A 55,521-nucleotide genomic window follows, 5' to 3' on the forward strand; every position below is an offset into this window, starting at 1 on the left:
CCTGCACCTGCTGCGCCTCGATCGGCAGGCCGGTCGCCGGGCTGTAGGGCGTGCCGACACGGGCGAAGAGCAGGCGCAGGTAGTCGTAGATTTCCGTGACCGTGCCGACGGTCGAACGCGGGTTCTTCGAGGTCGTCTTCTGCTCGATACTGATTGCCGGCGACAAGCCGCTGATATGGTCCACATCGGGCTTGCCGGCCATGTCGAGAAACTGCCGCGCATAGGCCGACAGGCTTTCGACATAGCGCCGCTGGCCTTCCGCATAGACCGTGTCAAACGCCAGGCTGGACTTGCCCGATCCCGACAGGCCGGTGATCACCACAAGCCGGTCGCGCGGAATGTCCATATCCACGCTTTTGAGATTGTGCTCGCGCGCGCCGCGAATTTCGATGAACTTCTGTTCCATGAGGCCCCGTCCCGCCGATCCGGCATGAGCGCAACAGATAAACATTGCGCCGGAATGCACAAGTTAACGGAACATTAGCAGAACATGAGCAGGAGTGAAATGGTCGTTCGTCGCCGGTTGCCATGCCGTCAATGCCGCATGTTTTGAAAACGTTGAGGGGCGCTGCCCCTCGCCGCTGACGCGGCTCACCCCGAGGTATTCGGGCAGCGGAGATTCAGCGGCGATCCTTGAAGAACTCGGTCAGCAGGGTGCGCGATTCGGTGGCGGCGATGCCGTCATGGATTTCGGGGCGGTGGTGGCATTGCGGATGCTCGAAGACGCGGGCGCCGTGGCGGACGCCGCCCATGCGGGGGTCGTCGGCACCGTAGTAAAGCGTGGCGATGCGGGCGGCCGAGATGGCGGCGGCGCACATCGGGCAGGGCTCCAGCGTGACCCAGAGGCGATGGCCGGGCAGACGCTCGCTGCCGGCGGCCCGGCAGGCGGCGCGGATGGCCAGGATCTCGGCATGGGCGGTGGGGTCGTGCATCTCGCGGGTGCGGTTGCCGGCCCGGGCAATGATGCGGCCCGCAGGATCGGTGACGACGGCACCGACGGGGACCTCGCCGCGTGATGCCGCTGCGCGGGCTTCGTCGAGCGCTGCCTGCATATGCGAGGTGAATTCGGCCATGGCGCCTTGTCGCGCGGGCCGGGGGCCGGTGCAAGGGTTCTTTCCTTCGCCGCGAAGGGGGCGTAGACATGCGCCTTCGCCGCAGGGATGCGCCAAGGAGAATCGCCATGACCGACGAACAGAACACCCCCGAGAAACCCGCAGAGTCCGACCGCATCGCCAAGGTGATGGCGCGTGCCGGCGTGGCCAGCCGGCGCGAGGCCGAGCGGATGATCGTCGAGGGTCGCGTGACCGTGAACGGGCAGAAGATCGACAGCCCGGCGCTGGATGTGCTGCCGACCGACAAGATCACCGTCGATGGCAAGAAGCTGGACGAGCCGCAGGAGACGCGGCTGTGGATGTATTACAAGCCGGTCGGGCTGGTGACCTCGGAAGCGGATGAGAAGGGGCGCCAGACGGTGTTCGATGCGCTGCCGCGCGACCTGCCGCGGGTGATGTCTGTGGGGCGGCTCGACCTGAACTCGGAAGGGCTGCTGCTTCTGACCAATGACGGCGAGTTGAAGCGGCGGCTGGAACTGCCCGAAACCGGCTGGCTCAGGCGTTACCGGGTGCGGGTGAACGGCCAGCCCAACGATCTGACCTTCGCCCCCCTGCGGCGCGGCGTGACCATCGAGGGCGAGGATTTTGCCCCGATGGAGATCAAGCTGGACAGCCAGCAGGGCGCCAATGCCTGGCTGACCGTCGGCATCCGCGAGGGCAAGAACCGAGAGATCCGCCGCGCCATGGCCCATGTCGGGCTGCAGGTGAACCGGCTGATCCGCATCGGCTATGGCCCGTTCAAGCTGACCGGGATGGAGGCGAACGAAGTCCGCGAGGTCAAGCGCCGGGCGCTGCGCGACCAGCTGGGCGGGTTGCTGACCGGCGAGGCCGAGGAGAAGGATCGTCCCTTCCGCGCCCATGGCGCCGATGAGGATCGCCGGGGGCCGCGCAAGGCGCCGGGCGAACATAACCGGTCGCGCGATGGCGAGGATCGGCCACGCCGGCAGGGCGGAAAATTCGGTGCCGGTCCGGGTCGCGAGCGCGGCTTCGGTCGTGGTGAAGACGCACGCGGTGGCGATGGCGAGCGCCGCCCCTTTGCCCGTGGCGAGCGTGAGCGCAAGCCGTTTGGCGAGGGTGCGGATCGTCGCAAGCCCTTTGGCGGCGACAGGCCGGATCGGCCGCGCCGCTCATTCGAGGGCGGCGATGGTGCCGAGCGGCCGCAAAAGCCCCGCTGGGGCGGGCGCTCAGAGGGCGATGGGGCGCGGGACGCGGGTCGCAAACCCTTCGGCAAGCGCGGCGACGGCAAGCGCGGCGACGGCGAGCGCAGAGACGGCGAGCGCAGAGACGGCGAGCGCGGCGGTTTCTCGCGTGGCGAGGGCGGGGCGCGTCCGGCGCGGGACGGCGGCGGGCGCAAGCCCTTTGGCAAGCCTGCTGACGGCAAACCCTTCGGCAAGCGCGACGGCAAACCGCATTCGGCGCGCTCGGGCGACGGCGAGGCGGCGCGCGGCTTCAAGTCCGGCGGCGAAGGGCGCGGCACCGGTCCGCGTGACGGCTTCAAACCTCGGGACGGGTTCAAATCCGGTGGCAAGGGGCCGGGCGGCAAGGGCCCTCGGGGCGAGGGCAAGCCCGGCGGTCCCGGGCGCGGACCGCGTCCCGGAAAGCCCGGGGGCAGCGCATCCGGTCGGCCGGGCGGTGGCCCCAAGCCGGGTGCGCCGCGCCGCCCCAAGGGCTGATCACTTCGTCAGGATCAGCTTTCCGGCGCGGGTGATGCGCAGGTTATAGACCTGGTCATTCAGCACGATCAGGGCCTGATTGCCGCCGGCAGTCAGGCTTTCTGCATCATGCAGGGGCAGGTTGTTCACCGGCGTAATGCCGGAAAAGCCGAATTCGGCGGGGCGTGTCGCGGTCATGGCGTTTCCTTTCGACAGATGGCGAAACCGAAACTGCGCGACACGCCCTCGAATGTCAAAGTATTTTTATCGGATATTATTCCGTGGCCACCGCGCAGGCAGAAACCTGCCCGGCCAGTTGGGTCAGGAGTTCGCCGTAAAGCATTGACCCTTCTTCGATATCGACACCGGTCGGAGAGATTTCCCCGCCCATGATCAGGCCCAGCCCCTCGACCGCAGTTGCGATCATCCGGGGTGAATGACCGACCTCGGTGAAGGCGCAGCGGGCGCTGGAGGCCTCGATTCTTGCGCGGACCTCCTGCAGGCGCGCGGCCGAGGGGGCAGAGGCATCGCCGATGGCAACGGTCACCGCCTCGGGCAGGCCGAAATGATCGGTGAAGTAGCCGTAAGCGTCGTGGAAGCTGACAAAGGGAAGCGCGCGCGCCGGGGCGAGTTCCTGCTGAAGCTGGGTGTCCAGGGCGGACAGGACCTCGGTCGCCACTGCGGCATTGGCGCGATAGGTCCCGGCATTGTCGGGATCGGCTTCGGCCAGCCGCTCGGCGATCAGGCCCAGCCAGAGCGCGCCATTATCCGGGTCGAGCCAGGCATGGGGGTCGAATGCGCCGTGATCGTGGCCATCGCCATGCGTTTCATTTGCATGATCGCTGTGATCGTCGTGATCGCCAGTCGCTTCCTCCTCATGGTCGTGATCACCGTGATCATGCTCATCTTCGGCGGCGTGGTCGTGGTCGTCGGCGCCTGCCTCGGCATATTCGCGCAGGACTGTGCCGGGCTGATGCAGAAGCTGCATCTGATGATCCGCGCCCAACTGGCTGGCAGCGTCTTCCAGCCAGACGGTCATTTCCGGTCCCATCCAGATCAGCAGTTCGGCCTCCTGCAGGGCCTGTGCCTGACTTGGGCGCAACTGGAAGTCATGCGGATCGCTGCTCTGGTCCAGCAGCGATTCGGCGTTCCCCAGATCGCCCAGTACCTGCGTCACCAGCGAAGCCGTGACCGGCATGTCGGTCACGATGCGGGGCGGCTCTGCCGCCGCAGAAAGGGGAAAAAGGGCGAGGCCCAGCAGAATATGCGCGCGCATGGCGGCTCCTTCCTTGTGAAACGGGGCGGAAAATGTATGTAATAAAGTAACAAGTCAACCGATATGTGATAAAGTAACATGACCACCATCTTCGAGCGTCACGATCACGGCGCCTGCGCCAAGGAGGCTTTGGCCCGGGCCGAAGACCTGGCTGCGGCGCAGGGCCTGCGCCTGACCCCGGTCCGCCGGCGCGTGCTGGAGATCCTGCTGGAACAGCACCGTGCCCTTGGCGCATATGAGGTGCTGGACCGTCTGGCCGCCGAAGGGCTGGGCAAGCAGCCCCCGGTTGCCTATCGGGCGCTGGATTTTCTGGTCGAGCATGGGCTGGCGCATCGCATCCAGCGGCTGAATGCCTTCACCGCCTGCCAGCACAGCCACCCCGAAGGCGTGGCGCCGGTCTTCCTGATCTGCCGCTCGTGCCAGACCGTGGCCGAGATGGATGCGACCGGGTTGCGTCGTGATCTGTCGCGGCTGGGGGGCGAGGCCGGCTTCAGCGTCGAGCGGGCCACGATCGAGGCGCTTGGCGTCTGTGCCGCCTGCGCCGGCGGGGCAGCATGAGCGCGCCCCAGCTTGCGCCGATCATCGCGGCCCAAGGTCTGACCGTTCGCCATCGCGGAGCCGAGCGGCCCATTCTCAGCGATGTCGGCTTTGCCATCCGGCCGGGCGAGATCGTGACCGTGGTCGGGCCGAACGGTTCGGGCAAGTCGACGCTGGTACGCGCGGTTCTGGGCCATGTCGAGATGGAGGCGGGCGAGGTCACGCGCCGCCCCGGCCTGCGCATCGGCTATGTGCCCCAACGTGTCCATATCGACGACCGCATCCCGATGACGGTGCGCCGCTTCCTGTCGCTGCCGCATCGGGTCAGCGATATTGAGGCCGCCGCCGTGCTGGCGCGGACCGGCGTCGACGGGCTGCAGCAGCGGCAGATCACCCGGCTTTCGGGCGGCCAGTTCCAGCGTGTGCTGCTCGCGCGCGCCCTGCTCGGCGATCCGCAATTGCTGGTGCTGGACGAACCGACCCAGGGGCTCGACCAACCCGGCATCGTCGATTTCTATCGCCTGATCGAGGAAATCCGGCAGGAAACCGGTGCTGCGGTCCTGATGGTCAGCCACGATCTTCTGGTGGTGATGCGGGCCTCGGACCAGGTGATTTGCCTCAATGGCCATGTCTGCTGTCACGGCACCCCGCAGGCGGTCAGCGCCGCGCCCGAATATCAGGCGCTGTTCGGCGCCGATTCGGCCGAGACGCTGGCGCTTTACCGCCATCATCACGACCACCGCCACGACGAGGCGGCGCATGATCCCCACCACGACCACAAACACGAATACGGGCACCACCACCATGCTTGACGATTTTCTGGTGCGCGCGGTTCTGGCCGGGCTGGGTGTCGTGCTGGCGACCGGGCCGCTTGGCTGTTTCGTGGTCTGGCGGCGCATGGCCTATTTCGGCGATGCCACCGCCCATGCCGCGATCCTCGGCGTGGCGCTGAGCGTGGCCATCGGCGGCCAGATCTATATCGGCACGCTTCTGGTCGCACTGGCGATGGGCTGGCTGGTCGCCCATCTGGCGGACAGGGGAGAGGCCATCGACACCGCGCTTGGCGTGCTGGCCCATGGTGCGCTTGCCTTCGGGCTGATCGCGGCGAGCTTCGTGCCCGGACTGCGCTCTGACCTGAATGCCTGGCTTTTCGGCGATATCCTGATGGTGCGCCCGGTCGATCTGGCCTGGGTCTGGGGGGGCGCTGCACTGGTCGTGGGCCTGCTGGTCTGGCGATGGGAGGCGATGGTCAGCGCCACCGTCAACGAGGAACTTGCCATGGCCGCCGGTATCTCGCCGCGCCGCGAGCGGCTGATTCTGACATTGGCCATGGCGATCACCGTGGCGGTGGCGATTCGGATCGTCGGCGCGCTTCTGGTTTCGGCTTTGCTGATCATTCCTGCGGCGGCGGCACGCGGATTCGCGCGCGGGCCAGAGCAGATGGCGTTGATTTCCACGCTGATCGGTGTGGGCGCGGTGCTTGGCGGTCTCGCTGCCAGCCTTTATGCGGATACACCTGCCGGACCGTCGGTCATCGCTGTGGCCGCCGCAGTTTTTCTTCTCGGCCTGCCTTTTCGGCGGGGTTCCGCCTGAATGGCGGCTGCCTTTGCGGGGGATTGCGCAGGTAGCGACCCAGATGGCAGGAAGGTGTTGTGAAATATGCAACAGTTGAGACAACGCCGCCGGGGATTTGGATAAATCCGACTTTCAAAGACCTTCGGATTGTGAGACTGTCACCCCGATGCTGCTGGCAACAGTAGCTTTCACAAGACCAAACGGAGCATGATCATGACCAAATTTGCTACCTTCGCCCTGGCCCTCGGCCTGACCACCTCCACCGCTCTGGCCGGCGGCTACGTCGAGCCCGTCGTGGAAGTCGAGCCGGTTGTTGTCGATGCCGGCCCGTCGCCGTCGTCGAACGCTGGCCTGGTTGTCCCGGCCCTGCTGCTGCTCGGCGTTATCGCCGCAGTTGCTTCGGACGACGACGACGACGACGACGACACCAACTAATCATTGTCCGCAAGGACTTGATTTCGGAAGGGCTGGCCATTCGCCAGCCCTTTTCGTTTTTGGGGCCTGTGGTTGATGCAGGCGGCCCGTGGGCCGGAAATGAAGAAACGCCCGGGCGATGCCGGGCGTTCTGTCTCTTTCAGGTTGAATGACTGCTCAGGGCCGGATGGTCTGAATTGTCACATAGCCCAGGCGGGGGCCGATCCACTGACGCGAGACCGGGATCTGTCCAGACGCGGTCACGAGATAGGAGTTCTGAACCTCCGCCCCGCTGCCTTCGCAGCTTTCGACAACCTGCGTCGCGTTCCAGCCAGTGCCGGCAAAGCTGAAGCTCTTGGCATCGCCGACGGCGATGGTGCAATTCAGCGGCAAGGGCCGTTCCGTCCCGTCGCCAGAGATATAACGCATCGTTCGGCTGCCCTGGCCTGCACGGCGGGCGCGGATCAGGTTGGCGGTGCCCTCGACCTCGGCGACGGACAGGTCGTTGCCCAGGCCCTTGGTGCCGGTCAACATGCCGGAGCGAATGACCAGAGCCTGCATATTCGGTGTCATATAGGTCCGCATCCCGCCATTCTCGCCGACCATGGCCATGACCTGCGTGGCGCCGGTGCTTTCCAGACTGACGAGGATGAGCGGCGCAGGATTGGCGGCAAGCGCGCGTGCGGCCATTTCATCGGCGCTCAGCGGGGCGGCCGGCGCGGCTTCCTCGGCCTGCTGCCCGGTCGCGCGAGAGATCGCCGGCGCGGCAACCTTGCGCAGCTGGCCGGCGATTGTGGCCTGATCCTCTTGCCCGGACGAACCGCAGGCAGCGAGCAGCAATGCGGCGACGCCAAGCGCGCCCGCGTTCTTCTTCAAGCGGGTCATCGCCAGAATCTCCCCCATCCATCATAGATCTTGCTGGTTTGGCTGTCGCGGATTTCCTCGTACAGGCGACCTTCGACGCGAAGTCGCGAGCCACCGTCGCGGGCAAGAGAGCGGACATGCCCGCCGACGCGGCGCTTGCTTGGCGTTCCGACGGCCCAGCTGATCGGGATCGAGATGCTCACGCCCTTGTCGAACGAGCCCTCGCCAAACTCTTCTTCGCTCATGTCGGTCTTGGTTGCCCACGCCCCGACAGTCCAGCCATTTTCGAAGTCGCGGTGGATCGAGATGGTCGCGCCATCATCGCCGGCCAGATACCGCCCGACATCGACCTGCCCCCAGATGCCATAGCCGAAATCGTAATAGGCCGAGACGTGGCCGGTCGTGACCTCGTAGTCACGGAAGCTGAAGACATCGTCGAAGTCGCGCTTCTTCACACGGTTGATCTCGGCGCCGAGGGCGAGGCGCGAATTGGTCGGTTTCCACAAAAGCTCACCAGACACACCGCCGAAGGCGCGCTCAAGCAGACCGACGGTCACACGGGAATAGGTTGTTTCCGTCGGTTTGGCATACCAAGCCAAGGTCAGGTTCGGGATGGTCGGGCTGTCATTGCCCGAATACATCCGGCTGTCAGAGCGGACGCGCGGCACGCCATATTCGTTTTCATCCGTGCCAAGCGCTTCGTATTCCGCCGGCGAGAGATCGCCGGGGCCCTCCTGATCCAGAGATCCGAAAGCGCGCTGGCGAACGGTGCCCGACAGGATCAGCCCCGGCATGATCTCGTAAGTGCCCGACGCCTGCAGCCCGGCTTCGTAGCGCCAGGGCTCGTCCGGGTCCCAGAGGCCGAGAGAGGCGTAGGGCCGGATGTTCCAGGTGAATTTCGGATAGACCCCCTCGGAATAGACAAGATCGGCGGAACGCCCGGGCGGGTCGATGATTTCGGCGCGCTGTCCGATATGAGCCGCGGCGGTGTTTTCCAGCTGCTCGACATCGGATCGCCTCAACACGACCGAGGAGGTCGGCATCCCGCTCTCCATCGAGGTGATGACGAAGGTCTCGACCGATGGCGGCAGGGCGCGGGTCATCAGGCGCGCGGTGCGGCCCACCGCCTCTGCCTGCGAGATATAGCGGTTGTTGCGGATGCGCACCTCGGCTCGGTTGGCCGAAAGCGCCATGGACTCGAGCACCTGGCCTTCACCCCGCAGGGCATCGCCAAGCGCCGTCTGGATTACCGGCTGTGCGGTCGAATCCGCAGTCCAGGCACCGGACCAGCCCTCCGGATCGGCACCGCGTGCCGGGCGCGGGCGGACCGGGGCGGGGGCAGGTTCCAGACCGGACGGATAGGGCGGCTTGAGCGCGTTCAGCGCCACCGTACCCTTGATGCCGAAGACATTGCCGCCAATCGTGTAGGCGCCGATCTGGTAGCTGTCGCCGACCGTATAATTGACGCCGAGGTTGAACTTGTTGTCGGGCCGGTCCTTGTCGGGGTTGTCGACCTCGGGGTCGTAATCGTCCTGCGAGTATTCGGCCAGGATCGACAGCCGGTCCGTCGCCTGCCATTCGATCGAGGCGAACGGCTTCACATCGCCCGAGAACCAGTCGCGAATGTTGAACTTGCCGCCTTCGTCATTGTAATCCGTTCGCCGCCAATCGCCCGCCAGACGCCCCCAGCCAAGACCGGCCGAGGCACGCAGGCGCGGCGTCAGGCTTTTGCTGGCGACAAGATATTCGCTGGAATAGACGCCGGTTCCCACGAAGTCCCGAAGGCCGAGCGCGACCGACGGCTGCCAGCCCTGGGTTTCGTTTAACAGTTGAAACTGAACGTCGAAGCTGCGGTCCTTCAGGGCGTCGCGATTGGGGTCGAGCCCGTCGATCGAGGAATAGCGCAGCGCGCCGGTCACCCGCGGCATGACCTGAAAGATCAGCGTCGTGCGGGTGCCGTAATCGCTGTGGCTGATGGTTGCCGCAAACTCGCCTTCAGGTGGGGGCGCTGCTGTCGGTGTGTCGATGGCACCCGGCATGCCATAGCTGTTCAAGGTTTGGCTCTGCGTCGGCGACGCGACCCCAAGCGCTGTGACGCAAACCGTCACAAGCGCCGTAGAGGCCAGAAGCACGGGATTGATACGGCTGTGCATGAACTCGTCCTTGGCGATAAATTGTCGCCACTATATTCGGGGCATCTGGCTGCGCCAATGCCAAGCGTCCGGTGGATGGCGGGTTTTCGCCCCGCTGTTGCCTATATGCAGAAATGGCGGCGAAACTGTCGGTCGAGCGCTGCGCAACCCGGACGCGGCGGCAACTCATGCGCCGCCTGCGTTCTGCTGGCGCGGCGCGATCAGCCGGCGGCGGCCTGATCGGCCTCGGCCCCGGTTTCGGCCGGGGCTGCGCAGCCCTGCGAGCGACGCGTGCCGACGCGCAGCGAGGCCGTCATCGGGAACTTCTCTCCTGACATGCTGTCGGTGCATTCGGCGCTGCGAATGTTCAACGAGAAAGCAGCGCCGCCCCATTCGCCGATATATTCGACGCCCTGACGATAGACGATGCGCGAGACCGAGACATTGCTGCCCGACTGGTTCTGCGGCGTCTGGTATTTTGCTGTATTGCCGCTCACCTCGACGCGCCAGAAGGGCTCGTTGCCCTGCGCGACGTAGGCGGTGGTGTTCAGCGTCCTGGCCTCGGCGGTGGCGACAAGGGTGCGTTCGCCCTCGACCTCGACCGGGACCTGGTTGGGCGAAACCTGCGGTGCCACCAGCGGCTTCGACATCGGATCGACCGGGGTTTCGGGCACGACCTCCTCCGGCTGGTCCCAGGGCATGCGGAAATCCTGCATGGCCTGATCGTCGCAGGCGGCGAGGCCAAGCGGCAGCAATGCCATGGCATAGCGAAGTTTCATGGGGCTGTCCTTCGTTCTGAAACCGTCATATGCGGCTCTTCTGGCCGGTTTTGCCTGCAATAGCCCAATCCATGGGTGTGCGGCAAGCGTCGTGCCTGGGATGCGGGCCGGGCGGCAAATCGGCACCTGCCCGAATTTTGGGGTTACGCGATAAGATTGCCTATAATTTAGGCATAAACTGGCGAAACCGCGTATGCGACAGGGCAAAACTGCTTTAGAAACTCGCAACTGGCCTGATCCGGGACGTTATGATGACGAAGATGAGAAAGACGATGTCCATCAATCCGATCCGCCTTGGCGGGGTAGAACTGGGGGTGCCGGTGTTCCTGGCGCCCATGGCCGGCATTACCGACCTGCCGTTCCGACGCATGGTGGCGCGCTTCGGCGCGGGGCTGGTGGTGTCCGAGATGGTGGCCTCAAGCGAGATGGTGACGACCCGGCCTTCGCCGCGTGCCTCGGTGCGGGCGCGGGCGATGACCGAGGGTCATGTGCCGGTCTCGGTCCAGATCGCCGGGCGCGAGGCCGCACCGATGGCCGAAACCGCGCGGATCGTGGCCGGAATGGGGGCGCGGATCATCGACATCAACATGGGCTGCCCGGCGAAGAAGGTGACGGGCGGGCTGTCGGGGGCGGCGCTGATGCGCGATCTCGACCATGCGCTTGGCCTTGTCGATGCGGTGGTCGGCGCGGTCGATCTGCCGGTGACGCTGAAGATGCGGCTCGGCTGGGATGGGGATTGCCTGAATGCGGCCGAACTCTCGGCGCGCGCCCGCGATGCCGGTGTGCGGATGCTGACCGTGCATGGCCGCACCAGGGCGCAATTCTATACCGGGCAGGCGGATTGGGCGGCGATCCGCCCGGTGGCCGATCTGACCGACCGCCCGCCTCTGGTCGCGAATGGCGATATCACCGATGCGCGTTCGGCAAGGGCGGCGCTTGCGGCTTCGGGTGCGGATGCGGTGATGGTCGGGCGCGCGGCGCAGGGCGCGCCCTGGCGGCTGGCCGAGATTGCCCATGCGCTGCACGCCACCCCCGCGCCCGCGATCCCGCAAGCGGCGGCCCTCGCCGATCTGGTGGCGACGCATTACGAGGACATGATCGGCTTTTACGGCAGCGAGGTCGGCCTGCGCGTCGCCCGAAAACACCTTGGTTGGTATGCCGAGGCGAATGGTGTGGCCCACGGCCGCAAGGCGCTGTTCGCCGCTGCCAGCCCGGCCGAGACCCTGCGCGTCATCCGCGCGCTTTTCGCCGATGCGCCCGGCCCCCAAAAGCTGGCCCCCGAAAGGCAGGCCGCCGCATGAGCTTTACCCCCGGTCCCAGTTTCGACGCGCTGCCCCTGCCGGGGCTGATGCTGGATGCGGAGGACCGGTTGGTCGGGGTCAATGACGCAGCCGAGTTGTGGCTGAACCTGTCGCGGCGCATGGCGCTTGGCCATCGGCTGAGCGATGAGGTGATCCAGTCGCGGCTGCGCATCACGCCCGAAATCTGCCCGCTGCTGGCGCGGGTGCGCAACGATCACGGCCCCATCGGGCAGCCGCGCGTGCGGTTCGAACTGGGCGACCGTGCCGGCGGGCACCAGCCGCATTTCGGCGATATTCATCTGGGTGCGGCCCCCGACGGGCTGCCCGGCGGGGTGATCCTGCTGATCGCCCCCACCGATGCCGCCGAGGGGATGGAGCCGGGCCATGCCGCCCGCAAGGCCGCGCGGCAAGCCATCGGCATGGCCGATATGCTGGCCCATGAGATCAAGAACCCGCTGTCCGGCATTCGCGGCGCGGCGCAGCTTCTGTCGATGAACGTGGCCGAGGAAGACCGCGAATTCACCGAGTTGATCGTGACCGAATCGCGCCGCATCGTGGCGCTTCTGGATCAGGTCGAGCGTTTCGGCGACACCACCGCACCGGATTTGAAGCCGGTCAACCTGCACGACATCCTCGAACGTGCCCGCCGCTCGGCGGAACTGGGTTTTGCCCGCGACCTGGAGGTGATCACCGTCTACGATCCCTCGCTGCCGGATGCGCTTGGCGATGACGACCAGTTGATGCAGGTGGCGCTGAACCTGCTCAAGAACGCCGCCGAGGCGCTGTTGCGGGGCCGCGCCGAGGGCGGGACCGGGCGCACCATCCGCATTCGCAGCTTCTATGACGCGGCCCTGCGGCTGGCGCCGACGCCGGATTACCCGCGTGGCCGGGTGCTGCCCCTGCAGATCGAGATCGAGGATGACGGGCCGGGTATCCCCAATGCCATCGCCGGCCAGATCTTCGAGCCCTTCGTTTCTGGCCGCGAGAACGGCACCGGGCTGGGCCTCGCACTGGTTTCCAAGATCGTGACCGATCATGGCGGCTGGCTGCGCGTCGATTCGCGGCCCGGCCGCACCACCATTCGAATTTCCTTACCGAAGGCGTGATTTCATGGACGGAACCATCCTGATTGCCGATGACGACCGCAGCATCCGCACCGTACTGACCCAGGCGCTGACCCGCGCCGGCTGCCGGGTTCACGCCACCGGCAGCCTGCAGCAACTGCTGAAATGGGTCGAGGAAGGCCGCGGCGATCTGGTCGTGACCGATGTGATGATGCCCGATGGCAATGGCATCGACACCATCCCGGCCATTCGCCGCGCCCGCCCGGACATGCCGGTCATCGTCATCTCGGCCCAGAACACCATCGTCACTGCCATTCGCGCGACCGAGGCGGCGGCCTTCGACTACCTGCCGAAACCCTTCGATCTGCCCGATCTGCTGTCGCGCTCGCGCGATGCGCTGTCGCGGCGGCCACGCAAGGCGGATCTCGCCCCGGCGCCCGAGCAGATCGCCGTGCCCTCGCCCGCCGGGCCGGAGCCGGAACTGCCGCTGATTGGCCATGCCGCGCCGATGCAGGCGCTGTTCCGGCTGGTGGCCAAGGTGCTGAATGCCGATCTGCCGGTCATGGTGACCGGGCAGGCGGGGGTCGGAAAATCGACCATCGCCAAGGCCCTGCACGAATTTTCGGATCGCAGCACCGCGCCGCTGGTGGTGCTGACCCCGGCCGATGGCGGGGCCGACCAGTTGTCCCGCGCCGTGCAGGAGGCGCGCGGCGGCACCTTGCTGATCGAGAACCCGGCCGGCTTCGATGCGGCGGCGCAGACCCGGCTGCTGGCGCTTCTGGAACAGCTCGACGGGGCCGGCGATGCGCCCCGGCTGGTCTCGACCTCGGGGCCGGACCCGCAGGCGGATATGGACGAGGGCCGGCTGCGCGCCGATCTGTTCTATCGTCTGGCCGGGGCCACGATCGCGGTGCCGCCGCTTTCGGCGCGGCGCGACGATATTCCGGCGCTGGCAAAGCACCTGATGGCGCGCGCCGCCGGGCAGGGGCTGGTCGAACGCCCGATCCCCGATGACGTTCTGGCCGAGCTGCGCGGCCTCGATTATCCCGGCAATGTGCGGCAGCTGGAAAACCTGGTGCGCCGCCTCGCGCTGACCGGCTCTGGCCCGATGATGCTGGAGGAGTTGCGCGAACTGTCCGGCCAGACCGCGCAGCCGGTGGCGATGGCGTCCTCGGCACCGCGCGCCACGACCGCGCATGGCGGCGCATCGGGCCAGCTTTCGGCCTCGGTTGCCGATCACCTGCAACGCTATTTCGACCTGCATGGCGACGCATTGCCGCCCCCCGGCCTTTACGACCGCATCCTGCGTGAAATCGAGGTGCCGCTGCTGGAAATCGCGCTCGACGCGACCGGCGGAAACCAGCTTCGCTGCGCCGAGCTTCTGGGCATCAATCGCAATACCCTGCGCAAGAAACTGAGCGATCTGAATATTCAGGTGACACGCCGCCGCCGAGTGATGTAAAACGGTCACAGGGGCGCGAAATCCGTCGCGCCACGGCAACAAGACGCGGCTTCCAAGCGGCGCAAGATCGAGCAGAACGAGCCCATGTCGGCACATGGCCTGACATCCCTACGCAGTGCGCGCCTGCCCGACCGGCTGGCGCGGATGCTCTCGCGTCGGCGGTTGCGCAACGGCCTGACGCTGGCGCTCGTGGTGGCCGCGCCGATCCTGGCCATCTTCACGCTGGTGGTGCTGGGCAAGGTCGGGGTGACCGGGGGCTCGCGGCTGCTCAGCCTCGCGCTTGTGCTCGATTTCGTCTATCTGCTGCTGCTGCTCGGGCTGGTCCTGATGCGCATCGCCCAGATGGTCGCCTCGCGCCGGCGGGCGCGGGCGGGATCGCGGCTGCACAGCCGGCTGGTCGGCATCTTCGCGCTGATCGCCATGGTGCCCACGGTGCTGGTGGCGCTGTTTGCCGGGGTCGTCATCAATATCGGCCTCGAAGGCTGGTTCTCGGACCGGGTCCGGGAGGTGGTCGGCAATGCCCAGGCCGCCGCCGTCGCCTATCAGACCGAGCATAGCGAGGACCTGACCGTCGATGCCGGCAATATCGCCGACGCCCTGCGCGAGGCGGCGCGCAGCGATCCGCTGATCGACGATGGCGATCTGCGCGTCATCCTGACCGCCGAACAGAGCCGCATCCAGCGCGGGCTGCGCGAGGCCTATGTGATCGACGCCGGCGGCGAGATCCATGCCCGGGGCGAACGCTCCTATTACTTCTGGTATGTCCAGCCGAGCCAGGACCAGTTCGACCGCGCCCGCAGCGATGGGCTGGTGCTGATCGAGGATTGGGGGCAGAACTCCTTCCGCGCTCTGGTGGCGCTGCCGCCCTTGGCCGACCGCTTCCTTTACGTCTCGCGCGAGGTCGATGGCCGGCTTCTGGGCCTTCTCGACGACACCCGAGAGACGATCGGCGAATATCGCCAGCTCGAACAGGATCGGGGCCGGGTGCTGCTGGAGTTCTCGCTGGTCTATCTGGGCTTCGCCCTGCTGCTGATCGGGGCGGCGATGTGGCTGGCGATGTGGTTCGCCGAGCGGCTGTCGCGCCCCATCGGCAAGCTGGCCGAAGCCTCGGAACGGGTGGGCGAGGGCGATCTGGACGTGTCGGTGCCAGAGGCAGATACCGGCGACGAGATCCAGACCCTCGGTCAGGCCTTCAACCGCATGACCCGCCAGCTGAAGACGCAGCGCGAGGAACTGGTCGAAAGCCACCGCGCCAGCGACGAGCGCCGGCGGCTGTTCGATTCGGTCCTGTCCAGCGTCACGGCGGGGGTGATCGGCCTCGACGAGGATGGCGATGTCGATTTCCTGAACCGCTCGGCGGCGCGCATGGTCGGTGTCGATCCGGCCCGCGACCATGACCGCCCGCTGTCCGATGTGGTGCCGGAATTCGCGCCGCTTCTGCAGCGCCTCTCGGAAAGCGTGGCCGAGACCGTGCAGGACGAAATCCGTCTGGTCCGCGAGGGTCGGATGGAAAGCCTGCTGGTGCGCATGGCCGTCCGCCACGGTGCCGATGGCGGACTGGAAGGCTATGTGGTCGCCTTCGACGATGTGACCGAACTGGTCACCGCGCAGCGCATGGCCGCCTGGGGCGATGTCGCCCGCCGCGTCGCCCATGAGATCAAGAACCCGCTGACCCCGATCCAGCTTTCGGCGGAACGGCTGCGGCGCAAGTTCAACAAGATCGCCGCCGATCCGGCGGAAAAGGAAAGCGTCGATTCCTATGTCGATGTCATCATCCGCCAGACCAACGACCTGCGCCGGATCGTCGACGAATTCTCGCGCTTCGCCCGGATGCCCGAACCCGACAGGCGCGAGACCGATATCGCCAAGCTTCTGCGCGACACGCTGCTGTTGCAGGAAGACGCGGTCCGGGCCGAACTGATCGCCGATGTCCCGGCGGGTTCCGTGCGCATCGACTGCGACGCGACCATGATGGCGCAGGTCTTCACCAACCTGATCAAGAATGCCGCCGAGGCCGTGGACGAATTGCGCGACGCCCCCGCCGAAGGCTGGCAGCCCGAGATCCGCGTGAGCATGTCCGAAGATCCCGAAGTGGTGACCATCTCCATCGCCGATAACGGCCCGGGCCTGCCCGAGGACCGCTCGCGCCTCTTTGAACCCTATGTCACGCTGAAGAAGGGCGGCACCGGCCTCGGCCTGCCCATCGTCAAGAAGATCGTCGAGGAACATGGCGGCAGCTTCGTGCTGACCGACGCCCCCGAACGCGGCGCGCTTGCCGAATTGCGGCTGCCCCGTGAACGCAATCCCGTGCGCATTGCACGCAAGAACAAAGAGCAGGACCAGACATGAGCGACATTCTGATCGTTGACGACGAAAAGGATATCCGCGAACTGATCGCCGATATCCTGGAAGACGAAGGGTTCCCGACCCGCACCGCCGCCAATTCCGACGAGGCGATCGAGGCCCTGAACCTGGCCGAGCCGGCGCTGATGATCCTCGACATCTGGCTGAAGGACAGCCGGATGGACGGGATCGACATCCTCAAGCAGGTCAAGCGCAATAATCCCGAAGTGCCGGTGATCATCATCTCGGGCCATGGCAATATCGAGATCGCGGTCGCCGCGATCCGCCAGGGCGCCTATGACTTCATCGAGAAGCCCTTCAATATCGACCAGCTCATGGTGGTCATCAACCGGGCCATGGAAACCAACCGCCTGCGCCGCGAGAATGCGCAGCTGCGCCGGGGCGAGGTCAAGGCCGCCGAGATGCTGGGCAATTCGGCCTCCTTCAAGCGGATGCGCGACCAGCTCGACAAGCTGGCGAAATCGAATGGCCGGGTCATGCTGACCGGCGAGCCGGGGGCCGGCAAGGAACTCGCCGCGCGCTATATCCATGCCCAAAGTCCGCGCGCCTCGGCCCCCTTCATCGTCGTGCCCTGCGCCACCATCGAACCCGAACGCATGGAGGAGGTGCTGTTCGGTCGCGAATCCGCCGAACGCGGGGTCGAGCCGGGGCTGCTGGAACAGGCTCATGGCGGGGTGATCTATTTCGACGAGGTCGCCGACATGCCCATGGGCACCCAGCCGAAGATCCTGCGGGTCCTGACCGAACAGCAATTCTCGCGCGCCGGCGGCTCGGACCGGGTGCGGGTCGATCTGCGCGTCGTGTCCTCGACCAATCGCGACCTGCCCTCCGAGATCGCCGCCGGCCGCTTCCGGCAGGAGCTTTACGACCGGCTCAATGTGGTGCCGCTCGCCATCCCCTCGCTGACCGAGCGGCGCGAGGATATCCCGATGCTGGCCAGCCATTTCGCCCTGCAGTTCCACGAGGATCAGGGCTTGCCCTTGCGCGAGATCGGCGAGGACAGCGCCAATGCGCTGCAGGCGATGGACTGGCCGGGCAATATCCGCCAACTGCGCAATGTCATCGAACGGGTGCTGATCCTGGCCGAAGACAGCGGCCCGATCACCCCGGCAGAGCTTCAGGGCCAGAGCGCCGAGGGCGAGGGCGCGGATACGCTGACGCTTGGCCCCCGCATCACCTCGCTGCCGCTGCGCGAGGCGCGCGAGCTGTTCGAACGCGAATATCTCGTCAACCAGATCAACCGCTTCGGCGGCAATATCAGCCGCACTGCGCAATTCGTCGGCATGGAGCGCAGCGCCCTGCACCGCAAGCTGAAATCCCTCGGCGTGGTCGGCGGCCGCGCCGTCGAGGAAGAAGAGGACGCATAGGAAAAGGGCGCGGAAAACCCCGCGCCCGCTTCTCTTTGGTGGCCAAATACCTCGGGGGTCCGGGGGCGGCGCCCCCGGTCCTGTGGCTGGAAATCAGCTCCGCGACCGCAACTGTTGCAACAGCGCCGCATTGGCGTAACCGTCCGGCGACACCCCGATCCGCTGCTGGAAGGCCTTGATCGCGGCCATGGTCTTTTCGCCGATGGCACCGTCCGGCTCGCCCACGTCATAGCCGAGGCGGTTCAGCCGGCGCTGCACCTCCTCCTTCTCGTTATGGGTCAGGGCACCCGCCTCGCGCGGGAAGGCGCCGACGATGCCCGGCCCGCCGCCGATGCGGTTACCCAGCATGGCGACGCCAAGCGCGTAATTGTCCGAAGCGTTATAGGCGCGGATGGCGATGAAGTTCTTCGTCACCAGGAAGGCCGGCCCCTGCGCGCCGGCTGGTGCGATGATCCCGCCCGAGGGCAGTGTGCGTCCATCGACCGCGCGCACGCCCTGCGCGGCCCAGGTGGCGCCCGATTTCACATTGCTGCGCCCGGTCTGTCCATAGTTGAAGCCCGAGGGCAGCCGCACCTCGACCGCTGCCGGCAGGCCCGGCACCCAGCCCGACCGTTTCAGGTAAGACGCGGTCGAAGCCAGCGAGTCGGTCGGATCGTCCGACCAGATGTCGCGCCGCCCGTCGCCGTTGAAATCGACCGCATAGGCCAGATAGGAGGTCGGCATGAACTGCGTATGGCCCATCGCACCGGCCCAGCTTCCCAGCATATGCTCGGGGTCGGTATCGCCGGCCTGCAGGATTTTCAGCGCCGCGATCAACTGGTTCTGGAACATCTCGCCGCGCCGCCCGTCATAGGCCAGCGTCGCCAGCGACGGGATGATCTGCATCTTGCCGCGATTGCCGCCGAAATTCGATTCCATCCCCCAGATCGCCATGACGATATTGCGATCGACGCCGTAACGGCCCTCGATCTGGCCGAGCGTGCCGGAATAGGTCCGTGCCAGCCCGCGGCCCTTGGTGGTGCGGCTGTCGGATGCGGCGCTGTCCAGATATTCCCAGACCGGGCGCGAGAACTCGGCCTGCTTGCGGTCCAGGCGGATCACTTCGGGGTTGTAACGCGCGATGCGCATGGCGCGGTCATAGGTGGCGGGGCTGACCCCGGAGGAGATCGCGCGCGGCCGGAAGGACTGGATCCAGTTCTGCAGGCCCGCTTCCGAGGCCGGCGAGGCCCCGGTGATCGGCGCCGGCGTGACCGAAGACCCGGTCGAGACCGAGCCGGCGCTGCGCACACCGCAACCGGCCAGAAGCGCGACTGCGGCCACGGAAATGGTAAATTTGGTGAAGATACTGCTCATTCTGTCCCTGCCTTGCGAGGTGATTTGCAGGAACGATAACGCAGCCGCGAGGCAAGGAAAACCGGGCGATTCGGGGCTTGGGGGATCGGCGGAAAACCGCGCATCCCCTTGGCTCAGTCTTCCTCGTCGAAAAACGGCTCCATCTGGGCGATGATGACGGCGTTTTCGTCAAGCGCGCGGGCCATCAGCTCGCGGTCCTCCTCGCCGATCTCGGCACCTTCGGCCTCGCGCTCGGCCAGGGTGCCGTATCCGGTCACGTCCAGCGGTGCCATGCCGGCCTGTTTCAGGATCGCCACCGTCTCGCGCACCGCCTCGGCCTCGTCCTTGCCGGAGGCATAGCAGAGCAGCCCGGCCCCGGTCGCGCCCTTCGGCAGCCCGTCATCGGCGGATCGGCCGACCTGCACCAGCAGCGTATAGACTTGTTGCGCCATGACGGCCCCCTTAAACATTTCCCGTGACTGAGGGAGTGCGTGATGAGCAAGAGTTTGGCAAGGGTCGCGGCGGCGCTGAAGGATGCCGGGATCGAGACCGAAATCCGCGAGATGGGCGATACCCGCACGGCGGCGGATGCGGCGGCGGCGGTCGGCTGCGAGGTCGACCAGATCGCCAAGTCGATCATTTTCCGGGGTGAGGAAAGCGGCCATGTCGTCCTGTTCCTGACCGCTGGCGGCAACCGCGTCGATGCCGACAAGGCCACGGCTTTGGCGGGCCAGCCTCTCGGCAAGGCGGATGCGGCGCTGATCCGGGCCGAGACCGGCTTTGCCATCGGCGGCGTCGCCCCGGTCGGCCATCTGAGCGAGATCGCGGCCTTCATCGACCCGCGCCTGCTGGAATTCGACACCGTCTGGGCGGCGGCCGGCACGCCGCGCCATGTCTTCGCCATCACCCCTGCCGACCTGCTGCGCGTCAGCGGCGCGCGGCAGGCCGATTTCACCGGCTGACGGCGCGGCGATGGAATGGCGCGGCGAGGGCACGGTGATCGCGCGCAGGCCGCATGGCGAACATGCGGCGCTTGTCGATATCCTCAGCCCGGATGCCGGGCGCGTCTCGGGCATGGTGCCGGGGGGCGCGGGGCGCTCGAAAGCGGCGATGCTGCAGCTGGGGAACCGGGTCTCGGCGCTCTGGCGGGCGCGGCTGGAGGATCAGCTTGGCACCTTCACGCTGGAACCCGGCGCCGCCCGGCCCGGCCTTCTGGCCAATGCGGCAGCACTCGACGGGATGAATGCGACGGCGGCGCTTCTGCGCTTTGCGCTGCCCGAACGCGACCCGCATCCGCAGATCGCCCGCGCCTCGGAAGCGCTCTGGGACGCGATGGATCGGGGTGCCGACTGGGCCGGCGATTACGTCCGCTGGGAATTGCTGCTGCTGGAAGATCTGGGCTTCGGGCTGGACCTGCAAAGCTGCGCTGTGACCGGGGCGCGGCAGGGGCTGGCCTATGTCAGCCCCAATACCGGACGCGCCGTCACAGCCGAAGCGGCGGGCGAATTTGCCCCGCGCCTGCTGCGCCTGCCGTCATTGCTGGGCGGGCCGCCCAGCAATGACGAACTGGCCAATGCCCTGACCCTGACCGGGCATTTCCTGCACAAATGGCTGGCGCAGGAACATGTCGGCCGTCCCCTGCCAGCCGCGCGCGAGCGGTTGGCGGCGCGGCTTATTCGCGGGTGAAGCGCAGGCTGTGTTCGGGGCCCGTCAGATCGACGCCATGTTCGGTCAAGGTGGCCGAGGTTGCCTGATCGAGCGCCCTGAAATAGGCGGTCTCGCCATTGTCGTTGATGCAGGCGCGCCGCGTCGTCGCCAGCGGACTGGCATCGAGCGCCGGCCAGGCGGCCTTGTTCTCGCCGCTGAAGCTGTTGCAGGAGCCCTTGCCCGAAAGGCGCTGCCCCTCGATCACCAGCGTCGGGTTCTCGATCACCGCGCGCCCGTCGATGGAGACCAGCCGATAGCTGCCATCGAGGCCGGTTTCAGCGGTTGCGCATCCGGCCAGCAGCGCCAGCCCCAGAATCATTGCAGTTTTAGAAAACGTCATCGCCTCTCGCCTCTCTTCTGTCATAGACCAAGATAAGATCGGGCCCGCTCAAAACCAAGCTGTCCCGTTCGCGACGCAGGGTCGTCAGTTGCGGCAGCATGTCCATGTATTCGGCCTCGGCCCGCATCCGGGCAGGATCGGCGCAGGCCATGGCGGTCATGTTCAGATCGCGCGCGGCGAAATCGGGTGCGTCCCCCTCGCGGCGGCCGGAATAGGCGTTGCAGGGGCCGATCCCGGTCAGCCGGTCGCCGTCGAGCCTCAGCGAGACATTTTCCAGCCAGGGCATCCCGTTCGCCTCAATCAGAATCCAGTCGATGCCGTCGATGCGCTGATCCTCGGGCAGGGCCGGGGTCGTGCAGGCGGCTAGAAGCACAAGGGCTGCGATACGGGCGGGCGGTCTCATGCCGGGGCCTTCGAGGATGGGCGGGAAAAGAAAGACCCCCGCAGGCGCGGGCCGGCGGGGGTCTTGAACCTCACTCGGTTCGCTCGTCTTACAGAGCGCCTTCGCGCTGTGCCTTTTTACGGGCCAGCTTGCGGGCGCGGCGCACGGCCTCGGCCTTTTCACGGGCCTTCTTGACGGACGGCTTCTCGAAATGCTGCCGAAGCTTCATTTCACGGAACACGCCCTCGCGCTGAAGTTTCTTCTTCAGTGCGCGCATCGCCTGTTCGACGTTATTGTCGCGAACGTTCACCTGCATGTGGTTGTCACCACCTTCCTAGGTTAAAGTTGATCGAAATTGCAGGAAGCCGCCGTATAAGCGGCATCCGCCCATTTGTCCAGCCCGGGGAGGGAAAGATGACCGAGACACGCGACAGACTGGCCGAGGCCGCGCTGCTGCATGTGCCCTTCGACGGCATGAATCTGGTGGCGCTGCGCGCGGGCGCGCGCGATATCGGGCTGTCGGGCGATGTGGCCGAGGCCTTCTTTCCCGGCGGCGGGGCCGATCTGGCCGCCTGGATCCATCGTCGCGGCGATGCCCGGCTGGCTGAATGGATGCAGGGCGCACCGGCGGGCCGAATCAGCGAGAGGATTGCCGATGCGATCCGTCAGCGTCTCGATTTCGCCGATGTCGAACTGGTCCGCGCGGCCTCGGCGGTGCTGGCTTTGCCGGTGAACCAGCCGCTGGCGGCGCGGCTCATGTGGGAAACCGCCGACACGATCTGGAACGGGCTTGGCGACAGTTCGCGCGATGTGAACTGGTATTCCAAGCGCGCCACGCTTTCGACGGTCTATGCCGCATGCGTGCTCTACTGGCTGGGGGATCTGTCCGAGGATCACGCCGAGACCCGCGATTTCATCGACCGCCGCATCGATGGCGTGATGCAGTTCGAGAAGCTGAAGGCGCAGGCCCGCAAGCTGCCGGGGGTGGCGATGCTGACCGATATCGCCACCGGCTGGATCCGCGCCCCGAAATCGGTCACGGAGGATCGCGCATGAGCCTGCCCGACGCGATGCGCGCCGTCGAGATTTCCGAACCCGGCGCGCCCGAGGTGCTGCGCCTGACATCGCGCCCGGTGCCGATGCCGGGCCATGACCAGATCGTCATCCGGCTGGAATGGGCCGGGGTGAACCGGCCCGATGTGGCGCAAAGGCAGGGCACTTATGCGCCGCCGCCCGGGGCCTCGGACCTGCCCGGGCTGGAAGGCGCGGGCAAGGTCGTGGCCGTGGGGCGCGGCGTCACCCGCTGGAAGCCCGGCGACCGGGTCTGTGCGCTGCTGCCCGGCGGCGGTTATGCCGAATATGTCGCCTGCCATCAGAGCCACGCGCTGCCGGTCCCCGAAGGCATGTCCCTGCGCGAGGCCGCAGCCCTGCCGGAAACCGCCTTCACCACCTGGTCGAACATCGTCATGCGTGGCGGCCTGCAGGCGGGCGAGCGTTTTCTGGTCCATGGCGGATCGTCGGGGATCGGCACCATGGCGATCCAGATCGCCCGTGCGCTTGGTGCCCGCGTCTGGGCCACCGCCGGCTCGGACGAGAAATGCGCGGCCATCGCGGAACTCGGCGCGACTGCGATCAATTACCGGAGCGAGGATTTCGTGAAGGTCCTGACCGAGGCCGGCGGGGCGAACCTGATCCTCGACATGGTCGGGGGCGATTATATTGCCAGAAACCTCAAGGCGCTGGATCTGGACGGGCGGCTGGTGATGATCGCCTTCCTTGCCGGCCCGAAGGCCGAGATCAATTTCGCCCATGTCATGACCCGGCGGCTAACCATCACCGGCGCCACCCTGCGGCCGCAATCGGATGCGGCCAAGGCGGCGATTGCAGATCAGCTACGCGCGCATCTGTGGCCGATGATTGGCGCCGGCAAGGTCCGGGTGTTGATCGACAGCGAATATCCCCTGGCCGAGGCCGCCGAGGCGCATCGGCGCATGGAAAGCAGCGCCCATATCGGCAAGATCGTGCTGAAGATCGGAGACTGGTCATGAACGAGGCCCCGGAAATCGTCGAGATCGACGAGGACAGCTTTCCGAACATCCCGTTGCTCGCTGCGGCAGGTGTGCCCGAGGATTTCTTCGAGGAAGACCGCATGAATGCCTGGCTGGAAGCGGGCGAGGCCTTCCAGATCGACGATCACCCGAACTTCGCCGTGCTGAACTATCCCTCGGCCGAGGGCGGCGTGGCCATGCTGTTGCGCTGGCATGGCGACGCCTACGGTCTGGTCAATGCCTGGCCTTTCCTGCCTACGGTGATCAGTGCCGAGATCGCGCCGCTCAAGCTGGCGGTCGATGCCGAGGGGGTGCAGGCCTTCGTGACCGCGCGGATGGGGGGCGCGGTGCTGACCTTCTTCGATGACGGTTTCATCGAGAATGGCCCCGCCTATCGCGCCGCAGAGATCGCCTATGCGCAATTCTATGGCATCGCCAACCAGGCCGCGCCGGCCGAGGCCACCGAATTCGAGATCGGCCCCGATGACGAGGAATTCGGGCAACTCGTCGCGGCGGGCCACGAGATTGCCGAGGGCGGTGCGATCAGGATCAGCATGGCCGGTGCGGCGATCATGGTGCCGCGTTTCGACATTGCGCCGAACGCCTTCGAATTTCGCGGTCCGGTCGTCGGGGTCGAGCCGCTGCCGGACTGGATCTGCCCGGATGCCGCCGTGGTTCATGTCACTGTCCTGCGCCCCTTCGAGGACGAGGACGGCACACCTCTCGAAGACGGGTTCGACCTGCCGATCCTGATGCGCCCCGGCCTGATCGACGGCGAAATGCTACCCCAACCCGGCGAGGAAATGCAGGGGATCGCCTTTCTTTACGGCACCGGGTTCGAGGGCGACCCTGGCGACGATGACGACGACGAGGTTCCGCCGCCGCTTCTGCATTAACGCACCTTCTCCATGATTACCGCATCGCGGCTGCAATCGCGGCGCACATCGGGGGCGCAGTCGCGGGGTTTCAGGTCCTTGGTCAGGCAGATGCGGACTTCCTGCAGGTCCTCGCCCTTGCAGGTGACGGTGATGCCATCGGCGGTCATGGCGGGATTGTATTCGATGAAGGCGTCCTCGATCAGCGCTGGCGGGATCGAGATGTCGCGGTCGAGATCGACGAAGTAATCGGGCAGGGCGACGGCCTCGAAAGCGTCGCGCATGGTCTCGTAATAACCCGCTGCGGACAGGCCGCTACAACGGCCATGCTTCTGCCATTGATACCAGGCCAGCCCGCCCGAGCCCATGATATCGGCCATGCCCTCGCTTTCGCGGCGGGCGGGGTCGCGCTCGCTGGTGCGGCAATTCGCCGGCCAGCCGTCTTCGTATTGCGGCCAGAGGCCGTGCAGGTTGAAATCGACCTTGCGCCCGACATCGCATTGCGTCGTGCCGCGCTTGTCATTGGCCGAGGCGCACCAGTTCGGCGACCAGCTGAGCGCCAGAACGTAATAGTCGAAATCGCCCGCGACATGGGTCTGGGCGGCGGCCGGTCCGGCCCCGGCGGCAAGGATGGCGGCGAAGATCAGTTGGCGCATGGGCCCCTCATTCGATGTGCTGTCCCCTCGATAGGCGAAACGGGCGGCCGGCGCATCCCTTCCGGACACGATTTGGCCTTTCCCTTGCTGCGTTTCGGCCCTATACAGGCGGGGAAATTTCCCGAAAACGTGGACTGGCTTCGCCAAAACGCCGTTTTCCCGGCCGGGAAAGATATGCGCAAGGAGTAGATCCGATGAACAAACCGCTGATGGCCAAGGCCACCGCCGTCTGGCTGATCGACAACACGACGCTCAGCTTCAAGCAGATCGCCGATTTCGTCGGCATGCACGAACTCGAAATCCAGGGCATTGCCGATGGCGACGTGGCCACCGGCGTGAAGGGCTTCGATCCCATCGCCTCGCACCAGCTCGATCTGGCCGAGATCGAGAAGGGCCAGAAGGATGCGGCCTACAAGCTGAAGCTGAAGCACAACCCCGCCGCCGAGGGCGAGGAAAAGCGCCGAGGCCCGCGCTATACGCCGCTGTCGAAGCGTCAGGACCGCCCGGCCGCGATCCTCTGGCTGGTGAAGTTCCACCCCGAGCTGGCCGATGCCCAGATCGCCAAGCTGGTCGGCACCACCAAGCCGACCATCCAGGCGATCCGCGAGCGGACCCATTGGAACATCCAGAACATCCAGCCCATCGACCCGGTCGCCCTTGGCCTTGCCAAACAGACCGAGCTTGACGCGGCGGTGCAGAAGGCGGCGAAGAAGCGCGGCAATGAGGGCGGGGTCATGACCGATGACGAACGCCGCAAGCTGGTCTCGACCGAGACCTCGCTTGCCATGGGCGAAGAGCCGCGCCTGCCGACCGCCATCGCCGGGCTGGAGAACTTCAGCTTGTCGCGCGACGACGACAAGCCCGAGCCGGAACTGGATGCCGAGAGCTTCTTCAACCTGCCCGATTCCGACGAGGATGACGACGACGACAACTGATCGTCCCGATCCGGCCCCATTGGGGCCGGTGATCGCATTGACCTGTATCCCTGGGACGCTGCCGGGCAGATTTTATGTCCGGCGGCCAGAGTTGCAGCGGGCCGCCGGGGCGTGATCGCGGATCAGCCGCCGTTGACGATGCTGTCCAGAACCTCGTAGCGCTCGCTGCCGATATCGATCACCGTCAGGCTGCCGCGCCGCTCGCTGATCTGGCCGTCGACCGGGGCGGGGGCGCCATTCTCAAAGCGAATCTCGCGATGGCCGCCATCCGGCCAACTGACCCGAAGCAGGGTCGTGCCACCGCTGCGGGCCAGGCTATAGGCGCAGTCGCGCGTCGGCATGCCAAGCGCGGTCGAACAGGGCAGGGTGCCGCTGGCCGTATCGACGGCGGCGGGGCTGGTGGCGGCATGGCTGGGTTTTGGTGCGGGTTTGGTGGCCGAGATCGCAGGCGCGGCCATGGGCGCGGCCTCGGTCCGCGTCACGCCGCCAAGCGGGACCTTGCTGGCAGGCGCGGCCGGTGGCCGGGCCGACATGGCCGAACTGCGGTCGACGGGCGCAACCGTGCCGGCTGGTGCTGCCGGGGCCGGTTGCGGGGCGTTGCTGCCCACCGCCGCAACCGGCGAGGCCTGGGGTGCCACGATGCCGGCTGGTGCCGAAGGCGCGGGTTGCGGTGCCGTGGCCGGCACCGCCGGCTGCTGGGTTACAGCGGTTGCCGCTGTCATGGCTGGCTGGGTCGCGGTCATGGCAGCCGTGCTGGCGGCGGGCATCGCGGATTGAGGGCCGGGTTGCGCGGCGGCCTCTGTCGCGGGTGCTGTGGTTGGGGCCAGAAAATCGCTTGCCGCCCAGCCCGTAACCGGGCCGCCCGAGGTGGTTTCGACCTTGCACCAGTTGCGCCCATCCGCCGGCTGACAGCCGAGATTGCGCAGCACCGCGCCGTTCGGGGCCGTGCCGGCAACGTCGGCACCGGTCGAGGCCTCGGCGCGGATGTTCAACTGGCCGGTAATGCCGGTCACCTGCCAGAAATCCGGCGCGGCGTTCAGGGAATTGGCGACATCGTCGCTTTGTGCCTGTCGGCCGGCCACGTCGATGGTCAGCGAAAACCGTGCCGTGCCGCCCGCCTGCGCCGCCTGTGCCAACGCGCTGCGGATCACATAGGTGCCGCTGGCCGGCAGCACCAGATCCGCCGACATGCCTGCGCTGCTGCTGGAAAACAGCGCAGGCGACTGGCCGGGGATTGCACCTGGCGCAAAGATCTCGAACTGCGCCGCCGGATTGTCGGCATTCATGCGCACGGTCATCCGCTGCCCGGCATTGGCCGTCAGGGTGAAATCCGCCGTGTCCGCGCCCACGATCTGCCCGGTTACGGCCGTGCCTGTTGCGCCTGCCGTGAAGGCTACGGGCTGCGTGGTGCTTTCGGCCAGGACCGGCAGGGCCAGGCAAGTGGCGATTGCAGCGCTGCTGATGAGTTTTCCGAGCATGTTCTGCCTCATGTTCCGTGTCATTGTCGATGGCCGCTTCGCCGGCGGCTTGATTCCGGCTTAACCCAAATCCGGCCGAATGCCTGCGGGCAAACGGCCGGATTCGCGATTTCGTGTTCACGCGTGAGCGCGTCGTCAGATCGACAGGCAGATATATTTCAGCTCAAGGAAATCGTCGATCCCGTGATGGCTGCCTTCGCGGCCAAGGCCGGATTGCTTGACCCCGCCGAAGGGCGCGGTCTCGGTCGAGATGATGCCGGTATTCACGCCGACGATGCCATATTCCAGCCCCTCCTGCACACGGGTGATGCGACCGATGTCGCGGGCATAGAAATAGGAGGCGAGGCCGAAAATGGTGTTATTGGCCTTCTCGATCGCCTCCTCCTCGGTCTCGAAGCGGAACAGGGGGGCGAGCGGGCCGAAGGTTTCCTCGGTCGCGACCTTCATCGCGTCGGTGACGCCGGTGACCACGGTCGGCTCGAAGAACAGCCCGCCCTTGCGCTTGCCGCCGGTGGCCACGGCGCCGCCATGGTCGAGCACGTCCCTGATATGTTCCTCGACCTTCTCGACCGCCTTTTCGGTGATCAGCGGGCCGGTGGTGACGCCATCCTCGAACCCGTCGCCGACACGCAGCTTTTCGACCGCCGCCGCCAGCTTTTCGGCGAAGGCATCATAGACGCCGGCCTGAACATAGATGCGGTTGGCGCATACGCAGGTCTGGCCGTTATTGCGGAATTTCGAGGCCATGGCGCCTTCGACCGCTGCATCCAGATCGGCATCGTCGAAGACGATGAAGGGCGCGTTGCCGCCCAGTTCCATCGAGCATTTCAGCACCTGATCGGCGGCCTGTCGCAGAAGGATGCGCCCGACTTCGGTCGAGCCGGTGAAGGTCAGCTTGCGGACATGCGGGTTCTCGCAGAATTCCTTGCCGATCTCTGACGAACGCGACGAGGTGACGACGTTGAAGATCCCCTTCGGCAGCCCGGCGCGTTCGCCCAGCACGGCAAGCGCCAGTGCCGAAAGCGGCGTCTCGGCGGCGGGGCGGGCGACGAAGCCGCAACCAGCCGCCAGTGCGGGGGCGCATTTGCGGGTGATCATGGCATTCGGGAAGTTCCAGGGCGTGATCGAGGCGGCGACACCGATGGGCTGGCGCAACACGGTCAGTCGCTTGTCGGGCTGATGGCCGGGAATGGTCTCGCCATAGATGCGCTTGGCCTCCTCGCCGAACCATTCGATGAAGCTGGCACCGTAAGCGATCTCGCCCTTGGCCTCGGCCAGCGGCTTGCCCATCTCGGCGGTCAGGATGCGGCCGAGATCGTCCTGATTTTCCATCATCAGGTCGAACCATCTGCGCATGATCTGGGCGCGTTCCTTGGCGGTGCGCGCGGCCCAGCCCTTCATCGCGGCGGCTGCGGCCTCGATGGCGCGCGCAGCCTCGGCGCGCGACAGATCGGCGACCTCGGCGATGACATCGCCCCGTGCCGGGTTGGTCACCGGGAAGGTCTTGCCATCGGCCGCATCCACCCATTCGCCGGCGACATAGGCGCGGGTCTCCAGAAGCGAGGGGTCTTTCAGGTGCATCTTCAGATCGGTCGGGTGCTGGTTCATGGCGTCCTCCTGTGCTGGGTCGGCAGCAAGCTGGCGCTTTTGGTCTTGCAAGGCAAGCGAAACCGCCGGTTTGGCCGCAATCGAGCATCTGTGATGAAACTAACGACGCCAATCCGCGTTGGGGGGCAACGTCAAATGTTCCCTCTTGACGTTATCTCTCTGGGGCGGCGCGTGTCTCCGTGTCGCCCCAACTCGGCTGGGGACGAGACAATGGGGGATGCCGATGCAGACCCTGATCATTCAGCACGACTATCCTGTGCAGCCGGCGCGGCTTTGGGCAATCGCGACCGATTGCGCGGCGCTTGGCGTGGCGAAGGCGAAAGGCGCCCGTTCCCCGACCCATGCCGTCACCGGCCAGATGCTACACCTTCGCATCCCGGTGCTGGGCCTGCGCAGGTCGCATGTGATCCATATCGCGCTTTGCGACGATGCCCGGATGATCCTGCGCACTCACGAGCAGGGAAGGGGCGGCCATCGCTGGCGGCTGACGCTGGCGGTTACGCCCGCCGGCACCGGCAGCCGCCTGACCGAGCGGGTCGAGCTGGATGCCGGTTTTCTGAACCCGATCCAGTCGCTATGGGCGCGCGAGCATTACGCAAGGCGCCATGCGGCAAGGCTGCGCCTGCTCGAAGCCGAAGACGGTCTGTCGAGATAAGCGTTATTCCATCGCCATAACGCCTTTGGCCCGTTTCAGATCTGCGACCAGCAGGGTTGCAGATCGCCGGGGCGCGGGCTGGCTGCCCAGACCCCGCGGGCAATGGCGCGCGCCAGAACCGAGGCCGCCGCATGGCCAAGCTGGAAGGGCGTCACCACCGGGTCGGGCAATTCGCGCGCCCCGGTCGAGACGGCGAAGACCAGATCGCCATCGAAGGGCGTATGGCTCGGGACAAGGGCGCGGGCCATGCCGTCATGCGCCGCCGTCGCCATGCGTTGCAGCCCGGGCTTGCTCAGCCGCGCATCGGTGGCGACGATGGCGATGGTCGTGGCTTCACCCAATTGCTTTTCGGGCAGGAACTCGGCCCCCGGATCGGGGGTCTCGCCGGTGCCGAGGCCGCCGAATTCCGCGCCCATCTCCCATGGTGCGGCCCAGAAATGCCGCCCCCCCGGCATGATCGCCGAGCCGAGCGCATTGACCACCACAAGGGCCCCCACGGTGATCCCGCAATCCAGCACCGCCGAGGCCGAGCCGAGCCCGCCTTTCAATTGCCGCGTCATCGCCCCGTAACCGGCACCCGCCGTGCCGATCGCGAAATCCTGCGCCGCGCCCTCCAGTGCCGCCCGGCCGAGCATTGGATAGGGGTTCTCGCGCCAGCCCTTGTCGCCGCCGTTCATCAGGTCGAAAACGATGGCGCCGGGCACGATAGGCACGCGCATGTCGCCCACGGCAAAGCCGCGTCCCGCCGCACGCAACCCCGCCATCACCCCGTCGCCCGACGCCAGCCCGAAGGCCGAGCCGCCCGACAGAAACAGGGCATCCACCTCCTGCACCAGCTTGTCGGGGGCGAGCAGGTCGGTGTCTCGGGTGCCGGGGGCGCCGCCCATGACATGCACCGCCGCCGCAAAGGGCGCGTCGCCGGTCAGGACCGTGGTCCCCGACCGCAGCCCGGCATCATCCGCATTGCCGACCCGCAGCCCGGCGACATCCGTGATCAGGTTCCGCTCTCCGACACGCATCCGGGGTCCTTTCCTCATGCCACCCGCCGGACTGTGCCGGTCTTTGCGCATCCGGGCAAGCCTTGGAACAAGTCAGGCCCGACGGGACAGCAAGCGGGCCTGATCGGCCAGATAGGCCAGCTTCAACGCCTGATCCGCCAGCAGCGGCGCGCCCTGCGTCTCGGTCAGCGCGACCGAGATCAGCCTGAGCCCGAGGGTTTCGGCATCTCGGATCAGATCCGCGCGCCACGGGGTTGTGGGCTGACCCAGGCGGGACAGGATCGCCTCCTGCAGGCGGTCGAACCAGCGTTCCAGCGCGTCGGGGCGATGGGTCGCGGTCTCGCGGGCGGCGGGCCGGGGCGGCTCCTGTCCCGCCGGCCGGTCGGCGCGCCGCCAGTGCAGCGCCGGATCGCGCAGGGATTGCGGGGTATCGCTGCCTGCGGGCCAAAAGGCGATCAGCCGGGGGCCGGTCACACCGAAGGCGGCCAGACCGAGCGCGGGGGGCAACAGATGGATATCCCGCGCATGATCGGGCAGGGCGAGCGGCAGCAGATCGCCCCCCGTATCCACCCATGGCCAGATGTCCTGCTGGCGCAGCGGGTCGAATTCGGGATCGGTCGCCGCCTCGGGCCGGATCAGCGCCAGAGTCTCTCCGCGTTTCCGCCGCAAGCCGCTGCCGCCGGTCGTCTGCAGATGATCCCACAGCCGGTTCCAGTCGTCCTGCACCGATGGATGCGCGATCAGTGCGGCGGCGGGCGCAGGGCCGGCCAGTTCGGCGCTCTGGCTCAGCGACAGCGCCCCATCGGCGGCCATGGCAAGATCGGGGAAGACCAGCCGGCAGCCGGCCAGCCGCGCAGCCGTGCCCACGGACCATAGCGGCGCCTGCCATTGCGCGGCACCGCCATAGGTCAGATCGGTTCCGGCCCCGCGCGCATCGGTGGCGCGGTGAAGGCTGCCGGTTTTTGGATCGAAGAGAAAGCCGGTGAAGCCGCGCGCGCCGGTATCGTTGCGCCAATCCTCGGCCCCGAGGAACAGCAATTCGCGCCGGCCGTGGCTGGTGAAACTGCGCGCTTGGATGCCGGTCAGGGCCGGATCGTTGGGGGCGTGGCGCAGCGCATTGCTCAGCGCATAGGCGGCGGCAAGGGCCGCAAGGATCGCCTCGGGCCGGTCCTCGGCACGGCGCAGCCGGTCAGGGTCGAGCCGTTCCGACAGCCCGCGCAGCGCGCCGGCAAGGCGCGGCACGGCCTCGGTCCGGGCCGAGATGGCGATGGTGAACAGCCGGTTTCCGGCCTCGATCACCTGACCCGAAGCAAGCGCGCCTGCCGCCTGCCTGAGTGCCGCCTGTGTCAGATCGAGAAGCCTTGGCGTCACCGCCCGACGCGCGGCCTCGGTGGCGATGTGATCGGGCAGCGCGGTGCCGCCTTCGCGCAGCAGGATCAGCGCGGCTGCGGCCACGACGCGGCGTCTTCGGCTACTGCGCGGCCCCTTGAACAGCGCGTCAGAGAGGGGGCGACCGGACAGGAAGGTCACGCTTTCGCCGGTCTCGGGAAAGCGGACGCTGCGGCTGATGCCGGTCTCGGTCTCGAAGGACTCGTCGCACAGGGCAAGCGCCAGCGGCCAGTCGGTGCGGGCGAAACGCTCGACCTCGTCCAGGGTGAATGCGGGGCCGGGAGGTGCGTCCCCGGAGGGTTCGGTCGCTGGCGTCTCGGCCACGATCTCGCGCAGGAACAGGATCGCGGCGACCTGATGGCGGCAGGTGCCCGGGGCCGGGCAGGTGCAGCGGCAGGCGGCCAGACCTTTGGCGTCCAGCGTGATCGTCTCGGCATCCATCTGCAGGCTGGCCGTCGTATCGTCCTGCGCGGTCAGCGCGACCTTGCCGCCGCCGGCATCCTTGCGGGCGCGGATCAGGATGCCCTTGTTCGCCGCCGCGATCAGCGCCGCCTCGTCGAGGGTGGCAAGGAAATCGGCCAACCGGCTCATGCCATGACCTCGGCCAGCCAGTCGGCGAAGGCGTCGGGGGTCAGCGTGGCGACGCTCATCCCCAGTGCCGCCAGTTCCCCGGCCATGCGGCGGTCGTAATCGGCGCGACCGCTGTCATCCAGCGCCGCGATGCCCAGCATCCTGACCCGCGCGCCTTGCAGCCGCGCGACCGAGGCCAGCATCCGCCGCGGCGAGACGCCCTCGCAGAAATCCGAGACGAGCGCCAGCACCGTGCGCGTCGGTGCCTCGACCAGCCCTTCGCAATAGGTCAGCGCCTTGCCGATATCGGTGCCGCCGCCCAGTTGCACCGACAGCAGCAGTTCCAGCGGGTCGTCCAGCCGGTCGGTCACATCCAGAACCGAGGTGTCGAACAGCACCATCTTCACCCGGATCCCCGGCAGGCCCGACAGGATCGCCGCCATCAGCGCCGAGAAGATCAGGCTGTCGGTCATCGAGCCGGACTGGTCCACACAAAGGATCACCGTCCAGTCGAGGCGTCGCGTCTGACGGGAATTGAAGCGCAACCGTTCGGCGATCAGCACCTGCCGGGTGCTGTCCCAATGGGCCAGATTGGCGCGGATGGTGGCGCGGGCATCGAAATTCGCCGCCGCCTTGTGGGGCGAGCGCGCATGGCGGTTGCGCCGCCCGGACATGGCCCGTTGCAGGGCCACGCGCAGCTTCTCCATGATCTCCTGCACGACCCGGTCGGCGATGCGGCGGATTTCGGCCTTCAGCGCCGGATCGGCGCGGCCCTGCAGCGACATCAGGCTGCGCAGCAGCCCCGGCGAGGGGGTGAGGTCTTCCAGCACGCGCGGATCGCTCAGCAGGTCGGTCAGGCCATAACGGCTGACGGCCTCCTCGGTCAGGCGCTCGGCGACGGTCTCGGGGAACAATGCGCGCATCTCTCCCAGCCAGTCGATGGCCTTCATCTGCGTCGGATCGGCCGAGCCGTCGCGCTTATGGCGGCGCTGTCCCGGGTCGATGCCGCGCGCCCGGTATTCGCGGGAATAAAGGAAATCGAGCGCCTGATCGCGCCTGCCATCGGCACCGCCAAGGCAGGCGCCAAGCGCGGTTTCGGCATGTCGGCCAAGCAGCAGGCGCCAGCGTTCGGCGGTCGTGCGGCTCATGCCGGCACCCAATCGCCAAGGCCATCGGCAAGCAGTTGCGCGCGCAGCACCCGGTCGGCGCGCAGGGCGCGCGCGGCCTCGGCCTCGGTAAATCGGGATTGCACGGTCAGGGCGGTGGCACCGATTCCATAGATCTCGGCCAATTCGTCGGCGAGGCGGTTGGTCTCATGCGGGTTCAGCTGCGTCAGGCTGCGCCTGAGCGCCGGAAGCTGGTCCAGAAAGCTGTCATCGTCCAGTGCCGCCAATGCGCTTTCGGCGGCCATCAGCACCTCGCGGCTTTGCCAGAGCAGCATCGGCGCGCTGCGCAAAAGCCCGTCCAGCACCGCCGCGCGCTCGGCCGGGCCGGCGCCGATGGTGGCCAGCCCGCCGGCAAGCGCGTTTGCCATCACGCTCTCCTCCAGAAGTCCGGCGCGCAGCATCAGCCCGAAGACCGCGCCGCGCAGCAGCGCCGGGGTCTCGGCCGCATTGCCCACCGCCCGCAGCGCCCGGTGGAAACGCCCGGCATCGAGGGCCGGAAAATCCGGGTTGGCAAGGCAGGCGGCGATGCGGCCAAGGGCGCGGATATGGCCGTCGAGCGCCTCCTCGGGCGACTTGGGCAAAGCGTCGCAGAGATGCAGGAAACGGGCATAGGCGCGGCGGGTCAATTCCTCGAAATCCACCCCGTCGGTATTCGCCAATGCCGATCCGGGCAGGGCTGCCGTTCCGGCACGGGCGACGAAATCGGCCAGCCCGGGCAGGTCGGCGCTTTGCGGCAGAAGCTGGGCGAGGCTGTCCAGAACCGTGCCCATCCGGCCCAGAAGCCCGGCCCGCGCCGCGCCGATCATCAGGTCCAGAAGCGCCGAAAGATCGTCGGCGCGACCGGCCTCGACCAGATGGTCGCGGCGTTCCAGCAGCCGCATCGCCGCCGCTTCGGGAACGGTGGCACCAAGGCGCGCGGCCTCGATCAGCCGGCCTTCGACCTGCGGCGACCAGGCGATCTCCCATTCCTCGAAGATCAGCCCGGCGCGCGCCCCGCCTGCCGGGTCCGGGCCGGCGATCAGCGCGGCGAAACCGGCATCGAGGATCTGCATCTGGTGAAAGAAATGCGAGGCCTCGGCATGGCCGGGCCTGCGCCGGAAATCCAGCTTGCGCGACCGCCTGAGGCTGTCGCTCAGATCGACCCGGGCCGAGGCCGCCCGGCGGCGGGCATCGTGGACGATGGGCGGCAGGCCGGCGGCGCGGGGGGCAGCACCGAGGGCGAAGCCGCGCAGATGCGCCCGAAACGCGATGGAGCGGCGGTCGTCGGCATGGGCCTCGCCCTTGATCAGGGCGCTGCGCATGGCCTCGATCAGGTCATGGAGCATGATCGCGTCGCGCCCGCGCAGGCTGGCCAGACCCTGCGCCAGGGCCAGCGTCTCGACCTGCTGGGGCAGGGCGATGGGCTGGCCGGACGCGGCCTCGGCCCGGGCGAAGACATGCAGGAGGCTCAGCGCATGATCGGTCCAGTCGGGCGGGCCGCCTGCGGCCTCGGCCCGGGACCAGAGTGCCGCATACCAGGCCGGAAATCGCAGCCCGGCGCCATAGCCGGACAGCGCGTCCAGGGCTTCCTCGCCATAGCCGATCAGGTAGCTTTCGGATGGGCTGGCCGTGGCCGGGGACCCGGACGTGCCGCCTTCGATCAGCGCCGGGGTGTGAAAGCCGCCGGTCACCACCACCGCGCGCTTGCCGGCATGGCGGGCCAGATGGGCGCGCATCTGCGCCTCGCGCGGCAGGGTATCGTCGGCCTCCAGCACCGCCGCCGGGGTCGAGGCGCGCAGCGCCGCGCAATAGGCATAGGCATCGGTGAAGAAACCCTGCCAGTCGGCCTGTCCCAGCCGGGTCTCGAACAGCGTATCCCACAGCTCAAGCCCGTCGCGAAGATCCAGCCGGCGGCAGGTCTCGGCGACGAAATCGGCCTGATCGAAGGGCGTTTCGGGCTGGACCGGCATCGGCCGGCCCGGGGACAGGCTGCGGGCATTCACCGGCAGGTCGATGAACACGATCTCGGCACCGAGGGCCGCCGCCTCGCGGATAGCGATGGTTTCGGGCGCGTGATCCGAGAAGGGCAGATAGGTGGCCGGGCGCGGGCCGCCATCCTCGGGCGCGGTGCCAAGGGCGACCACGGAGAGCGGAAAGCGGGCCTCGCCATCCAGCAGATGCGGGATATGGCCGGCCAGATCGTCGGGGGCCTCGATCAGCACCACCTCTGGGCGATGGGCGCGGATCATGGCGCGCAAGGCCCAGGCGCAGGCGGGGGAATGGTGGCGGATCGGTGCGAAGATCGCCGGCCCGCCGAAGAGCTTCTGCCGGATCGCGTCCCGGTCCAGCCGGTCAGCCAAGGCCATTCTTCGCCAGCCCCGCCTGCGCAGCCTGATAGAATTCCTTCCACAGCGCCGAATCCCGTGCCCGGTCGCGCGCCGCCACGTCGATATAGGCGGCAAGCTTCCTCGCATCCTCGGGGTCGTCCTTGAACACCACCCCCTGCAATTGCCGCGCCAGATGCCGGGGCGACAGCGGCCCCCGGTCCAGATAGGCCGCGTCGAGCAGCGCCGCATGGGCAAGGTTGACGCTTTCGGCGGTCGACATCACCGCCTTCGGCTTGGCCATCGGGGTGCCGTCCTCCAGCTTGCCGGCGCGCAATTCGCGGAAAACGGTGACCAGAAGGCCCAGCACATCGGGATCGAGCTGCGGCATCTCGGGCTGTTCGGCCATGCGTTCGGCCAGTTGCCGGGCCAGCAGCGCGCGTTCATGCCCTGCATCGGCAATCGGTTGGACGGTTTCGAAATTGAACCGCCGTTTCAGCGCCGAGGACATGCCATGCACGCCCTGATCGCGCAGGTTCGCCGTGGCGATGACATTGAAGCCGGGGCGGGCGCGGATCTCGTGATCGTCGCCCAGTTCCGGCACCGCCATGGTCTTTTCCGACATGAGCGAGATCAGCACGTCCTGCACCTCGGGCGCGCAGCGGGTGATTTCCTCGATCCGCACGATATGGCCCTCGCGCATGGCATTGAGCACGGGCGAGGGCACCATGGCCGCCGGGCTTGGCCCCTGCGCCAGCAGCAGCGCATAGTTCCAGCCATAGCGCAGGTGATCCTCGATGATCCCGGCCGAGCCCTGCACGACCGCGTTCGAGCGACCCGAAATCGCGGCGGCCAGCAGTTCCGAAAGCAGCGATTTCGCGGTGCCCGGCTCGCCCACCAGCATCAGCCCCTGCCGGCCCATCAGCGAGACGATGGAACGATCCACAAGCGCGTCGTCGCCGACGAATTTCGCCGTGATCCCAAGGTCTTCGTCGCCACAGATGAAGCGGCGGACAGCGCGCGGGGTCAGCGACCAGCCGGGCGGGCGCGGACCGGGATCGGCCTTTGCCAGCCGGGAAAGGTCCTCGGTATGGGTGACTTCCGCCGGCTGGCGCAGGGTTTCGGCCATTACCACAGCCCTTTCTTTTCCCATTCGGGATCGAAGGCCCCGGATTTCGCGACATTGTGCAGGTCGTTCCAGCACTCCGACAGCAGCCGGGGCGGCAGGTCCGCCAATTGCAGTGGCCGATAGTGGCGCGCGCCGATGCGATAGAAGCGCATCTCGGTCAGCGCGACCGGGTGGCTTTCGGCACCGAAATAGGTGCCGGAAAAGCCCATCTCGGCCCGGATATCCAGCCCGTCGATGCGCTTGTCATAGCTCGTGACGCTGCCGCCATCCTCGGCCCCGCCGCGGTCATAGCCCAGTTTCGCGGCCAGGCTTTGCAGCTTCAGACTGTCCATCATCCAGCCCTTGCGGTCGGTGATGGCATCGGTTGCCGTCTGATCTTCGGGCAGGGTCAGGACCGGCCGGTCGATCTGGGAAAACAGCGGCGCGACCTCGAAATCGCGCAGGTGTTCGGCCCAGGCGGCTAGGGCCTCGGGCGTCAGCGCGGTGGCATGGACAAGGTCGATGCGTTCGACGCCGGCCAGATCGGCATCGTCGCCTTCCGCCGTCATCAGATCGCCCTCGGCGGTCGGGCGGAAGATCGCGAGGGGCCGGCCTTCGGCATCGAGCCCGCGCCAGATCGCCCGTTCGCACAGGCGGCCGACGATGGGATGGCCGCGCAGGTCGGTCTGCCAGGCCTGAAGGCTCCAGTCGCGACCGGTCAGCATGGCCTCGTAAAGCCGGCCCGACTGTTTCTGGACCACCTCTTTCAGCACCTTCTTGGCCGCAGTCAGTAGCGCCTTCGAGTCCTTGCTGTTCTCGTCCGAGCCGGCGGGCAGGGATTTCACCGGCCTGCCATCGGGATTGTGCAGATGCAGCACCAGCCCCGAATCCAGCCGCGCCTGATAGGGCTTTGCGTCCTCGCCCATCGGCAGGTCCAGCACCCCGCCTTCCTCCAGCCCGCCCGAAGGGATCGAGCGGTCGGCCAGTTCATCCGCCGTCCAGCCGCGCTCCTCGGCCACGCGTTCGACCAGCTGTTCGGCCAGTTCGCGCACGGTGCGCTGCTTGAAGCGGGTGGCGGTGGCGACGACGACCTGCAGCGCATCGGGGCTGCCCGACAGCGCCAGCAGTTCGACCATGGTCTTGGCCTGGGCCACGCGCTTGCCGTGGTTCTTCAGATAGCCCGAGGCCAGCCGCGCCTGCGTCTGCGGCGTGGCGTCCAGCGTCAGCGCCAGAATGCCTTTCGATGCGGCACCGGAATTGGGATATTCCGTTGTCTGCATATTGGTCCACCGCGTCGCAAGTGCCTCGGCGCTGAGCGGCCCGTACATTCTGGCATTATGAGGGTCCGAGAGCGTGATCTTCGCGGCTTCGAGCTGCTCGCGATAAATGTCTTCTCGCGCGCGTTTCGCGGTGTCGAAGGCGATCCAGGATGACAGCACCCAATCGCCAAGCGCCGCCGCATCCTCGGGGCGCAACTGGTCGAGATAGAGCCGGAACAGGCCGGCGCCGTCTTCCAGCGTCTTCAGCTTGACCGCAAGTTTCAGCCAGCCGTCCAGCAGATCGCCCGCGACCGGCGTGCCGTCCTTCCAGTGCAGCACCGGCGCGGTTTCCTGCGCCAGCCAGTCGATCTTGTCGCCCTTCAGCTTCTTCGCGTTATCCGCCGCCTCACGCTCCAGTGCCGCCTGACCCAGCCAGGCCGCGCTGTCGCCGCCGAGCGTTGCAATCGCCGCGATCAGGGCTGCGCGGGCAAGATCGGCCTTCTCCTTCTTCAGCTGCTTTTCCAGCGCCGTCAGCACGCTGTCATCGCCGCGCTGCGCCAGGAAGCTGGCGGCATTGGCGCGCACCGCCTGCCGGCTGTCGGACAGCGCGTCGACGATCTGCGGCGTCACGTCCGCAACCCCGGCCAACAAGGCCTGCGCCGATCTGCGGACACTGCGGGCTTCGGCTGTGCTGGCATTGACGAGGGCCGCGATCAGCACCTTCGGCAGCGCCGGCAGCTTTTCGATCAACGCCATCGCCCGCATGTTCTGGGTGAAATTCAGCTCATGCGGGGGCAGGTTCTCGGCCAACATGGGCAGGTGATCCGCGATCATTGGCCAGACGGCGCGGTCCGGCAGATGGAGAAAGGAATAGCCATCGCCCGACAGGGCGCGCGACATGATCCATTCCGGCAGCGGCGTATCCTGATCGCGCGTCTTGCCATGGTTGCGGTGACGCCTTGGCTGGCCGGTGGCGTAATCGGCCTCAAGTGCGGCGACGAGCGTTCTGGCGTCGATGCTGCCGTCTTCCAGCAGTTCATCGACGGCCCTGGCCTCCGGTTCATGGCTATACAGGTACAGGTCGTCATCGGCATTGCGCGCCCAAAGCCGCAGGACCCGGCCCGGCGACATGCGCGGCACCGCCTTTTCAAACCAACTCGTCAGGTAATAGGGGCAATAGGTAAATGTGCCGAGATCGCCATTCGCGGCGGCCAGAACCTCCTGCCAGTCGTCGTGGCGTTCAGGCTTGGTCCAGCCACCATAGCGTTGGTCCGGCGGGGTTTCCGTCCACCGCCTCATGTCCCGCTCATAGGCGGCATCCTCAAGCGCGCGCAACTCGGCCTCGTCCTCGGCACCGAAGGGCTTTGCGCCGTCATCGGCGGGCAGCGCGAATTCGGGCGGGGTGATCCATTGACCGTCCGCCGCCTCGAAGCCGGGCCGGTCGGGGTCCGCGCCCTGGGGTGCCGGGGCGCTCAGGAACTGGTCGATCAGCAATTGCACCGCGCGGGTCTTTTCCTGCGGCTGGCGTTCCTTCAGCGCCGCCACGGCCTCCTCGGTACCGGATTCGCCCAGAATCTGGACCATGACCGCCCGCTGCGCCGCCTTGCCCGAGGACAGCGCGGCAATGGCCATCTCCGACTGCCGGGCGTCGTCCGAGGCCTGTATCAGCCGCCGGGCCACGTCGCGCACCTTGGCCGAACCGTCATCGGTCAGCGTGAACCAATAGGGCAGCACGTCGCCCTGCGGCGCCACACTCGCATCAAGGCAGGCTTGCAACAGCGATTCGCGCTGATCGGCATTCAGCTGTTTCATCGCGCGGGACAATACCTCCAACGGGGCCGAACTGATCCATTCGAAGCCGTAGATGCCCAGCCCGTCTCGGGTCCAGTCATGCCAGAAGCCCGAAGCCAGCAACGCCTCGTGACCGACTTTCAGCGCGGTGGAGGCGGCAAGAAGATCGGCGAAGCTGCTGCGCCCGTCCTTGGGCAGCTCCTTGTTGCGATGGATGCGGACGCTCTGGAAGACATGATATGCGCCGGGCGTCATCAGGTCGCCGTTCACATTATATCCGAAATAGGTCTGCTGACGCATCAGTTGCGCCGCCAGACCGGCCTCGATCAGGCGCACGATCCGGTCGGGATCGCCCTCCGACAGCAGCACCGCGTCAGGAAGCGCGGCTTCGCTTGCCGCATGGGGAATGTAATGCGTGTAATCCCGCTTCGGGTCATTTTTCTGCGCTTCGGCGAGGCGGTGTTCTTTCAGGGCCTCGTGAACGGCATCGGCATTTGCCTCGATCTCCGCCACAGCCGCGCGGTCGGCGCCGGTTTCGATGAAATTCACCAGCCGCGCGGTATAGCCGGGTCTGGCGCGGTCGAGAAAGGCGAAGCAGGCCAGCAGTTCGGAGGATGCGGGCGGCTCGGCAGGTCCACCTTGGCCCTTGCCGAAGACGCGCTTCAAAGACTTGCCAAACATAAGCGACCCCTAAAATTGGCCGGGGCAGCAGTCGGCGCGGCCCGGCATGACGTGAAATACAGGCTTGGGGGCAGATCCGTGCCGCGACCCGCCGAATGATTGCTGCGGCATTCTTGCGAGCGCGGCGATCTTTGTCCACCCGGCGGCGGATGCGAAAAGGGGCAGGGCGTGTGGCCCTGCCCCTTGAAGGCACCCTGACGAGGGGTAATCAGTCCTCGTTCAGGGTCGGGTCCGTCTCCGGCATCGGCGGCTTCTTCAGCACCCGGCGCAGGAAGAACGGCGCCAGGAAGCCAAGGATGGCGGCGACCCAGAGCCCGATGGAGATGGCCGAGCTGAACAGGAAGGTCCAGTCGCCATTCGACAGCACCATGGCGCGGCGCAGGTTGTCCTCCATCGCGTTGCCCAGAAGGATGCCGAGGATCACCGGCACGGTCGGCATGTCGAGCTTGCGCATGACGTAACCCAGCACCCCGAAGCCGACCATCATCAGCATGTCGAAGCTGGAGCCGGTCAGCGAGTAGATGCCGACGAAGGCGATCATGGTCACGCCCGGCAGCAGCACCCAGGCCGGCACCGACAGGATATGCACGAAGATCTTCACCATCGGCACGTTCATCAGCAGCAGCACGATATTGGCGATCAGAAGCGAGGCGATCAGCGACCACACCACTTCCGGCCGTTCGGTGAACAGCAGCGGTCCGGGGGTGATGTTCAGCGTCAGGAGCAGCGCCAGCAGCACCGCCGTCGTCCCCGAACCCGGCACGCCGAGCGTCAGCATCGGCACCAATGCGCCACCGGCGGCGGCGTTGTTGCCAGCCTCGGGCGCGGCCACGCCTTTCGGGTTGCCCTTGCCGAATGTGTCCTTGTCGCTGGCAACCGATTTCTCGGTCATATAGGCGAGGAAGGACCCCAGCGACGCGCCCGCGCCCGGCAACACGCCGGCGACAAAGCCGATGCCGGTGCCGCGCAGCATGGCGCCGGTGCACCGCTTCAGCATCTTCCACGGGATCAGCACCTTGCCCAGCTTGACGCCGATGGCGCTGTCCTTGCCGTGGCTTTCGATGAAGAAGAACACTTCGGCCACGGCGAACAGACCGACGATGGCGACAAGGAAGTCGATCCCGTCCTGCAGATGCAACTCGCCGAAGGTGAAGCGCGGCATGCCGGTGGTCTTGTCCAGCCCGACCATTGCCAGCGCCAGACCGATCGAGGCCGACATCGCGGCCTTGGCCTGGTTGTTCGAACCCATCCCGCCAAGCGTGCAGAAGGCCAGCATGTAAAGCGCGAAATACTCGGCCGGGCCGAACTTGTAGGCGACGGCGGCAAGGTAGGGGGCGAAGACCATCAGCCCGATGGTGGCAATGAAGGCCCCGACGAAGGAGGCCACGCCCGAGACGACGAGCGCCTCGCCCGCCAGGCCTTGACGGGCCATGGGATAGCCGTCGAGCGTGGTCATCATCGCCGGCTCGTCACCGGGGATGTTGAGCAGGATCGAACTGATCCGCCCGCCATACATGGCCCCGTAATAGACCGAGGTCAGCAGCACGAGCGCCGAAATCGCGTCGAGCCCCATCGAGAAGGAAATCGGAATAAGCAGGGCGACGCCGTTCGACGGGCCAAGCCCCGGCAGGGCGCCGATAATGGTGCCGACGAAGGCGCCGATCACCGCCAGAAGCAGGGTGAAGGGCGTGAAGGCGATGCCGAAACCCATCGCCAGGTTGGAAATCATTTCCATGCTCTAGAACCCCCAGCCATGGGGCAGGCCGCGCAGGCTCAACCCGAGGACAAGACGGAACATGATCCACAGCCCGATGCCGAGGCCCAGGCCGGTAATCGCGGCGCGCGTAGGGTGGCCGCCGATCTGCCAGCTCAGGATGCCCGAGGCGATGGCGGTCGGGATGATGAAGCCAAGCGGCGTGATCGCATAGGCATAGGCGATCAGCACCACGAGCGCGAGGCCAAGCTGGGCCAGCATCGGTCCGGCGGGCCATTCGGCTTCCGGGTCCGGGCGCAGGATCATCACCGTTGCACTGACGATCATCACCGCCGCGATCATGTAGGGAAACAGCCGTGGTCCGACCGGATCGGACATGAAGCTGGTCTGGATGCCATGCGCACTGAGGATATACCCCAGTGCGATGACGATCATGACCGCTCCGAAGATGCGGTCGCCGCGGATCATTGCAGCAACCCGATCTCTTTGGCGATGCCCTCGATCTCGGTCACGTTTTCGGCCACGAAGGTCTCGAAATCGGCACCGAAGATGTCATAGGGGGCAAGGCCGTTCTCGGCCATGGCCTGCTGCCACTGCTCGGAGGCGCCGACCTGCTTCAGCCAGTCGACCCATTTGTTGTAATCCTCGTCGCTGATGCCCTTGGGCACATAGATGCCGCGCCAGTTCATCGCGGTGATGTCGACGCCCTGTTCCTTGGCGGTCGGGATGTCGTCGAAGCCGGCAATGCGTTCATCCGAAAGAACCGCCAGTGCGCGCACGTCGCCCGCCTTGATGAAGCCGGTGATCTCGGACAGGTCGCCCGTCATCGCCTGGGCGAAGCCGCCGACGGTCTGGGTGATCGCGTCGGCACCGCCATCGAGGCCGATATACTTGACTGCGCGGGCATCGCCGAAGCCGGCTTTGTCCAGCATCATCAGCACCTTCAGGTGGTCGAAGCCGCCCACGGCCGAGCCGCCGGCAAAGGCCACCTTGGACGAATCGGCCTTCACCGCCTCGACCAGATCGGTGAGGTTCTGATAGGGGCTGTCCTTGCCCACGACGATCACGCCCGGATCGCCGCCGATGGTGCCGACCCAGCGGACCTGGTCGGCGGTGGCGCCGGCGAAGGCGTTCTCGGCCAGGCGGGTGGTGGTCGCCGAGGAGGCGGCGACGAAGACCGAGGCGTCGTCATTGCGGTCTGCGACGACCTGCGCATAGGCGACACCGCCGCCGGCGCCGGCAACGTTGGTGACCTGCACCATGTTCGGGACCAGTCCCAGTTCGGTCATGATGCGGCCGATCTGGCGGCAGGTGAAATCCCATCCGCCGCCGGGGTTGGCCGGCGCGATGCACTCTTCGGCCATGGCCGGGGCAGCGGCACTCATCATCAGGGCGGCGACGGCCGCACGGGTCCAGTTCTTCATGCAATCCTCCCAGGGTATTCCGCGCAGGGCGCGCGGTCTTGCGATGCACAGGTATTGATGAAAAGCTGACATGAACCTGTCATGCAATGACGAAAAGTTGAGCAGATGAGATTCCTGCTGGTCGAGGATAGCGACGATCTCGCTGCGGCGGTGGTGTCGCGGCTGGCGCTTGACGGGCATGGGGTCGACCGTGCGGCGACACTTCTGGAAGCCAGGGATTTTCTGGATTCTGCCCCTTACGATCTGATCCTGCTGGATATTTCCCTGCCGGACGGGGACGGGCGCGACTTTCTGGCGCGCGAAAGACAGGCCCGGCGCGACACCCCGGTGATCATGATGACGGCAAGCGCCTCGCTCAGCGACAGGGTCAGCACGCTGGATCGGGGTGCCGACGATTATATCACCAAGCCCTTCGATTTCGCCGAATTGCTGGCCCGCTGCCGGGCGGTGCTGCGCCGCCATGCCGGGGCCGCCGACAGCCGCCAGCATTTCAAGGGCTTCACCTTCGACGCACTGGCGGCAACCCTGACCATCGGCGATGAAACCCGCGAATTGCGCGCGAGAGAGTTGCGCCTGCTGGAGATACTGCTGTCCCGCCCCGGTCAGACCTATTCGAAATCGCACCTGATCGACCGGCTGTTTTCCTTCGACGAGGAGGTCAGCGACAATGCGATCGAGGTCTATGTCGGCCGGTTGCGCCGCAAGCTCGACGGTTCGGGCGCGCGGCTGGAGACATTGCGCGGCGTCGGCTATCGGCTGATCCCGGAATGAGGCGGTTCCTTGCGGCCCGCTCGACCGGCTTTTCGCTGCGTGGCCGGCTGGTCTGGCAATTCGTGGCGCTGTCGCTGGTGCTGGTCGTGGCGCTGTTCTTCGCCGTCAGGCTGGCGGCAGAGCGGGCCTCTCGCGCCAGTCAGGACGCGGTTCTGGGGGCGGCGGTGATCGCGGTCGCCGATGCGATCCGCCCGGTCGATGACGGGCTGGCCTTCGATCTGCCCTATGCGGCCTTTTCCATGCTGGGCGCGATGGGCAACGAGCGGATCTTCTACAGTCTGAGCATCGGGCCGCGCCATGTCTCGGGCTACGAGGACCTGCCGCCGCCACCCGTCCCGGCAGAGGCGCTGTCGCCGGTGTTCTATTCGGCGGATTATGGCGTCAACCGGCTGCGGCTGGCCTCGGTCACGCGGCGGGTGCTGCTGGAAGATTCGCTGCGCGAGGTGACGGTGGTGCTGGGCCAGACCCGTTACGGGCAGGCCCTGATCGCCCGCGATACCGCCCGCATCGCCGCCTGGGTCGGTATGGGCTTCCTGCTTCTGGCGGTGCCGATGGCGCTGCTGGCGGCGCGCGCGGTGATCGGGCCGGTCGATCTGCTGGCCGAGGCGGTGACCCGGCGCGGCCCGCAGGACCTGCGCCCGGTGCGCCATCCCGCCCCGCGAGAGCTTCTGCCGCTGGTAGGCGCGCTGAACGGCTTCATCGCCCGGCTGCGCGGCGCCCTGCAAATGGCTGAAACCTTCATCTTCGAGGCCGCGCACCGCATCCGCACGCCCTTGTCGCTGGTCCGCACCGAAGCCGAGATCGCGCTTGCCGAAACCTCGGACGAGGCCACGCGCATTCGCCTGCGCCGGATGCTGCGCGCGATTGGCGAAAGCAGCCGTTCGGCCAGCCAGATCCTCGATCATGCGACGGTGCTTTACCGCAGCGAGCAGTTCGAACCCGAGCCCGTGGACCTTGCCGCCCTTGCCGCCGGCGTCCTGCGCGCGCTGGAACCGGTGGCCGAGATGCGCGAGATCGCCTTTGTCGCGAGCGGTCTGGATCAGCCGGTCAGGGTTCAGGGCGACGGGCGGATGCTGGAGGTGGCGCTGCGCAACATCCTCGACAATGCGTTGAAATATTCGCATGACGAGGGCCGCATCTTCGTTGCCCTGCGCCGGCAGGACGGCCGGACCGAACTGACGGTCGAGGACGAGGGCCGGGGGCTTTCGCCCGACGATGGCGATCTGTCCGGGCGGTTCCGGCGCGGCAGCAATGTCGGCGAGATCGTCGGCTCGGGCCTTGGCCTGACCATCATCGAGGAGGCCGCCACCGCCCATGGCGGCAGCTTCTCCCTGAAACCCCGGGCGGAGAAAGGCGCATGCGCGATCTTGTCCTTGCCATCGTCACCCTCGCCCTCGGCCTGATCGCGCCCGCCGGCGCCTTCGAGATCGAGGAGGAGCGGATTTTCGGCGCCCCCCAGGGGCGGGAATTGTCGATCATCTCGACCACCGATGTGCCCGCCATCGCCCCGGTGATGGAGGCTTTCGTGCGTCACCGCCCCGAGGCCCGCATCCGCTACATGCAGGCCGCCAGCACCGAGGTCTTCCGGGCGATTCATGACGAACAGGCGGAAATCGACCTGGTGATGTCTTCGGCGATGGACCTGCAGATGCGGCTGGCCAATGACGGTTTTGCCGCCCCGATCTCGCCAGAGATCGACGGCTTGCCGGATTGGGCCCGCTGGCGCGATCAGCTGTTCGGCGTGGCGCTGGAGCCGGTTCTGACGCTCGCCTCGCGCCGGGGGCTGGGCGATCTGGCGCCGCCGCGCACCCGGCGCGACCTGATCGCCATGCTGCGCGAGCATCCCGACCGCTTCGATGGCCGGGTGGCGACCTACGATCCGCAAAGTTCCGGCGTCGGCTATTTCCTGATTTCGCAGGACAGCAGCCAGTCGGACAGTTTCTGGCGGCTGGCCGAGGTGATGGGCCGGCTGAACACCCGGCTCTATTGCTGCTCGGGCGAGATGATCAACGACCTGCGCAGCGGGCGCATCACTATCGCCTATAACGTCGTGGCCAGCTATGCCGCCCGCTATGCGCCTGACGATCCCGACCTGATCCGCCTCGCGCTTGAGGATTATACCTTCGCCATCCAGCGCTCGGCGCTCGTGCCCGTGAATGCGCCCGATCCCGAATACGCGACCGAGATGCTGTCCTTCCTGCTGACGCCTGAGGCGCAGGCGATCATGGCCGAAAGTTCCGGTGTGGCGCTGATCCCCGGAACCGGACCGGCGGCCTCGGTGCATCTGCGTCCGGTCCGGCTGGATGCGGGGCTTCTGGTTTACGGCGACCAGTTGCGGCGGGGAAACCTGCTGGCGGAATGGACCGCGGCCATGGTCCAGCCCTGAGCCGAAACCAGGGAATCCCCTGCGACGCATTGACGCCGCCCGGCGGATCGAAATGATGGCAGCAGGCCCGAACGGGGGCACGGGGTCGGATATCCGGGGACAGGTCATGCCATCAGGCGCAAGAACGGCAGAGCTGGTGGGGCTTCCGCTTTTCGGCGTCGTCTTCGCGATGTCGGTGCGGGAATATGGCGGGCCGGGGGCTTTCGCCTGGATCGCCGGCGCATTGTCGCTGATCGCCATTGCGATGAGCGTCCCGAAGCTGAAGCGCACGCATTTCATCTTCATCGCCATTGGCATTGCGCTGACGCTCACCGCCATTTTGACCCGCCCCGACTGGGCGCAGGGCGTCGGCCGCGCGATTCTGGGCGGCAGTCTGGTCATCGGCGTCTTCACCGCATTGTCGGCGCTTCGCAGCGCCGCTGTCGGTTCTCAGGAAATCCTGGAATGCGGTCGATTTCTGGCCCGGCAGCCGCCCGGGCTGCGCTATGCTGCGCTAACCATGGGCGGGCATCTGTTCGGGCTGATCCTGCTTTACGGGGCGATTTCCTTGCTGGGCTCGCTTGCCACCGAAAGCACCGCCAGCGAGCCCGACCCCGAGATCCGTTATCACCGCACCCGGCGGATGCTGGTGGCGATTCAGCGCGGCTTCATCTCGACCCTGACCTGGTCGCCCATGGCCTTTTCGATGGTGATCAGCGTGGCGCTTGTGCCCGGGGCAAGCTGGGGGGCGGCGGTGCTGCCCTGCCTGATCAGCGCCGCGATCATGCTGGTCGGGGGCTGGGCGCTCGACACGATCTTCAAGCCGCGCCTGTCGCATCCGCCGCCGCCCCGCGCGGTCGAGGCCGGAAGCTGGTGGCTGAACCTGCGTCCGCTGCTGATGCTGCTTGGTGCGGTGGTCGGCGGGACGGCCTTGCTGCATTTCGTCACCGGGGTGGCGGTGATCGGTGCGGTCATGTCGCTGATCCCCGTCGTCGCGCTGATCTGGGTCTGGCTGCAGGCCCTGGGCCAGCACCTGTCGCCGCAAAGCCATCTCGGCACAAGGGTGAAGCAATATCTGCTGACCGAGGTGCCCGGCTATCGCGGCGAGATCGCGCTGCTGTTCATGGCCGCTGTCATCGGCAGTCTGGGGTCGTTCCTGCTGGCGCCGCTGGTGGCCTCGCACGGGGTCGATCTGTCGGCGGTGCCGGCACTGGCGGTGCTGATTCCGCTGATCTGGCTGATCGTGCTGGCCGGCCAGATCGGGATGAACCCGATCCTTGCCGTTTCGCTGATCATCCCGCTTCTGCCCGCGCCTGCGGCAATGGGGGTCTCGCCCAGTGCAGTCGTCGCCGCGATTACGGCGGGCTGGGCGCTCAGCGGCGCGACCTCGCCCTTCACGGCATCCGTCCTGCTGCTCGGCGCGCTCGGCAAGGTCTCGCCGCGCCGGGCGGGGCTGGTCTGGAACGGGCCGTATATCCTGATTGTCGGCGCGATCCTGTCGCTTTGGGTGACGCTGCTGGCCTTGTGGCTGTGAGTGCAGGGTCGGACGGGGCAGGTCTTGAGGCGGCTTTCTGATGCCGCAGCGCCTCGGTTGTGGTTCCGCCGTCGCGGGCGTAGACATCTTGCGACAACAACGGATGGAGCGGATCCATGTTCGAGAATGTGCTGAACGGCAAGACCGCCGTGGTGACCGGGTCGAATTCCGGCATCGGTCTGGGAATCGCGAGAGAGCTGGCGAGGGCCGGCGCCGATCTGGTGATCAACAGCTTTACCGACGATGCGGCGGATCACCAGCTTGCCAGCGATCTGGCGGCGGAATTCGGCGTCGAGGTGCGCTATATTCAGGCCGATATGTCGAAGCCCGACCAGTGCCGGGCGCTGATCGAAAAGGCCGGTGCCTGCGATATCCTGGTCAACAATGCCGGCATCCAGCATGTCGCGCCGATCCCGGAATTCCCGGTCGAGAAATGGGATGCGATCATCGCGATCAACCTCTCCTCGGCCTTCCATTGCACGGCGGCGGCGCTGCCGGGGATGCAGGCGAAGGGCTGGGGACGGGTCGTCAACGTGGCCTCGGCCCACGGCTTGACCGCCAGCCCCTATAAATCGGCCTATGTCGCCGCCAAGCATGGCGTCGTCGGCCTGACCAAGGTCACCGCGCTGGAGGAAGCCGGCAAGGGCATCACCTGCAACGCGATCTGCCCCGGCTATGTGCTGACCCCGATCGTCGAAAAGCAGATCCCCGACCAGATGAAGACCCACGGGATGAGCCGCGAAGACGTGATCAAGAAGGTCATGCTGGCCCGCCAGCCTTCCGGCGAATTCGCCACGGTCGAGCAGATGGGCGGCATTGCGGTCTTCCTGTGCAGCGCATTTGCCGATCAGATCACCGGCACCACGATCAGCGCCGATGGCGGCTGGACTGCGCTTTAACGGACTGCGCTTCGAAGGATTAGGCTTTGAAGGACTGGGCCGGGGCTGCCGCAGGGCGGCCCCGGCTGGACGACCGGGGCCGGTTCAGGCGGCCATTTCGGCATCCTCGGCGGCGATCTCGTCCTGCAGGAAACGCAGGAAGGCCTTGATCGTCGGGCGGTTGCGCCGGGCATGGGGATAGACCAGCCAATAGCTCTTTTCCGACTGCCAGCAGCGCGGAAAGGGCTGGATCAGTGTGCCCATCGCCAGTTCGAAGCGGAAGAAGCGCGGGTTCAGCAGCGCCACGCCTTCGCCTGCCAGCGCTGCGCGGCCCAGATGCGCCTGAGCCTCGAATTCCATCCGGCGGCTGGGGGAACAGGACAGCTCGGCAATGCCATGCATCTTCAGCCAGCCGTCCCAGCCGCGATGGCGGTTGTTGAGCCAGGGCAGCGGGATCACATCGGCGGGTTCGTTCAGCGGGCCATATTTGTCCAGCAGCGACGGCGCCAGGATCGGTGTCAGGTCCGAGGCGTAAAGCTGGTGGCTGACCAGCCCTTCCCAGTCGCCGAAACCATAGCGCAGGGCCACGTCGACATCCTGCCGGGCGAAATCGACCACCTTGTCATCGGTGTCCAGCCGCACCGCCAGTTCCGGGTGCTGCATCTGGAAACGGCCCAGCCGGTGCGACAGCCAGTTGCTGGCGATGGTGGTGATGGTCGAGATCGACATTGTCTCCGGCTGGCCGGAACGCCCCGAAAACGCCTCGCGCAGCATGTCGAACGCGTCCGAGGTCGGCCCGGCATAGCGCCGGCCCAGCTCGGTCAGTTCCAGCCCCCGGGGCTTGCGCAGGAACAGCTGCCCGCCCAGCCGTTCCTCCAGCAGCTTGATCTGATAGCTGACGGCGGCCTGGGTCATGCCAAGCGTCTCGGCCGCCCGGGTGAAGCTGAGCTGGCGGCTGGCGGCATCGAAGACGCGAAGGGCGGCAAGCGGGGGCAGTTCCATAAGCTGACCTTATAGGGGATGGCTGTCGTTTTGTTGGCGTTCTCCCGCTCTCGATAGCATTCTCGGCTCATCGAAAGAAGCGGGATCAGGCACCACCGGCAGGTTCCCGCGAATGATCCGAATTCGACGCCCGTTTCGGCGCCTCAGGCGGCAGAAGCCAGCTTTATGAGGGTGGGGACGATTGTCGCCACGAAACACGTCGCCATGAGAGGGAGAGACGAGATGACCATGACCCCGATCGAACTGCCCGCCGTGGCAGCGCTGACATCGCCTTCCGCGCGCCTGCTTCAGCGCCTGGCGCTTTGGCAGGAGGCCCGGCTTCAGCGGAAGACCGAACGCGCCGCGCGCGCCGGGCTGGCCGAGATGTCCGAGCATCTGCGTCGCGATGTCGGGCTGGATGGCGGTGCCTCGCTGCGGCCGCCGCGTCGCAATGGGCGCAGCTTCGATCACAACCAGCACCCTGACGCGGTTGTGCGTCAATGGGGCTTGTAGGAAGATTGGCCGCGCCCGGGGCTTTCCGGGTGCGGCCCGCGATCAGGCGTCGTGGCACCCTTCGCAGAAACTGCGGATCCGGGCGATGGCCTCGCGCAGGGTGTCGTCGCTGGCGGCATAGCTGACGCGGAAATGTGGGGACAGGCCGAAGGCGGCACCGAAGACGATGGCGACGCCGGTCTCGTCCAGCAGGGCATTGGCGAAGGTCTCGTCATCGGCGATCTTCGTGCCTGCCGCCGAGACCTTGCCGATCAGCCCGGCAATCGAGGGATAGACATAGAAGGCCCCCTGCGGCATCGGGCAGGAAATGCCGGGGCAGTCGTTCAGCCCGGCCACGACCAGATCGCGCCGGCGCTGGAAAGCCTCGCGCGACATCTCGATGTAATCCTGCGGGCCGGTCAGCGCTTCCAGCGCCGCATATTGGCTGATCGTGCAGGGGTTCGAGGTCGATTGCGACTGCAGTTTCGCCATCGCCCGGATCAATTCCTTCGGGCCGGCACCATAGCCGATGCGCCAGCCGGTCATGGCATAGGCCTTGCTGACCCCGTTCATGGTCAGGATGCGGGGTTTCATGCGCGGCTCAACCTGGGCCGGGGTGACGAAGGTGAAGCCGTCGAAGACCAGATGTTCATAGATATCGTCGGCCAGCACCCAGACCTGCGGGAAATCCAGCAGCACATCGGTCAGCGCCCGCATCTCGGCGGCCGAATAGGCCGCGCCGGTCGGGTTCGAGGGCGAGTTCAGGATCAGCCATTTGGTGCGCGGCGTGATCGCGGCGCGCAGCGCCTCGGGGTCGATGCGGAAACCGGTCTCGACCGGGCAGGGCAGGATCACCGGCACGCCGCCGGCAAGACCCACGATATCGGGATAGCTGACCCAATAGGGCGCAGGCACGATCACCTCGTCCCCGGGATTGAGCGTTGCCAGCAGGGCGTTGAACAGGATCTGCTTGCCGCCGGTGCCGACGCTGATTTCCTCGGGCGTGTAATCCAGCCCGTTCTCGCGCGCGAATTTGTCGCAGATGGCGCGCTTCAGCGGTGCCATGCCGTCCACCGCCGTATAGCGGGTATGGCCGGCGTCGATGGCGGCCTTTGCGGCTTCGCGGATGTTCTTCGGCGTGTCGAAATCGGGCTCTCCGGCGGAAAGTCCGATGATGTCGCGGCCTTCGGCGCGCAGTTCGGCGACGCGGCCGGTCATGGCGACGGTGGGCGAGGGCTTGATGCGATTGATGGCGTCCGACAGAAAGCCCATGGCCTGCTCCTTGGTTTTGCGCTTCGTTCGTCATAGGGTGTGCGCCGGCAGGCGACAAGCGAGGCGAGCCATGGAAAATGAAGAGATCCGGTTGAAGCGGCTGCGGATGCGCAGCTGGCGGCGCGGCATGAAGGAGATGGACCTGATCCTCGGCCCCTTCGCCGATACGCAACTGGCCGGATTGTCCGAGGAATTGCTGGCCCAGTACGAGCAGGTGATGGGCGAGAACGACCAGGACCTGTACCGCTGGATCGTGGCGCGCGCGCGCGGCGAACGCGAGGGGCCGGCGGAAATTTCCGCGGTCCTCGACGTGATCGCCGATGCCGCTTTCGGGCGGTTCTCGGCAGATAGCGAGCATTTTACGAATATGCCGCAGAAAATTCTGTCGAATTAACCCACGATTCGGCTTTTTGCGTCATCGTCACCTCAACAAGGGGATGACGATATGAAGGCACTGGCGCCCAGATATGACGACGAAACCGACCAGGAAAAGGTCGAGGCTTATTTTCGCTGCCTTCAACTGCTGGACCGGCTGCATCGGTTGATGCTGGACCTGATCAAGGACGATTTCGAACGTCTGGGACGCAGCGATCTGACGCCGGTGCAGGCGCTGCTGCTCTATAATCTTGGCACGGCCGAGGTGACGGCGGGCGAATTGCGAAGCCGGGGCATGTATCAGGGGTCGAACGTGTCTTATAACCTCAAGAAGCTGGTTGGCATGGGCTATGTCCACCATGAACGGAGCAGTCAGGACCGGCGCTCGGTCAGGGTCCGCCTGACCGCCTCGGGGCAGGAGGTTCGCGATCAGATTGGCCAGCTTTTCGCGCGCCATGCGCAGGACCTGAACATGTCGGGCGTGCTCGACGATCCGCCTTTGGACCGTGTCGACCGGCAATGGCGGCGGATCGAACGCTATTGGAGCGAGCAGATCAGGTATATCTACTGAGATCGGTCGTGGCCGGGCTCGTTTCAGTCCCCTTTCGGGAACACCAACTCGACCTCTGCTCGTTCGTCCTTGATCGTGAAGCGCAGCGCGACGCCTTCCTTTTCCGCGATCTTGGTCACGATGCCAAGGCCAAGCCCGGTCCCGCGAGAGGCGGCGGATCTCTCGAAAATCCCGTGCAGAAACTCTGCATTCGGCGCGACCCGGTTCGATATGGTCAGCGTCGGTCCGGCACCGAGCCTGACCTTTACGCCGCCGATGCCATGGTCGCGGGCATTGCGCAGCAGGTTGCCGATCATCAGTCCCGCCGCATCGTGATGGACCGGCACCATCATCCGTTCCTGGTCGCCATCGTCAAAGACCGCCTCGGGGCAGGTGTCGGCAATGGCAATCCGCGTGAGCCGGACGATATCGCAGGTCGCCTCGCCCGAGACTCCGGCCTCGGCGCGCGAGAGTTGAAGCAGGCGTTCGACCAGCAGGGCCAGCCGGTCCAATGCGGCGGTCATGCGTTTTGGTGCGTCCGGGTCGGCCATGCCCCTGGCCATCAGTTGCGCCTGTGCCGAGGCGGCTGCGATCGGTGTGCGCAATTCATGTGCGGCATTGGTGGCAAACAGCCGCTCGGCATTGATGTGATTGCGCAGGCGTTGCAGATAATTGTTCAGCGCGGCGGGTATGGGCGCAACCTCGCGTGGCAGGGCCGCTGCGGAAACCGGAGAGAGGTCCGTGGCCTTGCGCGATTTCAGCTCCTCGGCAAACCTGGTCGCGGGGCGAAGCGCCAAGGTCGTTGCGCGGCCGACGACGAGCAGCGTGATCAGCAGGATCGGCAACATCAACAACAGCATGGAGCCCATGCTTTCCAGCAGTTCATCGCGCCGCCATTCGCTGCTTTGTCCGGTTTCGACGATCAGGCCGATGCCGGGGTCGGACAGACGATAGACGCGCCATTCGCCGAGCGTCTGGCTGCCGTCCTCGTCAAGCGGGGGCCAGTCGGCGGCGATCACCTCGCGCCCATGGTCGATGATCCGAATGTCCGAACTCACGTCGAGCGCGTGCAGACCCGCGCTGCCGGACGCCTGATAAAGCGCCGCTGAGAGATGTGCGGAATCCTTCAGGGATTCATCCAGCAACTCGCCCATCTCATGGGCAATGATCCAAAGCCCGATGCCCAGCCCGAGCAACCAGCCAAGGCCCACGCCGATCACGACCCGGCCCAACAGGCGCCGTTTCAACGACCAGTTGTTGTTAGGGGCGCCGCTCATGGAATCAGGTATCCCAGGCCGCGCCGGGTTTCGATCAGATCGGCACCGAGCTTCGATCGCAGGCGCGAGACATAGACCTCGACCGCATTGCCTTCGATCTGATCCTCGAAGGCAAAGAGCCGCTCTTCCAGGGCAAGCTTGGACAGGACCCGGCCCCGCGATGACAGCAGCGCATCGAACACGGCCCATTCCCGCGAGGTCAGCCGGATCTCGGCATCGGCGCGAAACAGCCGGGCGCCGGCACGGTCGATGCGCAATTCGCCCAGCATGGTCTCGGTCGATGGATCGCCCGCGGCACGGCGGGCATGGGCGCGCAGGCGCGCCTCGACCTCGCCCAGATCATAGGGTTTGACGACATAATCGTCGGCCCCCGCATCCAGACCGGCGATGCGATCCGAGATCTGGTCGCGGGCGGTGGCGATGAGAACCGGAACCTGACTGCCCTGCCGGCGCAGATCGCGCAGAAGGTCCAGCCCCGACCCGTCGGGCAGCGACAGATCCAGCAGCACGGCGTCGAAATCGGCGACGCTCAGCGCGCTGCGGGCGGCGTCCAGATCGGCCATATGATCGACGGCATGGCCTTGGCCTTGCAGAAATCCCTGCACGGCATTGGCAATATCGGCGTCATCCTCGATCAGTAAAATCCGCATTGGCAGCCCTTGGATCTTCAGTTCTGGCACAGTCATGGCCGTGCCGGCAGCGAAGATC

52 protein-coding genes and 1 pseudogene are annotated in these 55,521 nt (G+C 66.6%); 25 read left to right on the forward strand and 28 right to left on the reverse strand.

The genetic code is table 11. The annotated features are described in order from the left end of the window. Together Q0330_RS11785 and Q0330_RS11790 are read right to left on the reverse strand one after the other, a co-directional pair. Nucleotides 1-406 (reverse strand): annotated as a pseudogene (locus Q0330_RS11785) (excinuclease ABC subunit A); the annotation flags it as partial. A gap of 214 nt (nt 407-620) precedes the next feature. Continuing rightward, on the reverse strand, nt 621-1,073 hold the full coding sequence (locus Q0330_RS11790) for a nucleoside deaminase (RefSeq protein ID WP_299479201.1): 453 nt from the start codon (nt 1,071-1,073) through the stop codon (nt 621-623). A 107-nt stretch (nt 1,074-1,180) separates the two neighbouring features. Between Q0330_RS11790 and Q0330_RS11795 the strand changes: the two genes are divergently transcribed. Then, nucleotides 1,181-2,785, forward strand: a complete 1,605-nt coding sequence (locus tag Q0330_RS11795; protein WP_299479204.1) for a pseudouridine synthase — start codon at nt 1,181-1,183, stop codon at nt 2,783-2,785. Here Q0330_RS11795 and Q0330_RS11800 read toward each other — a convergent pair whose 3' ends face one another. Both Q0330_RS11800 and Q0330_RS11805 read right to left on the reverse strand, forming a co-directional pair. Next, nucleotides 2,786-2,962: a hemin uptake protein HemP gene (locus tag Q0330_RS11800; RefSeq protein WP_299479207.1), complete on the reverse strand. Its 177-nt coding sequence runs from the start codon at nt 2,960-2,962 to the stop codon at nt 2,786-2,788. Between the two features lie 76 nt (nt 2,963-3,038). Then, complete coding sequence (locus tag Q0330_RS11805) at nt 3,039-4,040, reverse strand: zinc ABC transporter substrate-binding protein (RefSeq protein ID WP_299479210.1); 1,002 nt, start codon at nt 4,038-4,040, stop codon at nt 3,039-3,041. A 78-nt stretch (nt 4,041-4,118) separates the two neighbouring features. On the opposite strand from Q0330_RS11805, the gene Q0330_RS11810 reads away from it, so the two are divergent. The 4 genes from Q0330_RS11810 (at nt 4,119) to Q0330_RS11825 (ending at nt 6,587) form a co-directional block, all read left to right on the forward strand. Next, on the forward strand, nt 4,119-4,598 hold the full coding sequence (locus tag Q0330_RS11810; RefSeq protein ID WP_299479213.1) for a transcriptional repressor: 480 nt from the start codon (nt 4,119-4,121) through the stop codon (nt 4,596-4,598). Then, nucleotides 4,595-5,389: a metal ABC transporter ATP-binding protein gene (locus Q0330_RS11815; RefSeq protein WP_299479216.1), complete on the forward strand. Its 795-nt coding sequence runs from the start codon at nt 4,595-4,597 to the stop codon at nt 5,387-5,389. Before Q0330_RS11810 ends, Q0330_RS11815 begins: the two co-directional genes overlap by 4 nt. Then, nucleotides 5,382-6,170, forward strand: a complete 789-nt coding sequence (locus Q0330_RS11820; protein WP_299479562.1) for a metal ABC transporter permease — start codon at nt 5,382-5,384, stop codon at nt 6,168-6,170. The genes Q0330_RS11815 and Q0330_RS11820 overlap by 8 nt, the downstream gene beginning before the upstream one ends. Before the next feature lie 195 nt (nt 6,171-6,365). Next, a complete protein-coding gene (locus tag Q0330_RS11825) occupies nt 6,366-6,587 on the forward strand; it encodes a hypothetical protein (RefSeq protein ID WP_299479219.1) in 222 nt (73 codons plus the stop codon). Between the two features lie 156 nt (nt 6,588-6,743). Here the strand turns inward: Q0330_RS11825 and Q0330_RS11830 are convergent, their stop codons facing one another. From Q0330_RS11830 to Q0330_RS11840, 3 genes are all read right to left on the reverse strand, one after another. Further along, nucleotides 6,744-7,451, reverse strand: coding sequence for a YjbF family lipoprotein (locus Q0330_RS11830; protein WP_299479222.1), 708 nt, complete (start codon nt 7,449-7,451; stop codon nt 6,744-6,746). Continuing rightward, nucleotides 7,448-9,583 carry a YjbH domain-containing protein gene (locus tag Q0330_RS11835; RefSeq protein WP_299479225.1) on the reverse strand — a complete coding sequence of 712 codons (2,136 nt, stop codon included), beginning with the start codon at nt 9,581-9,583 and terminating at the stop codon, nt 7,448-7,450. The genes Q0330_RS11830 and Q0330_RS11835 overlap by 4 nt, the downstream gene beginning before the upstream one ends. A 200-nt stretch (nt 9,584-9,783) precedes the next feature. Then, a complete protein-coding gene (locus Q0330_RS11840; protein ID WP_299479228.1) occupies nt 9,784-10,341 on the reverse strand; it encodes a hypothetical protein in 558 nt (185 codons plus the stop codon). 272 nt (nt 10,342-10,613) lie between these two features. Between Q0330_RS11840 and dusB the strand changes: the two genes are divergently transcribed. From dusB to Q0330_RS11865, 5 genes are all read left to right on the forward strand, one after another. After that, nucleotides 10,614-11,642 carry a tRNA dihydrouridine synthase DusB gene (gene dusB, locus Q0330_RS11845; RefSeq protein ID WP_299479565.1) on the forward strand — a complete coding sequence of 343 codons (1,029 nt, stop codon included), beginning with the start codon at nt 10,614-10,616 and terminating at the stop codon, nt 11,640-11,642. Next, the gene (locus tag Q0330_RS11850; RefSeq protein WP_299479231.1) at nt 11,639-12,748 is read left to right on the forward strand and encodes an ATP-binding protein; all 1,110 of its coding nucleotides are present in this window, start codon (nt 11,639-11,641) and stop codon (nt 12,746-12,748) included. The genes dusB and Q0330_RS11850 overlap by 4 nt, the downstream gene beginning before the upstream one ends. Before the next feature lie 4 nt (nt 12,749-12,752). Beyond that, nucleotides 12,753-14,168 carry a sigma-54 dependent transcriptional regulator gene (locus tag Q0330_RS11855; RefSeq protein ID WP_299479234.1) on the forward strand — a complete coding sequence of 472 codons (1,416 nt, stop codon included), beginning with the start codon at nt 12,753-12,755 and terminating at the stop codon, nt 14,166-14,168. An 84-nt stretch (nt 14,169-14,252) separates the two neighbouring features. Then, nucleotides 14,253-16,517, forward strand: coding sequence for an ATP-binding protein (locus Q0330_RS11860; protein WP_299479237.1), 2,265 nt, complete (start codon nt 14,253-14,255; stop codon nt 16,515-16,517). Beyond that, nucleotides 16,514-17,899 (forward strand): sigma-54 dependent transcriptional regulator, encoded by a 1,386-nt coding sequence (locus Q0330_RS11865; protein ID WP_299479240.1) that lies wholly within the window; start codon nt 16,514-16,516, stop codon nt 17,897-17,899. Before Q0330_RS11860 ends, Q0330_RS11865 begins: the two co-directional genes overlap by 4 nt. A 93-nt stretch (nt 17,900-17,992) precedes the next feature. Here the strand turns inward: Q0330_RS11865 and Q0330_RS11870 are convergent, their stop codons facing one another. Further along, on the reverse strand, nt 17,993-19,252 hold the full coding sequence (locus tag Q0330_RS11870) for a lytic murein transglycosylase (RefSeq protein WP_299479243.1): 1,260 nt from the start codon (nt 19,250-19,252) through the stop codon (nt 17,993-17,995). Between the two features lie 113 nt (nt 19,253-19,365). Next, nucleotides 19,366-19,683 carry a hypothetical protein gene (locus tag Q0330_RS11875; RefSeq protein WP_299479246.1) on the reverse strand — a complete coding sequence of 106 codons (318 nt, stop codon included), beginning with the start codon at nt 19,681-19,683 and terminating at the stop codon, nt 19,366-19,368. A gap of 42 nt (nt 19,684-19,725) precedes the next feature. Here Q0330_RS11875 and Q0330_RS11880 point away from each other — a divergent pair, with 42 nt between their 5' ends. Both Q0330_RS11880 and recO read left to right on the forward strand, forming a co-directional pair. Continuing rightward, a complete protein-coding gene (locus Q0330_RS11880; protein WP_299479249.1) occupies nt 19,726-20,193 on the forward strand; it encodes a YbaK/EbsC family protein in 468 nt (155 codons plus the stop codon). 10 nt (nt 20,194-20,203) lie between these two features. Then, entirely contained in the window at nt 20,204-20,917 is a 714-nt protein-coding gene (gene recO / locus Q0330_RS11885) for a DNA repair protein RecO (protein WP_299479252.1), read from the forward strand. Here the strand turns inward: recO and Q0330_RS11890 are convergent. The 3 genes from Q0330_RS11890 to rpsU form a co-directional block, all read right to left on the reverse strand. Beyond that, on the reverse strand, nt 20,904-21,278 hold the full coding sequence (locus tag Q0330_RS11890; protein ID WP_299479255.1) for an META domain-containing protein: 375 nt from the start codon (nt 21,276-21,278) through the stop codon (nt 20,904-20,906). The two genes, recO and Q0330_RS11890, sit on opposite strands and share 14 nt — an antisense overlap. Beyond that, the gene (locus tag Q0330_RS11895) at nt 21,265-21,681 is read right to left on the reverse strand and encodes an META domain-containing protein (RefSeq protein WP_299479258.1); all 417 of its coding nucleotides are present in this window, start codon (nt 21,679-21,681) and stop codon (nt 21,265-21,267) included. Before Q0330_RS11895 ends, Q0330_RS11890 begins: the two co-directional genes overlap by 14 nt. Nucleotides 21,682-21,769: 88 nt before the next feature. Continuing rightward, on the reverse strand, nt 21,770-21,976 hold the full coding sequence (gene rpsU / locus Q0330_RS11900; RefSeq protein WP_090524370.1) for a 30S ribosomal protein S21: 207 nt from the start codon (nt 21,974-21,976) through the stop codon (nt 21,770-21,772). 98 nt (nt 21,977-22,074) lie between these two features. Here rpsU and Q0330_RS11905 point away from each other — a divergent pair, with 98 nt between their 5' ends. Genes Q0330_RS11905 through Q0330_RS11915 form a run of 3 tightly spaced genes read left to right on the forward strand, consistent with a single transcriptional unit; the run spans nt 22,075 to nt 24,604 of the window. Continuing rightward, nucleotides 22,075-22,716: a COQ9 family protein gene (locus Q0330_RS11905; RefSeq protein ID WP_299479269.1), complete on the forward strand. Its 642-nt coding sequence runs from the start codon at nt 22,075-22,077 to the stop codon at nt 22,714-22,716. Beyond that, nucleotides 22,713-23,708 (forward strand): NAD(P)H-quinone oxidoreductase, encoded by a 996-nt coding sequence (locus Q0330_RS11910; RefSeq protein WP_299479272.1) that lies wholly within the window; start codon nt 22,713-22,715, stop codon nt 23,706-23,708. Before Q0330_RS11905 ends, Q0330_RS11910 begins: the two co-directional genes overlap by 4 nt. Beyond that, entirely contained in the window at nt 23,705-24,604 is a 900-nt protein-coding gene (locus tag Q0330_RS11915; protein WP_299479275.1) for a hypothetical protein, read from the forward strand. The genes Q0330_RS11910 and Q0330_RS11915 overlap by 4 nt, the downstream gene beginning before the upstream one ends. On the opposite strand, the gene Q0330_RS11920 is transcribed toward Q0330_RS11915, so the two are convergent. After that, the gene (locus Q0330_RS11920; protein WP_299479278.1) at nt 24,601-25,239 is read right to left on the reverse strand and encodes a ribonuclease T2; all 639 of its coding nucleotides are present in this window, start codon (nt 25,237-25,239) and stop codon (nt 24,601-24,603) included. The two genes, Q0330_RS11915 and Q0330_RS11920, sit on opposite strands and share 4 nt — an antisense overlap. A gap of 194 nt (nt 25,240-25,433) precedes the next feature. Here Q0330_RS11920 and Q0330_RS11925 point away from each other — a divergent pair, with 194 nt between their 5' ends. Continuing rightward, nucleotides 25,434-26,174 carry a DUF1013 domain-containing protein gene (locus Q0330_RS11925; RefSeq protein ID WP_299479280.1) on the forward strand — a complete coding sequence of 247 codons (741 nt, stop codon included), beginning with the start codon at nt 25,434-25,436 and terminating at the stop codon, nt 26,172-26,174. Nucleotides 26,175-26,296: 122 nt separating this feature from the next. On the opposite strand, the gene Q0330_RS11930 is transcribed toward Q0330_RS11925, so the two are convergent. Both Q0330_RS11930 and Q0330_RS11935 read right to left on the reverse strand, forming a co-directional pair. Continuing rightward, nucleotides 26,297-27,652 (reverse strand): SH3 domain-containing protein, encoded by a 1,356-nt coding sequence (locus tag Q0330_RS11930; protein ID WP_299479283.1) that lies wholly within the window; start codon nt 27,650-27,652, stop codon nt 26,297-26,299. A gap of 135 nt (nt 27,653-27,787) precedes the next feature. After that, a complete protein-coding gene (locus Q0330_RS11935) occupies nt 27,788-29,260 on the reverse strand; it encodes an NAD-dependent succinate-semialdehyde dehydrogenase (protein WP_299479286.1) in 1,473 nt (490 codons plus the stop codon). A gap of 223 nt (nt 29,261-29,483) precedes the next feature. Between Q0330_RS11935 and Q0330_RS11940 the strand changes: the two genes are divergently transcribed. Continuing rightward, nucleotides 29,484-29,915 (forward strand): hypothetical protein, encoded by a 432-nt coding sequence (locus Q0330_RS11940; RefSeq protein ID WP_299479289.1) that lies wholly within the window; start codon nt 29,484-29,486, stop codon nt 29,913-29,915. 35 nt (nt 29,916-29,950) lie between these two features. Here the strand turns inward: Q0330_RS11940 and Q0330_RS11945 are convergent, their stop codons facing one another. The 9 genes from Q0330_RS11945 to Q0330_RS11985 all read right to left on the reverse strand — a co-directional run bounded on the left by Q0330_RS11945 (nt 29,951) and on the right by Q0330_RS11985 (nt 44,318). Next, nucleotides 29,951-30,934: a P1 family peptidase gene (locus Q0330_RS11945; RefSeq protein WP_299479568.1), complete on the reverse strand. Its 984-nt coding sequence runs from the start codon at nt 30,932-30,934 to the stop codon at nt 29,951-29,953. A 72-nt stretch (nt 30,935-31,006) separates the two neighbouring features. Beyond that, nucleotides 31,007-32,893, reverse strand: a complete 1,887-nt coding sequence (locus Q0330_RS11950) for a hypothetical protein (protein WP_299479292.1) — start codon at nt 32,891-32,893, stop codon at nt 31,007-31,009. Beyond that, nucleotides 32,890-34,020 carry a VWA domain-containing protein gene (locus Q0330_RS11955; protein WP_299479295.1) on the reverse strand — a complete coding sequence of 377 codons (1,131 nt, stop codon included), beginning with the start codon at nt 34,018-34,020 and terminating at the stop codon, nt 32,890-32,892. Before Q0330_RS11955 ends, Q0330_RS11950 begins: the two co-directional genes overlap by 4 nt. Continuing rightward, on the reverse strand, nt 34,017-36,383 hold the full coding sequence (locus Q0330_RS11960; RefSeq protein ID WP_299479298.1) for a DUF5682 family protein: 2,367 nt from the start codon (nt 36,381-36,383) through the stop codon (nt 34,017-34,019). Before Q0330_RS11960 ends, Q0330_RS11955 begins: the two co-directional genes overlap by 4 nt. Then, nucleotides 36,370-37,470, reverse strand: coding sequence for an AAA family ATPase (locus Q0330_RS11965; RefSeq protein ID WP_299479301.1), 1,101 nt, complete (start codon nt 37,468-37,470; stop codon nt 36,370-36,372). Before Q0330_RS11965 ends, Q0330_RS11960 begins: the two co-directional genes overlap by 14 nt. Continuing rightward, a complete protein-coding gene (locus tag Q0330_RS11970; protein ID WP_299479304.1) occupies nt 37,470-41,180 on the reverse strand; it encodes a DUF4132 domain-containing protein in 3,711 nt (1,236 codons plus the stop codon). The genes Q0330_RS11965 and Q0330_RS11970 overlap by 1 nt, the downstream gene beginning before the upstream one ends. 208 nt (nt 41,181-41,388) lie before the next feature. Beyond that, nucleotides 41,389-42,915, reverse strand: a complete 1,527-nt coding sequence (locus Q0330_RS11975) for a tripartite tricarboxylate transporter permease (RefSeq protein ID WP_299479307.1) — start codon at nt 42,913-42,915, stop codon at nt 41,389-41,391. Between the two features lie 3 nt (nt 42,916-42,918). Next, a complete protein-coding gene (locus Q0330_RS11980) occupies nt 42,919-43,362 on the reverse strand; it encodes a tripartite tricarboxylate transporter TctB family protein (RefSeq protein WP_299479310.1) in 444 nt (147 codons plus the stop codon). Further along, nucleotides 43,359-44,318 carry a tripartite tricarboxylate transporter substrate-binding protein gene (locus tag Q0330_RS11985; protein WP_299479313.1) on the reverse strand — a complete coding sequence of 320 codons (960 nt, stop codon included), beginning with the start codon at nt 44,316-44,318 and terminating at the stop codon, nt 43,359-43,361. The genes Q0330_RS11980 and Q0330_RS11985 overlap by 4 nt, the downstream gene beginning before the upstream one ends. Before the next feature lie 105 nt (nt 44,319-44,423). Between Q0330_RS11985 and Q0330_RS11990 the strand changes: the two genes are divergently transcribed. From Q0330_RS11990 to Q0330_RS12010, 5 genes are all read left to right on the forward strand, one after another. Continuing rightward, nucleotides 44,424-45,089, forward strand: a complete 666-nt coding sequence (locus tag Q0330_RS11990) for a response regulator transcription factor (protein ID WP_299479316.1) — start codon at nt 44,424-44,426, stop codon at nt 45,087-45,089. Then, nucleotides 45,086-46,492 carry a sensor histidine kinase gene (locus Q0330_RS11995; protein WP_299479319.1) on the forward strand — a complete coding sequence of 469 codons (1,407 nt, stop codon included), beginning with the start codon at nt 45,086-45,088 and terminating at the stop codon, nt 46,490-46,492. Before Q0330_RS11990 ends, Q0330_RS11995 begins: the two co-directional genes overlap by 4 nt. Beyond that, nucleotides 46,447-47,475 (forward strand): substrate-binding domain-containing protein, encoded by a 1,029-nt coding sequence (locus tag Q0330_RS12000; RefSeq protein ID WP_299479322.1) that lies wholly within the window; start codon nt 46,447-46,449, stop codon nt 47,473-47,475. The genes Q0330_RS11995 and Q0330_RS12000 overlap by 46 nt, the downstream gene beginning before the upstream one ends. 55 nt (nt 47,476-47,530) lie before the next feature. Beyond that, complete coding sequence (locus Q0330_RS12005; RefSeq protein ID WP_299479325.1) at nt 47,531-48,988, forward strand: hypothetical protein; 1,458 nt, start codon at nt 47,531-47,533, stop codon at nt 48,986-48,988. A gap of 116 nt (nt 48,989-49,104) precedes the next feature. Further along, nucleotides 49,105-49,887, forward strand: a complete 783-nt coding sequence (locus tag Q0330_RS12010; protein WP_299479328.1) for a 3-hydroxybutyrate dehydrogenase — start codon at nt 49,105-49,107, stop codon at nt 49,885-49,887. An 84-nt stretch (nt 49,888-49,971) separates the two neighbouring features. On the opposite strand, the gene Q0330_RS12015 is transcribed toward Q0330_RS12010, so the two are convergent. Beyond that, entirely contained in the window at nt 49,972-50,868 is an 897-nt protein-coding gene (locus Q0330_RS12015; protein ID WP_299479330.1) for a LysR substrate-binding domain-containing protein, read from the reverse strand. 222 nt (nt 50,869-51,090) lie between these two features. Between Q0330_RS12015 and Q0330_RS12020 the strand changes: the two genes are divergently transcribed. Next, complete coding sequence (locus Q0330_RS12020) at nt 51,091-51,360, forward strand: hypothetical protein (RefSeq protein ID WP_299479333.1); 270 nt, start codon at nt 51,091-51,093, stop codon at nt 51,358-51,360. Nucleotides 51,361-51,402: 42 nt separating this feature from the next. On the opposite strand, the gene Q0330_RS12025 is transcribed toward Q0330_RS12020, so the two are convergent. Beyond that, complete coding sequence (locus Q0330_RS12025; RefSeq protein ID WP_299479335.1) at nt 51,403-52,611, reverse strand: pyridoxal phosphate-dependent aminotransferase; 1,209 nt, start codon at nt 52,609-52,611, stop codon at nt 51,403-51,405. Nucleotides 52,612-52,681: 70 nt separating this feature from the next. Between Q0330_RS12025 and Q0330_RS12030 the strand changes: the two genes are divergently transcribed. Then, complete coding sequence (locus Q0330_RS12030; RefSeq protein ID WP_299479338.1) at nt 52,682-53,005, forward strand: succinate dehydrogenase assembly factor 2; 324 nt, start codon at nt 52,682-52,684, stop codon at nt 53,003-53,005. Nucleotides 53,006-53,056: 51 nt separating this feature from the next. Then, entirely contained in the window at nt 53,057-53,557 is a 501-nt protein-coding gene (locus tag Q0330_RS12035) for a winged helix DNA-binding protein (protein WP_299479340.1), read from the forward strand. Between the two features lie 23 nt (nt 53,558-53,580). Here Q0330_RS12035 and Q0330_RS12040 read toward each other — a convergent pair whose 3' ends face one another. Both Q0330_RS12040 and Q0330_RS12045 read right to left on the reverse strand, forming a co-directional pair. Further along, nucleotides 53,581-54,813 carry a HAMP domain-containing sensor histidine kinase gene (locus Q0330_RS12040; RefSeq protein WP_299479343.1) on the reverse strand — a complete coding sequence of 411 codons (1,233 nt, stop codon included), beginning with the start codon at nt 54,811-54,813 and terminating at the stop codon, nt 53,581-53,583. Then, nucleotides 54,810-55,463: a response regulator transcription factor gene (locus Q0330_RS12045; protein WP_299479345.1), complete on the reverse strand. Its 654-nt coding sequence runs from the start codon at nt 55,461-55,463 to the stop codon at nt 54,810-54,812. The genes Q0330_RS12040 and Q0330_RS12045 overlap by 4 nt, the downstream gene beginning before the upstream one ends. Between the last annotated feature and the right edge of the window lie 58 nt (nt 55,464-55,521).

It is taken from the genome of uncultured Paracoccus sp. (genome assembly GCF_937873615.1).
Taxonomy (GTDB): domain Bacteria; phylum Pseudomonadota; class Alphaproteobacteria; order Rhodobacterales; family Rhodobacteraceae; genus Paracoccus.

Coding starts and splice junctions, on each gene's coding strand:
- Q0330_RS11790 (WP_299479201.1), bottom strand. CDS start 1,073: ATGGCCGAATTCACCTCGCATATGCAGGCAGCGCTCGACGAAGCCCGC.
- Q0330_RS11795 (WP_299479204.1), top strand. CDS start 1,181: ATGACCGACGAACAGAACACCCCCGAGAAACCCGCAGAGTCCGACCGC.
- Q0330_RS11800 (WP_299479207.1), bottom strand. CDS start 2,962: ATGACCGCGACACGCCCCGCCGAATTCGGCTTTTCCGGCATTACGCCG.
- Q0330_RS11805 (WP_299479210.1), bottom strand. CDS start 4,040: ATGCGCGCGCATATTCTGCTGGGCCTCGCCCTTTTTCCCCTTTCTGCG.
- Q0330_RS11810 (WP_299479213.1), top strand. CDS start 4,119: ATGACCACCATCTTCGAGCGTCACGATCACGGCGCCTGCGCCAAGGAG.
- Q0330_RS11815 (WP_299479216.1), top strand. CDS start 4,595: ATGAGCGCGCCCCAGCTTGCGCCGATCATCGCGGCCCAAGGTCTGACC.
- Q0330_RS11820 (WP_299479562.1), top strand. CDS start 5,382: ATGCTTGACGATTTTCTGGTGCGCGCGGTTCTGGCCGGGCTGGGTGTC.
- Q0330_RS11825 (WP_299479219.1), top strand. CDS start 6,366: ATGACCAAATTTGCTACCTTCGCCCTGGCCCTCGGCCTGACCACCTCC.
- Q0330_RS11830 (WP_299479222.1), bottom strand. CDS start 7,451: ATGACCCGCTTGAAGAAGAACGCGGGCGCGCTTGGCGTCGCCGCATTG.
- Q0330_RS11835 (WP_299479225.1), bottom strand. CDS start 9,583: ATGCACAGCCGTATCAATCCCGTGCTTCTGGCCTCTACGGCGCTTGTG.
- Q0330_RS11840 (WP_299479228.1), bottom strand. CDS start 10,341: ATGAAACTTCGCTATGCCATGGCATTGCTGCCGCTTGGCCTCGCCGCC.
- dusB (WP_299479565.1), top strand. CDS start 10,614: ATGTCCATCAATCCGATCCGCCTTGGCGGGGTAGAACTGGGGGTGCCG.
- Q0330_RS11850 (WP_299479231.1), top strand. CDS start 11,639: ATGAGCTTTACCCCCGGTCCCAGTTTCGACGCGCTGCCCCTGCCGGGG.
- Q0330_RS11855 (WP_299479234.1), top strand. CDS start 12,753: ATGGACGGAACCATCCTGATTGCCGATGACGACCGCAGCATCCGCACC.
- Q0330_RS11860 (WP_299479237.1), top strand. CDS start 14,253: ATGTCGGCACATGGCCTGACATCCCTACGCAGTGCGCGCCTGCCCGAC.
- Q0330_RS11865 (WP_299479240.1), top strand. CDS start 16,514: ATGAGCGACATTCTGATCGTTGACGACGAAAAGGATATCCGCGAACTG.
- Q0330_RS11870 (WP_299479243.1), bottom strand. CDS start 19,252: ATGAGCAGTATCTTCACCAAATTTACCATTTCCGTGGCCGCAGTCGCG.
- Q0330_RS11875 (WP_299479246.1), bottom strand. CDS start 19,683: ATGGCGCAACAAGTCTATACGCTGCTGGTGCAGGTCGGCCGATCCGCC.
- Q0330_RS11880 (WP_299479249.1), top strand. CDS start 19,726: ATGAGCAAGAGTTTGGCAAGGGTCGCGGCGGCGCTGAAGGATGCCGGG.
- recO (WP_299479252.1), top strand. CDS start 20,204: ATGGAATGGCGCGGCGAGGGCACGGTGATCGCGCGCAGGCCGCATGGC.
- Q0330_RS11890 (WP_299479255.1), bottom strand. CDS start 21,278: ATGACGTTTTCTAAAACTGCAATGATTCTGGGGCTGGCGCTGCTGGCC.
- Q0330_RS11895 (WP_299479258.1), bottom strand. CDS start 21,681: ATGAGACCGCCCGCCCGTATCGCAGCCCTTGTGCTTCTAGCCGCCTGC.
- rpsU (WP_090524370.1), bottom strand. CDS start 21,976: ATGCAGGTGAACGTTCGCGACAATAACGTCGAACAGGCGATGCGCGCA.
- Q0330_RS11905 (WP_299479269.1), top strand. CDS start 22,075: ATGACCGAGACACGCGACAGACTGGCCGAGGCCGCGCTGCTGCATGTG.
- Q0330_RS11910 (WP_299479272.1), top strand. CDS start 22,713: ATGAGCCTGCCCGACGCGATGCGCGCCGTCGAGATTTCCGAACCCGGC.
- Q0330_RS11915 (WP_299479275.1), top strand. CDS start 23,705: ATGAACGAGGCCCCGGAAATCGTCGAGATCGACGAGGACAGCTTTCCG.
- Q0330_RS11920 (WP_299479278.1), bottom strand. CDS start 25,239: ATGCGCCAACTGATCTTCGCCGCCATCCTTGCCGCCGGGGCCGGACCG.
- Q0330_RS11925 (WP_299479280.1), top strand. CDS start 25,434: ATGAACAAACCGCTGATGGCCAAGGCCACCGCCGTCTGGCTGATCGAC.
- Q0330_RS11930 (WP_299479283.1), bottom strand. CDS start 27,652: ATGCTCGGAAAACTCATCAGCAGCGCTGCAATCGCCACTTGCCTGGCC.
- Q0330_RS11935 (WP_299479286.1), bottom strand. CDS start 29,260: ATGAACCAGCACCCGACCGATCTGAAGATGCACCTGAAAGACCCCTCG.
- Q0330_RS11940 (WP_299479289.1), top strand. CDS start 29,484: ATGCAGACCCTGATCATTCAGCACGACTATCCTGTGCAGCCGGCGCGG.
- Q0330_RS11945 (WP_299479568.1), bottom strand. CDS start 30,934: ATGCGTGTCGGAGAGCGGAACCTGATCACGGATGTCGCCGGGCTGCGG.
- Q0330_RS11950 (WP_299479292.1), bottom strand. CDS start 32,893: ATGAGCCGGTTGGCCGATTTCCTTGCCACCCTCGACGAGGCGGCGCTG.
- Q0330_RS11955 (WP_299479295.1), bottom strand. CDS start 34,020: ATGAGCCGCACGACCGCCGAACGCTGGCGCCTGCTGCTTGGCCGACAT.
- Q0330_RS11960 (WP_299479298.1), bottom strand. CDS start 36,383: ATGGCCTTGGCTGACCGGCTGGACCGGGACGCGATCCGGCAGAAGCTC.
- Q0330_RS11965 (WP_299479301.1), bottom strand. CDS start 37,470: ATGGCCGAAACCCTGCGCCAGCCGGCGGAAGTCACCCATACCGAGGAC.
- Q0330_RS11970 (WP_299479304.1), bottom strand. CDS start 41,180: ATGTTTGGCAAGTCTTTGAAGCGCGTCTTCGGCAAGGGCCAAGGTGGA.
- Q0330_RS11975 (WP_299479307.1), bottom strand. CDS start 42,915: ATGGAAATGATTTCCAACCTGGCGATGGGTTTCGGCATCGCCTTCACG.
- Q0330_RS11980 (WP_299479310.1), bottom strand. CDS start 43,362: ATGATCCGCGGCGACCGCATCTTCGGAGCGGTCATGATCGTCATCGCA.
- Q0330_RS11985 (WP_299479313.1), bottom strand. CDS start 44,318: ATGAAGAACTGGACCCGTGCGGCCGTCGCCGCCCTGATGATGAGTGCC.
- Q0330_RS11990 (WP_299479316.1), top strand. CDS start 44,424: ATGAGATTCCTGCTGGTCGAGGATAGCGACGATCTCGCTGCGGCGGTG.
- Q0330_RS11995 (WP_299479319.1), top strand. CDS start 45,086: ATGAGGCGGTTCCTTGCGGCCCGCTCGACCGGCTTTTCGCTGCGTGGC.
- Q0330_RS12000 (WP_299479322.1), top strand. CDS start 46,447: ATGCGCGATCTTGTCCTTGCCATCGTCACCCTCGCCCTCGGCCTGATC.
- Q0330_RS12005 (WP_299479325.1), top strand. CDS start 47,531: ATGGCAGCAGGCCCGAACGGGGGCACGGGGTCGGATATCCGGGGACAG.
- Q0330_RS12010 (WP_299479328.1), top strand. CDS start 49,105: ATGTTCGAGAATGTGCTGAACGGCAAGACCGCCGTGGTGACCGGGTCG.
- Q0330_RS12015 (WP_299479330.1), bottom strand. CDS start 50,868: ATGGAACTGCCCCCGCTTGCCGCCCTTCGCGTCTTCGATGCCGCCAGC.
- Q0330_RS12020 (WP_299479333.1), top strand. CDS start 51,091: ATGACCATGACCCCGATCGAACTGCCCGCCGTGGCAGCGCTGACATCG.
- Q0330_RS12025 (WP_299479335.1), bottom strand. CDS start 52,611: ATGGGCTTTCTGTCGGACGCCATCAATCGCATCAAGCCCTCGCCCACC.
- Q0330_RS12030 (WP_299479338.1), top strand. CDS start 52,682: ATGGAAAATGAAGAGATCCGGTTGAAGCGGCTGCGGATGCGCAGCTGG.
- Q0330_RS12035 (WP_299479340.1), top strand. CDS start 53,057: ATGAAGGCACTGGCGCCCAGATATGACGACGAAACCGACCAGGAAAAG.
- Q0330_RS12040 (WP_299479343.1), bottom strand. CDS start 54,813: ATGAGCGGCGCCCCTAACAACAACTGGTCGTTGAAACGGCGCCTGTTG.
- Q0330_RS12045 (WP_299479345.1), bottom strand. CDS start 55,463: ATGCGGATTTTACTGATCGAGGATGACGCCGATATTGCCAATGCCGTG.